Genomic DNA, 56,994 nt, shown 5'->3' on the forward strand with positions numbered 1-56,994 from the left:
CGCTGGTTATGGACATACAATCACGACCGGCCACACATGGCACTCGGCGGCATTACGCCGATTCAGAAATTGGCCCTCGCCGCATAGCCTCTACTTCTGGTGCGCATCATTAATGGGGGGATTACCGAGCCTGACGCCGCACCGGACCTTCCGAAAACCTGTTGCACGATTTCGGTATCGCCATTGCTGCGTGAGTTGCTGCTGAAGGCGGCTGGTATTACTGAGTTGTACGCGCCGGGAGGGCGGGAAGACCGGCTGATTGCTACCTTGCTCGATGAATTGGTGGCGGCACCGGTGGAGGACTTGCATCTGCCCATGCCGCGCGATCCCCGATTGCGCAGTCTCGCGGAAATGATGCTGGCCGACCCCACGGACAAAACCTCCAAGGCCGATTGGGCTACTCGCATTGGCATGAGCGAGAGAAGTATGAGCCGTCTTCTGCTGCACGAAATTGGAATGGCCTTCGGGCGCTGGCGTCGGCAGCTGCATGTAATCCTTGCGCTGCAACGTTTGACCAAGGGTGACAGCGTGCAAACGGTGGCATTGGAGCTGGGGTATGAAAACGCCAGTGGGTTCGTCACCATGTTCCGCAAGGCGGTGGGAAAGCCTCCGGCACGATACCTCTCGGATCGCACAAGCGGCGCGGAGCTTACTCCCGTGCCCGGCATCATGCTCCCCGATGAAATCCTTTCCTGATTTGATCAGCCTGTCTTGGCCCGGGGACTGCCGACTGCCGTCTACCGCCCGCTATCCGGCCAGGCACGCTGGGCTGAGTACGGCGTACCCACGTTGACAAATGTTGGATTGCGAAATTAGGAAAAAATATTACTCAATGCGGCCAGCGTGCTAAGAATGATCGCGGTTGGCCTAAATGAATAACAATCTGGCCTGGTTTCACTATTACCTCTCCCTCTCTCTATTGTTAAATACGGCATCTAAATGCAAATGAGTCTTGTTTATGCCTATTATCACAACAGCAGGGAAGTTCCTTTGGTCAATCGATATGCGTGGAGAGCCCGCCTTCTATCTGCATCTGGGCGGACCGTCCAAGGGCGCCGTCAGGAGCTCGTCCCGCACCGTGTTGGGATCGGCAGTTGCGGCAGCAGTTCTTCTTGGCGCGCAGGGCGCAGTCGCCGCCGAGTCAGGGCAGATACAAACCAGGGCTGTGGGCGCGTCTCAAGGGGAGATAGCGTTGCCAACCATAACCGTAACAGGCCGCATGGAGACGGCGGCCACCGAAGGTACTGGCTCCTACACCGCGGGCCAGACAGCGGCGGCGACGCACCTGCCGCTGTCGATGCAGGAAACACCGCAGGCGGTGACGGTGATCACGCGCCAGCGCATGGACGACCAGCAGTTGAATTCGGTGCAGGGCGTGCTGGAGAACACCACTGGCGTTGCGTCGGACCAGTCCGACAGCGAACGGACAAGTTTCTACTCGCGTGGTTTCCTGATCAACAACGTTCAGTACGACGGCATTCCCACCGTCGTCGGCAACATCGTCAATGGGAGCGGGATCGGTTCTGTCGATACCGCGTTCTATGATCGTGTCGAGGTAGTGCGCGGCGGCTCCGGCTTGCTGACCGGCACCGGCAATCCCTCGGCCGCCGTCAACCTGGTGCGCAAACGACCGACCCGTGACTTCTCGGCAGCCGCCTCGCTTGGCGCCGGGAGTTGGGACACCTACCGGGGCATGGGCGACATCTCGACGCCGTTGACCGAGGACGGCCGCGTCCGCGCGCGCATGGTGGGGACGTACCAGGACGGACACTCCTACATCGACGGCTACAAGCCAAAGAGGAAGTCGTTCTACGGCCTCATCGAGGCGGATCTGACACCAGACACGACGGTGAGCCTGGGCTATGACTACCAGGATATCACGCCGAAGGGCTCCACCTGGGGAGGTTTGCCGCTATGGTTCAGCGACGGTACGCAGGCGCAGTATGCACGCTCCAAGGACTACGCGCAGGACTGGAGCCATTGGAACAGCACCCTCAAGACGGCGTTTGCCGAGATCGAACACCGCTTCGACAACGGCTGGAAACTCCGGGCCGTCGCCAACCAGTACCGCACGCAATACGATGCCGAACTGCTCGGCCTGGTCGGCCGCCCTGATCGCGCCACGGGACTGGGTTTCCTTCCCTATGGGGCCTTTCCGGTAGCGCTGGCGGCCGAAGGTCGCAGCCATCAAAACACCTTCGACGCGATGGCGAGCGGCTCCTTCGAGATGCTGGGTCGCCAACATGACCTGGTGGTTGGGGCGACCAGTTCGCGCCGCACGGCCAGCCAGGACGATATCGCACCGTTCTTTGCAGGCTTTGCGCCGGTCAATGTCTATGAGCTGAGCCCGGCCTTTCCCCGTCCCAACTTCGATGCCATGGCTTCGATACCGACCCGCACCCGAATCAAGCAGAGCGGTGTCTATGGCGCAGCCCGATTCTCGCTGGCCGAGCCTCTGAAACTCATTGTCGGCGGCCGCTTCAGCAACTACGAAATCGACGACGTCGTCGGTGGCACATCGTTGCACTACAAGAAGAGCAGTGAATTCACCCCGTATGCCGGCTTGATCTACGACATCGACAAGACCTATTCGACCTACGTCAGCTACACGGGGATATTCAATCCGCAAACCGACTATCGCGACAGCAAGGGCAACGTGCTCACGCCTTCAAAGGGAAACACCAAGGAACTCGGCCTCAAAGGCGCTTACATGGACGGGCGTCTGAATGCGTCGGTGGCCTTGTTCGAGACCGAGCTGGACAACGCTGCACAGATGGTTGCCGGAACCTATACGCCAGCCGGCGCCCAAGCCTATAACGGTGCGGATGGAACGAAGTCTCGCGGGATCGAGCTGGATTTGCAGGGCGAGCTGGCGCGTGGCTGGAACATCTACGCAGGTATCGCCCACTTCACGGCGCAAGATGGCAATGGCGTCCGCTTGAATTCAAAAATACCGCGCACAACGGCCCAGCTTTTCACCACCTGCCAGTTGCCCGGCGACTGGAGCAAGTTGACGCTCGGCGGCGGCGTCAAATGGCAAAGCCGCTTTTACCAGGCGCCCAACACTGGCACCAGTTCGTTGGGTGGGGAACAAGGTTCTTATGCCCTGGTATCACTGATGGGGCAATACGCCATCACAAAGAAGACCAGCGTGGCCGTCAACCTCAACAACCTGTTTGACAAGAAATACGCGCTACAGAAGGGCGATTTCGACACCGTAAGTTATGGCGCACCACGCAATGTGATGGTGACGCTGAACTATAGGTATTGATTTGCCCGCAGGCGAACGCTTCACCCGTTGGAAATCCGCAGCCATACAACCATTGATTATAGAGAAAGCTCTTATGCCCCTACAGCCCCCACTAGGCCCCGCCCAAGACCTGGCCATGCACAACCCAAACAAGGTCGCCCTGTTCTGGTTGACGACAGCCGCCGGTGCCGTGCTTTTTGTCGCCTTTCAGTTGTTCTTCTACGTAAACGACTTTGTGAGAGCGCAGGGAACGAAACCTGCGATTACGTTTGAGCCCGGCGTACTGTGGATGTTTTCCGCGTTCTATGGTTCCTGGATCGTCACGGTGCTGCTCGCCTTGATCGGAACCCGCAAGGCTCAGTGGGTTGTGCTGGTCCTCGGCAGCCTGCTGGTCGTCCTCAACACCGCCGGGGGCATCTCCGACGGCTTGCGCGACGGCTGGCACATTGCCTTCTCGGCAGTGTTTTTCATCACGTTACCCGGCGTGTTCTCCATTGCGGCCACCTGGCGTCGCATCAAAAGCAAAGGCAACAGTCATGTCTATCAATAGTTCCAACTTCCCTTTGGTCTGGATGAATCTTACGCAAGAGCCGGGACGTGATCACCAACAGGACTTCGACGAATTCGATGCCAATTTGCAGCGCGGGCAGCCCTTCGTACTCCTGTCCGATACCGCCCCTGCTGAAGACCATGAGCACTCGCCGGAAGAAAAGAAACGCACCGCGCTCTGGATGAAAAAAAACAAGGTTGCGTTGCGAAAGCTTGTGCTGGCGATGATCATGATCGAACCGAACGGGGCCAAACGTCTTGGCTTCAAGGCGTTTGCGGTGGTGTTTGCCAAGTTCTGGGGCTACCCTCTACTTCTGGCTGCTTCACATGAGCAGGCAATTGAGATGGCAGGAGAATTGCTCGCAAAAGATGGAAAGGGATCCCACTGATAGTCCAAGCTGGCGTCCGATCTGCCATGAAGCTCTGCCGCCGCGCACTGTCGCGGCGAGCTGCTGCCCTGACCGTGGTTTGATCGCCGGCTTCCACGGTGCCAGCAAGGGCTCGAATGGGATGGCCCCCCGCTCTTCCAGGCGACACCGTGCCGCTCAAACTGGACGGACTATTGCTGCCAGCGCAGAAAATTGGTCGGCGAACGACATTGCATCGGCGCCGTCTGAGTATTCTCATCACTGCCGCCACCCATTCTCATAAGTCGCCGCCACCTGTTCTCACTGACCGCCGCCACCCAATCGCATTGAACGCCGCCACTCGTTCTCGTTGGTCGCCGCCAGCGTTCTGCTGTGGCTGCGGCCATTACCTAAGGGCAGCGAGGGACTGCTTCCGCCCCAAAACAGTCAGACAGTTATCAGAACGCTGACAACAGTCGTCGATGCCTTCACCTGGCCCATTGACGACGATTACTTGCTGCGGCCGGAAATCAGGTTCGTATTGATCCACGATGCCACGTCGGTAACCGCGAAGCCGCGTTGGCTATTGAACGTGCCACGCTTGTCCCAAGCGACACCCCGTCCTTGAGCGAAGGCTGCACGATACTTGCGCATCATATTGTTCGGATCGCGTGCCAGTTCGTCTAGCAAATACTCCTCGCTCCAAACCGATCGGCCAAAGGTGTGGCCTAGGGAGGACTCCAGTTTGTCCGCAACCTCGCCATAAGTCACGGTGTCGCCGGCTAGGAAGACAATCTCGTTCCGGATTCGAGGTATAGCGAACAGCACCTCGGCAGTCAGCGCTCCGATATCATCGGGAGTTGTCAGCGTCACAGCGGTGTCTAGGCTGCCCAGTGCATGGACTAAATTGCTTTGCAGGTCTACAACGCCGAATTCCGGCTCGAACAGATAGCTCATAAACATGCCGGTTGAGATAATGACCCACTCGGTCACGTGCTGACTGCGCAAAAGCTCACGCACGTCCAACTGTGCGTCGAAAATGTCCTGCGGACTGCCTCGTCCGATCACGTCAAAATCGACGCCGAACTGCCATGGAAAATACCTTGGAATTCGCGCCTGCAAGGCAGCGCGCGCCAACTTCATTGGTGTGTCGACGCCAGCCGCGTAGCCCGCGCAACCGACGACGGTGTCATAGCGCGCGAATACCACGGCGAGCTCATCGATGGAGCTCTTCACCAGATCGCCTATGACGATCTCAATCCCAAGATCCCGAATCTCCGCGATCTCACGCTGCTTGTCCTCAGAGTTTGACTCAACGGCACTTGCACGCAGCAGGACGCTGATCTTCACCCCACTGATCGACTTCGCGCGGTTCGCGAGACTGCGCAGCACCGGCAGGCCGAGTTCACCGGCGCCGAGCACGAGAATATTTTGAGACATGGCGTCAGGATCTGCTGGGTTCATCATAAGTGGTAGAAGCTGTTGGCGGACTTGATCGGACATTATTGATTCTCCTGTGAATTTGCTAGCTGCACTGTAGCGATTGCCGCGATGCAGAAAAAGTAGCACTGGAGGTTTTCAACATTCGAAAAATCCGAATAATCATGAGTTATAGTTCCTTTTTCACCAATCGCATGAGGGCAACACATGGACCGCGTACAAGCAATGCAGGTATTTCTTCGCGTGGTCGAAAGCGGAAGTTTTATTCGTGCAGCAGGGACGCTAGGCTTACCGGCGTCATCAGTGACCGGCATCATCAAACGGCTGGAAAAACATTTGCGGGTACGTCTGCTCAACCGCTCCACCAGAAACCTCAGCTTGACACCAGAGGGCGAGCGATACTTTCACCGCTGCCGCGAGATACTTGACCTAATTGACGACACGGAATCCAGCCTGCACGGCTCCGCTGAGCACCCACAAGGGAGAGTGCGAGTAGATATGCCTGGCGGAATCGCTCATGCCGTGATCCTTTCCCAGTTGGCGCAATTCCAGGCTCGGTATCCCGATATCTATCTAATGATCGGCATAAATGATCGTCAGGTGGACTTGATACAGGATGGCGTCGATTGCGTGATCCGTACAGGTAGCCTCCACGACTCGACGCTGGTCGCGCGCCGCCTAGGCGAGTTGCGCTGGATCACCTGCGCGACACCATCCTATCTGAATCAACAGGGCATTCCCGAAAGTTTGGAGGATTTGCAACGCCATCGCGCGGTTCACTACTTTTCCAGCACGACTCGGCGGACGGGCGAACTGCATTTCGTGAAGGCCGGAGACAGGGTTGCTTTGCCGGTTGCCGGCACGGTTGCAGTTAACGAGACTGGGCTGTACATCAAACTGGGCCTAGCCGGAGGCGGCCTGATGCAATTAGCTGAGATTTTGGTGGCCGACCATTTGCGCAGCGGAGACTTAGTCGAGGTACTGGCCAACATGCAACCTGAACCCGTGCCGGTGTCGCTGATATACCCTCATCACCGCTTTCTCTCGCCGGCCATGCAAGCGTTCGCCGATTGGACCGCCGAGCTTTTCAGCAATGTCAGCTAGTGGCCGACTCCTACCAATGTACTCGCTGGCAAGCTGGCGCCAGCCGGCTCGGCCGCTGCCGCCCCGTTGCGGACCTTCGTACTTTCTTTCTAGTTCACCTCGCTGTTACGGTAGAAGCCTAGCCATGCGGCTTACACCGTGGCTGGCGACGTTTTTAATTTCTTCGACGGAAAACCTGTCGGCGTTCAACGTGTATCCCTGACGGGAGAGCAGCATGTCGCTGCCCTCTGGGTTTCAAAGCGACATAAGTCCGGGAAACTAACTACGTTTCGTTCGGAATGCCTTCCGTAATTCTTCGGCGAACAAAGCAGGCTGTTCAAAGGCGGCAAAGTGCCCGCCCTTATCGAGCTCATTCCAGTAGAAAAGATTGGGCCACAGCGCCTCGGCCCACGCTTTGGGCGGAGCAAAGATTTCATGCGGGAATACCGAGGCCGCCATAGGTAGTTCGATACGCCCGCGATTGGGAGTCGCAAAGCCGCCGCGCGTGTTCTCCCAATAAATGCGCGCCGACGACGCGGCAGTATTGGTAAACCAATACAGGCTAATGTTATCGAGCATGGCGTTCAGAGACAGCGCGTCCTCAGGATTACCGTGGTTATCGGTCCATGCGTGGAATTTTTCGTAGATCCAAAGTGCCTGACCTGCCGCCGAATCGGCAAGTGGATAGCCGATCGTTTGTGGACGAGTGGCCTGCTCGCGGAAGTAGCCGCTCTGCTCGTTTGCGAACCAGGAAGCGCGCTCCATCGCCTTTTTTTCGACAGGCGTCGGATTCTCTGGCATCTTTGCCGGCAGCACAAACTGCCAGTTCACGTGGGCCGCGACCAATCCCTGCGGCTGCATTTGCGCCAAGGCGTGCGTGACGCCCGCCCCCCAATCTCCGCCTTGCGCAACCCAACGCTGGTAACCGAGCCGCTGCATCAACGTTGACCACGCGCGGGCTATGTGCTTGACATCCCAACCGGTGGCGCCCGGTTTGTCGGAAAAAGCAAAGCCTGGCAGCGAGGGGATCACGACGTGAAAAGCGTCCTCCGCCTTCCCGCCGTACCGTGTAGGCTCTGTGAGCGGGCCGATGACGTCCATGAATTCAACGAACGATCCAGGCCATCCATGCGTCAGTATCATTGGGAGTGCATTCGCATGAGAAGACCGCACATGGAGAAAGTGGATGCCCAACCCATCTATGCTGGTACGGAACTGTGGTATCGCATTGATGCGCGACTCGAACTGGCGCCAATCGTATTTGTCGCGCCAATAGGCAATCAGTGCCTTCGCCTTTTGCAGCGGAACGCCCTGCGACCAGTCGCCAACCGTCTCCTGATCCGGCCATCGGGTAGCGTCCAGACGGCGCTTCAGATCATCAATCGCGCTTTGCGGCACCGACACGGAAAACGGTGTGACCTGGTCCGTAGCGATCGCCAGTGTAAGTGAACCAGGCTGCGCGGAAGCGCTCGCGCTGCTCATCACGGCGGCCAGTGCCCCGCCGGCGCCAAGGGCGAGCAGCCGGCGGCGCGAAGCCGACTGGATTTCTTGGACATCGTCTTGCATGTGACTTCCTTTCGAATGAGGGTCAAGTGGCGACGGAATCGAGGAAAACATACAGCACGGCGATTTTCCCGTCCCGTACGATGATCACGTCCTCGCCTGTGTAAGCCGGCTCCGCGCTGTTGGGGCCGGAGCCCCATTGCAAGCGTGCGGCGTGATGGAGGATTTGCGGCGCGCCGTGCGGGGTATAGGCGAAGTGGGGATGCGTCGCGCGAAGATCGCCGGCAAACTTATTCAACGCCTCGCGGCCCACGAGTACGCCTGGTGGCACGTAGACTTCACAGTCCTCGGTGTAGAGTTCTTCGATGACGGCTTGACGGCGGCCGGCATCGCCTTCACCGAAAACTTCCTGGAGATTGCGATAAAGTAATTCGTGGATACGATCAGTCATGGTGTGTGCTCCTTGGATTGAGTTGCCTTCAAGCGCCAATAGCTAGCCTTAGGCGAACAGTTTGTTTGCTGCTTTTGCGATCAGCTCGCCTTGGTGGCGAGCACCTTCGAGCTCGATTGCGCTAGGCTGTCGCTGGCCCTGGCCACCCGCGATCGTGGTCGCGCCATAAGGCGAGCCGCCGGCGATCTCATCGAGCGTCATCTGACCCTGATGGCTGTAAGGCAGCCCGACGATAGTCATGCCGAAGTGCAGCAGGTTGGTGATGATGGAGAACAGGGTCGTCTCTTGGCCGCCGTGCTGCGTGGCGGACGACGTGAACGCCCCGCCGACCTTGCCATTCAAGGCGCCGCGCATCCACAGGCCGCCCGCTTGATCGAGGAACGCCGCCATCTGGGAAGCGATGCGGCCGAACCTTGTCGGCGTGCCGATGATAAGTGCATCGTATTCGGCGAGCTCTTCCACGGTCGCCACCGGGGCCTGCTGGTCAAGCTTGAAGTAGGAAGCCTGGGCCAGATCAGCAGGCACCGTTTCCGGGACGCGCTTGATATCGACCGTTGCGCCGGTGGAGCGGGCCCCTTCAGCGACCGCCGCAGCCATAGCTTCGATATGTCCGTATGACGAGTAGTACAACACCAGCACTTTAGATTGGTACATGACAAGCTCCTTTTTTTGATGGTTCCGGTCGCGCCGGAGGAAATTAAGCCAGCCCATGCTTAGTGGGTGCGCAGGGCTGTTTCACGCATCGCTTCGCGTGGGGAACCGGCGTCGAGGCTAAATGCCCCGGCGCCGAAATAGGTGATTTGCAGCAGACCGCCGGCCATCATCAGATTTTTCATGAAGTGAATCATTTGATTTTGGTCGGCCAGATTGTTGTGGAAGAGGACTGCGGTCGCCAGACTGAACAGCGCCATCAGCAGGGATACCAGGCGAGCCCGATATCCTGCGATTAGCAATACGCCGCCGCCCGCTTCGATCGCCACCGCGACGATGTACGCCAGCGTGGCCGCCGGCAGACCAACGGACGCGATGTAACCAACCGTCCCGCTGTAGGCGCCTAACTTGCTCAGGCCACTCAGCAGAAACGGCACACCGATCAGGATGCGACCCAGCAAGGGAATAAATTTGATACTTTTCATAACACACTCCTTGATAAAAATTGGATGGACAAAAATTCGCTTCAGCAGGCTTCCAACATGACCAGTTCAGCGTCTTCCAAGGCAACGACATGGATCGCTGCCATATCGGAGATGGCAGCGCCGTCGCGCGGCCCCATAGGTTCTCCATTTACTTCGATGCGCCCCGTTGCGACCACCAGATAGGCTTGGCGAGATGGAGCAAGATGCTGTCGCACCTCTTGGCCGGCTTTGAGCGATGCCGCCAGCAGCCGGGCATCGGCACGGATAAGCAGCGCCTCGTGGTCTTCTGCATCACCGCTGGCCAGGACTACAAAGCCTGCCGCGCGTTCACTCGCGGGAAAGCTTCTTGTGCTCCACTGAGGCATACCGCCATGTTCGCGCGGCAGAAGCCAAATCTGGTAAATTTTCAGTGGAACATCGCCTTGGTTAAACTCGGCATGACGTATTCCGGTTCCCGCGCTCATCACCTGAACCTCACCGGCGCGCAAGCTCATTTCGGAGCCGAGATCATCCTTGTGACCGAGCACGCCTTGCCGCACATACGTCAGGATTTCCATATCGCGGTGGCCGTGCATGGGAAAGCCACCGCCGACTGCGATCTCATCATCATTCCAGACGATCAGCGGGCCGATGGCGCCGTGGGCCGGCGCGCCATCCTGACTCAGCTGAAAGTGGTAACCAGCGCGCAACCAGCCCAGGTCAGCCTTCTCCAACGCTGCCCAACGTCGATGTGAAATCATTTATTTCCCCCGAACGGATGTGCCGCTTAGCCTGCGAGGGCCATGGTTTTATCGATTGCCGTCGCGACGGCAGGACGAGCCAGCAGTTCGGCGTACCAACGGGCGAGGGCCGGGAACTTGTCGATCGATGCACCAATCGCCTGAGAGCGCCAGATCCAGCCGAAATGGACGATATCTGCAATGCTGTACGTGTCGCCCGCGACATAACGGTGAGCGTTCAGCGCGTGATCAAGCACGCTCAGCACGCGATCAACCTCGGCAAGCGCCTTGACCTGGGCTTCGGCCGACGGCGACGACTGGATCGAAAGCAGAAATGCTTGGAGATAAGCCGGGCTGACGCCCGAAGCGTGGAAAAAGAGTTGCTCGAACACTTTACCGCGCGCGACGGGGTCAGTCGGCAGCAACTGGCCGGTCTTTTCCGCGAGGTAGACCAGGATCGCTGCGGACTCACTCAGCACGATGCCGGCGCCGCCAGCTGCCGAATTGTCGATCAGAACCGGCACCTTGCCGTTGCGATTCATGGCCTTGAAGGCGGCATCCCTTTGTGCCCCTTGGCGCAAGTTGACGGCAACAAGCTGGTAATTCAGGCCCATTTCTTCCAGAGCGATAGGTACCTTGAGGCTGTTTGGGCTGGCATACGCGTGAACTTCAATCATGGTCGTTTCCTTTGTATAAGTTGACTTCGGGTTTAGCGCTTCAGTGGATCCATCTTAAATTCGCAAAGATCAGTTGCATATCTCCTAATTTGCAAAGCATCTTTGCTACCAGTAGAATGATCTAAACAAATTCAGGAGCCGATCTCGTGGACCAGATTTCCGACCTTAACGATTTGCGTCTTTTTGCCGAAGTGGTCGAGCGGGGCAGCTTCACCGCAGCAGCACGCGCGTTAGGACTGCAGACTTCAAAACTGAGCCGCCGCGTCCGCGCTTTGGAGGAGGAGCTCGGGGTACGCTTGCTCAACCGCACCAGCAGAAGCCTGTCGCTGACCGAGACCGGGCGCCACTTTCACCTGCACTGCCTGGCTTTAGTGGCCGAATCACGGTCCGCCAAAGAAATCGTGGATCAGACCCGCACCCAACCACGCGGCGCGGTTCGCATCAGCTGTCCGCTAGCTTTACTGAGCTCCGGCATCGCCGAGATCATTTCCCAATACGCTTTGGAAAATCCCGAGGTTCAGGTGCTGGTCGATGCGACGAATCGTCTGGTGGATATTGTCGAAGAGGGGCTGGACATCGCGCTGCGTGTCAGGCTGCCGCCGTTGGAAGACACCGACCTCGCTGTCCGCCAGCTGGGCCTGTCGACGTTCGTTCTTGTTGCAAGTCCACATTTGATACAACAGCATGGTGCAGTGACCTCGCTTGAAGCGTTGAAGGGATTACCGACGCTGGCTTCGGCAAACAACCGTGAGCGATACGTGTGGAACCTGCTCGATTCGCAAGGACGCGCGTTGAGTTTTGAACATCGACCGCGCATTGCAACGGATGACTTGTCCAGCCTTCGGCTCGCTGCCCTGCGCGGTGTCGGGGTGACGATGCTGCCCCTCGAGTTCGTGGACGAAGATTTACGCGCCGGCCGCTTGCAACGCTTGCTCCCTGAGCTCGCATCCAGGGCCGGCCTGGTGCATGCGGTATTCCCGACACGTCGGGGCATGGTGCCTGCGGTGCGCCAATTGCTCGATGCGCTCGCTGCCGGATACGAGGCGCTTAACAAAAAATGATTTACATACTCACGACATGCATCGGCCATATGATTCCCTTGAGGAGATAGATTAAATTCGAGGAAGCGAAGAACTCGCTTACAGACGCGTCCCGGTCATCTGCTCGCAAATACTCCAGATACGATCTGCCGATGCTTGCTCCAACGCCCAGGGCCTTACGCCAAAAGGGGCCTCGCTTCCATCCGGCACAACGAGTGCGACATTGCTGTCTTCAAGATACAGCCCGCCTTGCCCGTCAAGAAGGTGGCTGGTCGCGGCCCACACGGCGGTAGCAGCACCTTGCTGGACGGTCTTGTAGGCACGTCAGTAAAGTGATTACAATGCTGGAGACAACGGTATCTCCGTGGTTAGGCGAGAGGACGCGGTGAAGCTGGGTCCAGGTGTTTGAGCAGGCCGAGACGTATCAGGCTTTCGGCAGTCGATGCGATAGCTTCCGAATTTGGTCGCGGAGTCCACCCGAGCATCCGGCGCGCCTTTTCACTCGTAGATGGGCGCCGCTTGCCTAGGTTGGACGCTAACTGGCGTGCCCCTGTGCTAAAAATAGCCGCCAATCGAATTTTCCAGCTCGAAATGCGCTTCGAAGGAACCTTCGCTGCTGCCAGACCGAATCGGCTGCGCAAGATAGACGCAATTTCCTCCATCGATATCAAAGAACCCGCCACTGCGATGAAGCGCTCCCCTTTCGCCTTCGGATGCAGCATCGCCCTTAAATGCAAGTCCGCCACGTCCCGAACATCCACCACCCCAAAGTGAAGGTCGGGCAAGCCGGCCATGTCGCCGTCCAGTAAGCGCTTAATAATGGCGATGGACGTTGAATAGTCCGCCCCGAGCACCGGTCCAAAAATGCCAACGGGATTGATGACCGACATCTCCAGGCCATGCCCCTCCGCCTGAATAAATTCCCAAGCTGCCCGTTCCGCGATGGCCTTGGAACGAATATAAGGCGGGTTCGGCAACGAAGTATCCGTCCAGTCTGTTTCGTCGTACGCAGCGGCCTTCGGCTGGCCGCCGTACCCTACAGCACCAAACGACGACGTCACTACGACACGCTTAACCCGCGCATCGCGGGCCGCACGCAGGACTCGCAAGGTGCCATCACGCGCGGGAAGAACGATGTCGTTTTCGTTCTTGGGAACTCCGGCCGGAAACGGCGACGCGACGTGCAACACATACTCTTGGCCTTCCATCGCCTTATCCCAACCGCTGTCACTGATCAGATCGGCCTCAACGAATTCGATATCGTCTGTGGACATCAGGCCAGTCGAAGCAAGCGTCTTCTTCAACGCCATTGCCTTCGCTTGAGAACGTACGGTAGCTCTCACGCTATGGCCGTCGTGCAGCAACCTCAGGATGCAATGGCTTCCAACGAAGCCGGAACCCCCTGTCACAAGAACCTTACTCATCATCGAATCTCCTTTGTGGCATGATGTTGAGAGATAACGGAACCTTTGACAAGTAGGATGATTTTTCTGACCTGGTATGATTTTTCAGAGTGAGATGGAATTGAAAGCAGAACCTGCACCACTAAGATTTCATGGAGATGCATGCGAAAGCTGCGCAAGTCCTAGCGAGAGCGAGATTCTTCGTTTTCAAATGGTTCTCCGGGCCATTACTGGCAAATGGAAAATCGAAATCGTCTGCCTGCTCATCCAGGGGCCTGTCAGATTCGGCGCGTTAAGGCGATGTATTCCCGGGATAACGCAGCACATGCTGACCGAGCAGTTAAGGGAGCTCGCCGCAGACGGCATCGTGATACGCCATGCCTATGTTGAGCTTCCGCTTCGGGTGGAATATGAACTATCCCAAGCCGGGGTTGAGTTGGTGCCGATATTTGCGCAAATGCTGCAATGGGGTAATAAATACCAATCACTTCTTGATACAACTTCGCCCGGCGCAGTGGCGCAGCGATAGCTCCGGTTTTCGCCGTCCTCCAGTTCTTGCAGCTCGAATGATTGACTATGTCATTGTCCGCCAAGGAGATTCCCACGAAATTCAAGTCGCATGGTAAGGCAAGCTGCACACGGGATGGCCAATTGATTTTGCTGGATCTCGAAGGACCGTGGAATGCGGAACTCATGCTTCAAATTCAGCATGGCGTTGATAGGGCTTTGTTGCACAAATGCCCGAGGCGCGCCTGAATCGCGGCTCGGGTAAACTATCGGCATGAGTGCACCGAGCAAACCGAAATATCGAACGACCAACTGGAAGGAGTACAACGCGGCGCTGAAGGCGCGTGGTTCGCTACTCATCTGGCTGGACCAGGACATGTGCTGGCACGGCAGTGCCAGTGGCAAACGTGGGCGTAGCCGGAAGTACAGCGAGGCGGCGATGCTCCACTTCTAATCCTTCTTATGTTGGTGAGAGGCCGCTCTTGGCCGGTAGCAGCAAATCTACGAGAGGCTCCAAACTGCCTCGAAATCTTGTGACGAGTTAGCGGACTGCGACACACTCTCCGACACTCTGGCGATAACCATGTAGGCACTCCCAGCCGTTGCCCAAGTAATTCAGTTTGGAATTCAGAGGCAGCTCAACTGTAATACATTCCTGGCCGGATTGGCGATACCCACGTGCACACTCCCATCCGTTTCCTAGGTAGTTCAACTTGCCATTCGGTGGCAAAGCAACTGCGACACATTCCTGACCGGATTGGCGATATCCACGCACACATTCCCATCCGTTGCCGAGGTAATTTAGCCTCGAGTTCACAGGGAGCTCAACCGCGATACATTCCCGGCCGGATTGGCGATATCCCCGCACACACTCCCATCCATTTCCTAGATAGTTCAGCTTCGTGTTTGGCGGTAAAGCAACTGCGACGCATGCCTGTCCGGACTGGAAATATCCACGGGCGCACTCCCATCCGTTTCCTAAATAGTTCAGTTTCGCGTTTGAGGGCAACTCAACCGCGACGCATTGCTGCGCAGCTCGATAGTACCCGCGTATGCATTCCCAGCCGTTGCCTAAGTAACTGAGCTTTGCATGTGGAGGAATCTTATAACTGTCTGCGTGCTGCGGCGCAGGAGCTACGGTGACGTTATCAGAGATTGGTTCGAGATTTGAAGAGTATGTATTCGGCACAGAACTAGCGCCTGACACTGTGTCGCCACCGAAACTTTCACCCGCATTATTGTATGCAGGAGTGGCGTTCGACGGCATTGTCTTTGTACCTGATACACCGGTGTACGGATTTACGTTACCTACGGTACTCCAGTTATTAGAAAAGTTGCCATCAGGAGCAGACCGCATATGAGGCTGTACATAGGTGCCATCTTTTTTTACGTACCCTCTAACAGCAACAGGTGAACTCCCTCCTTTTGGTCCAGCGAACGCTAATGAGGAGCCCAAGACGAGGCACAATAGAAAATAAAATATAGTGCGCATTCGGAACCCTCTAATATTTTCTATGCCAATCATGGAAGCATAAATTCTTCACAGTGTCATACTGGACTTCCAGACCAGTCCGCTTTTGGCCGTAATCGGCCGAAGCCGGTCAGGATAACATCTGGCCCATGCGACAAATACGCGAATTGTCACGTACGCCCAGGAAGACCAAGTACGTACGTCGAATTGTGGGGCCGCCTACGAACAGGCGGCTGGCGGCGCTCTGCGAGAGCGGGTGGCGGCACATCATGAGAATGGCCGGCCGCGACCTATGAGAATCGGTGGCGGCACCCGACGAGATTGAGTGGCGGCAGCTCATGAGAATTGGTGGCGGCGGTGATGAGAATACTCACCGTCGATTGCGAACCGGCCGTTCCGGATCAATCCTGCGGAAGCCCTTAGCGCCTTACCTGATTCAAGTTTTTATTAAAACGACCTGATCTTTAAATGATTCCGGGATAGAGCAACTTTAAAACAAACGATCAGGTGTCGTAATCCAGCCCCGCGATCCGTTTCCTTAAGGGACCTCTAAAGACCTACCGCTGGCCAGCCGCCGTCGGTAAAATTCTGTATCGACCATAACCACCAACGAGCGGCCGCGATGATGAAACCACGGATCAGCATGTTTGCAGAACACGAGCGCGAAGATCGTCGATCCAAGATTGGCGATCCGCTGGTCGGACTGACCAAACACGTGGACTTCGAGGCGCTTGCTGCGAGCGTTGATGCCGCAGCGCCGAGGCCATCGCGCGCTAAGGGCGGCCGTCCGCCGTATGCGACGCTGCTGATGGTGAAGATCCTCGTGCTCCAGCAACTCTACAACTTGGCCGACGACGCGCTCGAATACCAGTTGCTCGACCGCCGCAGCTTCCTGCAATTTCTTGATCTGACCGAAAGCAGCAGCATCCCCGATGCCAAGACGATCTGGCTATTCCGTGACCGCCTGGCGCAGGCGGGCGTGGGAAACCAGATCTTTGAGCAAGTCCAGCAGCAGTTGCAGCAGCAAGGCTACATGGCGCGTTGCGGCCAAATCGTCGATGCCTCGCTGGTGCAAGCGCCGGTTCAGCGCAACAAGCGCGAGGAGGCCGACATTGTCAAGGAAGGCACTATGCCGCTGGCTTGGAAGCCGCACAAGCGCGCGCAAAAGGATGTCGACGCGCGCTGGACAAAGAAGCACGGCAAGAGTTACTTCGGCTACAAGCTGCACGCCAGCGTGGACAAGCGCTACAAGCTGATGCGCAAAATAGCCGTCACGCATGCCGCCGTCGCTGACACCACACTATTTGAGCCGCTGCTGGACCGCGCCAACTCCAGCCGCGACGTCTACGCTGATCGCGGCTACCCTACCGCAGAACGGGAAGCGAAACTGAAACAAGACGGCTGGCGTGTGCATATCCAGCGCAAGGGCAGCGCCACCAAGGGCATTTCCGAGGCGCAAAAGCAGCGCAACCGCCGCATCGCCACACCGCGCGCCCGCGTCGAACACGTGTTCGGCGCGCTGGCCCAAATGGGCGGCAAGCTGGTGCGTTGCATGGGCATCGTCCGCGTCACCTTCGCCTTGCATCTCAAGGCGGCGAGCTACAACCTGAAACGCTTGGTGTTTTTGAAGGAAGGCGGCCTGGCGCCGTTCTGATCGACGGATCGGGCGCAGCAGCGGCAGAATGCGGCCAGCTTGCCGCGTTATGGCGCTTCCATCGACATCGCGACGCTGGCCGGCGCAACCGGCCGAACTACGACGGAATTTCTCGAAGGCGGCTTGCGCATCAGCTCACGCCGTCAAAAATGAGTTATTCGACGTCGCCATTCGTGAAGCGCTCGCCGAACATGATGGCGAACTGATTGGCCGCCTGCTTCCACGTCCGCTGCGGCATCTTCCAATCTTTTTTGATATTGCGCAAGGCCAGGTAGAGTAGCTTGCTGGCAGCGTCGTCGCTGGGGAAGTGGCCCCGGTTCTTGACGATCTTCCGAAAGCGCATATGCAGGCTCTCAATGGCATTTGTGGTGTAGATGATCGTCCTCACTTCCGGCGGATACGCGAAGAAGGGAATGACCTGTTGCCACTGGCGCCGCCACATGGCAGCCACCGTCGGGAATTTAGTGCCCCATGGTCCTTCTGCAAACTCATCGAGCGCCACAGCCGCCAAGTCCGCGTTGGCGGCCTGGTAGACCGGTTTCAAGGACGCAGCCAGTTCCTTACGGTCCTTCCATGATGCCAGCGTCATCCTCTTCCACCGTCCTCAGCGACATTTTATGCCGTTCATTATCTTTGCCCCTCGAATGAAGTTTGGCGATGATTTCTAAGGTGGAGCGAAGGGCTAACGATCAAGGTCATCATCGCGAAGGTCGATGAAGCCAACCAAAGCCCTACCTATGGGAACCTTGCAGATTACCCCGCGTAGCGGAGATGGTCATGGGGCAAATTGGCGCTTACGGGCCATGAGACATTTTCATATGTCTCAAGCCGTTAGAGCCTTTAGATAAAGGCGATTCTCAGTTTGAGACAAAGTATGCTCAATATAAGGCTCGGCAGTGGCACCAGTTCGACGCTGGAATTTCTAAAGGCGGTGGATCCACAGGCAGCCGTGTTCCAGGTTGGCTACCGAAATCGTTATCAACATCCTAAAAAAGAAGTCTTCGAGCGCTATGGCGAGCTGCGAATCCAGCGCCTGCGCACCGACCAATCGGGTGCCTTGACCCTCGATTTCGGCCAGACGATCCGGATCTCCAGCTATCGCGAGACGCATGCGCGTTATTGGTATGGCCAGTGATCGCCAGGCCGGGTTCGCCTTTAACAGCGCTTTAAGCTCGAGCTCGTGTAGAAATGGTGGACCTGACCCCGGAGTGGAATTAGAGCATTCCCACCAGCTTGTTGCCGGAACTGCCGTTACAATTGGTCGACAATAACCATACGGAGACCGCTTGTGAGCAAGCCCAAGCTGCATTTCGCCCATGCCAATAGCTATCCGGCGGGCGTGTACCGCCAGTTCTTCGAGCGCTTGAACGATCAATTCGATATCCAGGCGCTTGATATGCACGCGCATAATCCAAATTATCCGGTCACCGACTGCTGGCCGCGTCTTGTGGACGAATACATCGCCGAACTGACCGCGCGCTACACGGAACCGGTGATCCTCGTCGGGCACTCTTTGGGGGGCATGCTGAGTTTATTGGTCGCCCACGCGCGGCCGGACTTGGTGCGCTGCGTCGTCATGCTGGATGCGCCGGTGGTCGCGGGCTGGCGCGCGCTGGTCTGGCGGACCATCAAGCTGGTTGGAAAGGCTTACGACGTCCCGCCGGCCAAATTCTCCAAGCGCCGCCGGAATGTGTGGCCAAGCGCCGCCGCCGCGTATGAGCATTTCGCCAGCAAGGATATCTTCGCCGCCTGGGCGCCGGGAGTGCTGACCGATTACATCGACAACGGACTCAAACCGCACCCGGATGGGGTCCAGTTGCGCTACACACGGGAGATCGAGACGGCGGTCTACGCCACCTTACCGCATCACCTGCCCAAACTGGTGCGCGGGCGCTTTCCGGTGCCGATCGGTTTTATCGGCGGCACCGATTCGTGGGAAACCAGCCAATCCGGCCATGAACACACGCAGGCGCTGGTGGGCCGCCACTTCCGGCTGATCCCCGGCGGCCATCTGTTCCCGATGGAGACGCCGGCGGCGGCCGCCGATGCCACGGCCGATATGATCGCCGGTCTGTTGGACGAACAATCCACCGCCGGCGGCGCTAAAAAAGTTCTTAAATACGGGGCTTTCGCGTAAAATCTCGTCCATTCGGCGCGGTAGCGCCCCCCGGCAATTTTAGGAATACCTTGCGATGACGATTAAAAGCGATAAATGGATACGCCGCATGGCGGAGCAGCATGGGATGATCGAGCCGTTCTTCCCGGACCAGGTGCGCGAACAGGATGGCCGCAAAGTCATCTCGTACGGTACCTCGTCGTATGGCTACGATATCCGCTGCGCCGACGAATTCAAGATCTTCACGAACATTAACAGCACTATCGTCGATCCGAAGAACTTCGATTCGAACTCCTTTGTCGACGTCAAGAGCGATGTCTGTATCATCCCGCCGAACTCCTTCGCGCTGGCCCGTACGATGGAGTACTTCCGTATTCCGCGCAGCGTGCTGACCGTCTGCCTGGGTAAATCGACCTACGCGCGTTGCGGCATCATCGTCAACGTGACGCCGTTCGAGCCGGAATGGGAAGGCTATGTGACGCTGGAATTCTCCAACACCACACCGCTGCCAGCAAAGATTTACGCCGGGGAGGGCTGCGCCCAAGTGCTGTTCTTCGAGAGCGATGACGTCTGCGAAGTGTCGTACAAGGACCGCAACGGCAAATATCAGGGCCAGCACGGCGTTACCTTGCCGAAAGCTTAAGGGCGCCCGGAATACCTGATGAAATCAATAATCTTTTGCACGAGCTATATCAGAGACGCCGATGCCTGGGAAACTCGATATAAGCGCTGGCTCGATTATTATCAGGATTTTCCGCTGGATGTAGTCAAAAGAATCATGATCGACGATGGGTCGCCGTACCTGCCACCGGCTGAAATCATCAAGACGGTTTCCAATACCACCCCTCTGGCATCGGTGGAAGATAAGAATTTAATCATTCGATTCGACGATAACCTGGGGCGGCAGAGTATTAAGGACTATCCCGGTTGGTGGCGCAGCTTTCTTCATTCGGTGGAGGTGGCCCGGCAACTGGACGTCGATAAAATCATCCATATCGAGTCGGACGCGTATATCTTAAGCCCGCGCCTGCGCGATTTCATCGACCAGACCAGCACTGGCTGGCATGTGCTGTGGACCCAGCATAACAACTTCCCGGAAACGGCGATCCAGGTGATTTGCCGCGACCAGTTCCAGATTTTCGAAGATTTCAAACAAAAAAACTCGACCTTGCATTTCCCCGATATGGCCGAGCATATGCTGCCGTTTACGGCGGTGAATAAGGAATTCAAGGGAGACCGGTACAGCGAGCTCAAGCGAAATCGCGGCATATTCAAATCGAAGAAATTCAATTTTCTTCCGATCTTCAAGTGGGATTTCTTCAACGTGCAAGTTCCGGAAGACGCGGACTTCGTCACGCAAGGCGTGAGCAGCCAGCATCTGGAATACCGGCGCCGCGAATAAGCGGTTTTACAGCTTCACCGGGAGGATCATCTCGACACACAAGCCACCACCCGCACGGTTGGTGGCTTTTATACTTCCGCCGTGCGCTTCGATCACATGCTGGGCGATCGCCAGGCCCAGGCCGTGGCCTTCGGCGCCGGCGTTCGCGGAGCGGAAGAAGGGCTGGAAGATGGTTTCCAGATCGGCCGGCGCCACGCCCGGGCCCCGATCGAGCACGCGGATGCACAGTTGGCGCGCATCGGGCAGGGAGCGCACCTGCAGCTGCACTTCGCCGCCCTCGGCGCTGTGCTTGATGGCGTTGCGGACCACGTTCTCAATCGCGCGCCCCAGCAAATCGGCTTGGCCGACCACCAGCACGTCGGCGTCGCCCTCGCGCACCACGCTGCGTTGCTGGCTGGCCGCCTCGTAACTGGCGTCGTCGGCGATTTGCTCCAGCAGATCGGCCATGCTGATCTCTTCCTGGCTGGCCTTGATCGCGCCGGCCTCCAGACGCGCCAACGTCAGCAGCTCGCCCACCAGTTTGTCCATGCGGACGCTCTCGCGTTCTATGCGCTCCATCGAGGCGGCGATTTTGTCCGGTTGCTGGTGCGCCAGGCCGATCGCCGCCTGCAGCCGCGCCAGCGGCGAGCGCAGTTCGTGCGAGACGTCGTGCAGCAGGCGTGTCTGGCCGTCGATCAGATTGCGCAGGCGCGCCGTCATGCGGTCGAAATCGCGACCAAGGTCGTTCAGTTCCGCGAGGCTTTTACCGGACGCGCTGACGAAGCGCGGCGCCAGGTCGCCGCCGGCGGCGGCATCGAACGCCGCCCGCAAGGCGCGGATCGGCCGCGAGAAATACCAAGCCAGGATCACCGAGAACAGCAGGCTGGCGAAAATCGCGGCGACGATCGGTATCCATGGCGTGAGCGGCTGGAATCGTGGACCCATCGGCCCGCGCGGGCCTTGCATGCCCGGCGCGCCATTGGCGCCGTTGCCGCCTTGCGCCTGGCCGGGCGGCGGGTTGCCGGGGGGCGCGCCGTCCGGCGGCGGACCGCCAGGCCCGCCGGGCCCGCCGGGCCGGTTCGGATCGAAACGGCCGTCGAAATCGCCGCCGCCGCGCCGATCCTCCAGCAGCATCTGCTGGCTCTTCAAACCGGCGAGCAGCTGTCGCGACTCGCTGTCGAAGCCGCGCTGGCGCTCGGCCCACGGCAGGAACAGCATATAGCGGTTGCCCTGCGGGTCGTACACCTGACGCACCACGCGGCGCTTGCCGTCGTCCTTGAGCAGCGCGCGCGATTCGCGCAGCATGGCCTGGCTGACGATACGGCCCAGCATCTCGCGGCCTTCGTCGTCAACCGCGTAGACGCGCCGCCTGTCCATATTTTCGAGCATGCGCCGCAGGGCGTTGGTGCCGCCGTATTCCAGTGTGGCGGCGGCCGCGTTGATGGCGATTTCCGCCGGCGGGCTGGTGTCGATGTCGGCCGGGGTGGCGCTTTGCTGGCTGCGGTCCTTGAGCCAGATGCCGCCGAGGACGCCCACGGTCGCCGTCATCTGTGCCAGCAGTATGCACACGAAGAACTTCCAGAACAGACGGCCCACAGGCTACTCCTTGATCAGCTGGTAGCCAAGGCGGTAGACCGTTTGGAGGCATGAGCGGCCGTCGGCGATGGTGCCGAGTTTATGGCGCAAGCTGCTCAGGTGGACGTCGATGTTGCGGTCGAAGCGCGCCAGCGGGCGGCCCAGACCCTGTTCCGACAAGGTGTTCTTGCTGACCGGGCGTCCTGCGTTGCGCGCCAGGACTTCGAGCAGATTGAATTCGGTGCTGGTCAGTTCCAGCTTGGCGCCGGCCCAGGCGGCGCGGCGCTGCTCCGGCCACATGGTCAGCTGGCCGACGTTGAGGGCGGCCGGCGTCCCGTTGTCGGTCGGCGCGCTTTGCGCCCGGCGCAGGATGGCGCGGATGCGGGCCGTCAGCTCGCGCGGCGTGCATGGCTTGGTGACGTAGTCGTCGGCGCCCAGCTCGAGGCCGACGATGCGGTCGGTGTCGTCGCCGCGGCCGGTGAGCATCAGGATCGGCAGCTGGCTGTTGGTGCGGATGCGGCGCAGCGTCTCCAGGCCGTTCATGCGCGGCATCATCACGTCGAGGATGGCGATGGCGTACTGCCCGGTGGCCGCTTCGGCGGTGCCTGCTTCGCCGTCGTGGACGGCCTTGACGTCGAAGCCTTCCTGTTCCAGATACTCCTGGAACATGCCCACCAGCTCGATGTCGTCGTCGATCAACAGTACTTTGCTCTTCATTGCTGCGCAATTCTTTCTATAAGGATCGTCAATCATACCAGTGGGGCGGACCCCGCCCGCCCACTTTTACGCCGATTTACAACGGCTTGCCTGAACGTAATTCCGTCGGAACGACCGCTTTTACGTCGATTTACGTTGTCCTTACGCTACTTAACATACGGCAACTAGAGAATGGCGTCTTCCAATTCAAATAAGGATGGATTTATATGAAAAACAACAAAACAAGCGTACAGAAGCTCTTGCTGGCCATGGCGGTCGCGCTGCCGTTGTACGCCGCGAGCGGCGCCCCCAGCGCAAATGAGATGGGCGGCGACCGCCCGCCGATGATGCATGGCGGGCCGGATCAGGACGGTCCCGGCAACGGACCGGAGATGCATGGCGGCATGCCGCCGTTCGGCGGTCCGGGCATGGGCGGGCGTTCGCCATTCATGCGCGGCGTCGAGCTGAGCGAAGCGCAGCAAGATAAGGTCTTCGCGATCCTGCACGAAGAGAAGCCGTATCTGCGCGAGCAGGGCAAGGCCGCCGCCAAGGCGCACGAGGCGTTGCGCGAGCTCGCCGGCGCCGACAAGTACGACGACGCCAAGGCCGCCTCGCTGGCGCGCGCCGCCGGCACCGCCATGGCCAATATCGCTTTGCAGCGCGCGCGCACCGAACAAAAACTGCTGGCGGTACTCACGCCGGAACAGCGCAAAAAACAGGCCGAGGAACAGAACGGCGACGACAAGCCGCGCCGTCCGCGCCCCTAGATCGCCAGCCATCGGGTTTATGCAGCGCAGCACCGTACCACCCTCGAATCAAATCAAATAAGCGGAGAAACTCATGTCGATCAATGCCCTCAGTTCCACCAGCGCGGCCAGCCAAATCAGTTTTCTGAACCGTCTTGACGGCGGCAACTCCACCAGCGGCACCGAAGCTGCGCGCCGGCCGCCACCGCCGGATGGTGGCGGCTTCGCCGACGCCATCGCCGAAGCGCTGAAATCGATCGGCGTCACGGATACGTCCGCCAGCGGCACAGGTAGCACCGCCGCCACCGATGCCACCGAGGCGACCGACGCCGGCACCGTGGCCGACGCGCTGGGCAGCTTCCTGCAAAGTTTGATGGGCGCGCTGCACGCGCAGAACAGCGGCCAGGCCGAAGCGCCGCCGCCATACAGCGAAGCGGCGGGCAAGGGCGGTGGCGGTTCCGGCAAGCTGGAATCGGATCTGCAAAGCCTGATCGCCAAGCTGGGCTCCGGCGACACCACAACCGGCAGCGCCGACGGGACGGACGCGGTCAGCGAGTTGGAGGCGACTTTCCAAAATCTGTTGGAAAAGCTGGGCGGCGGCACCGCCACGGAGAGCACGGATGGCACGGACGCCGGCACTAAACTGGCGGCCTTCCTGGAGGCGCTGTCTTCCAAGGTAGGGACCAGCGGCAGCAGCGGTAATTTGGTCAACACAACGGTTTAATCGAAGCACCGCCAGCCACCCCGGCCATCGCGCGGTGGCGGCTTAATCACACAAGTAAGGAGCAAGCATGGAACATCATGACGATAATCACGAACACAGTCTGGCGGCCGATCTGACCGCGATGCTCAATCTGACCAGCGACCGTCGCCAGACCTTGCGCTGGCTGTTGGCGGGCGCCTCGGCGCTGCCGATGATGGGTTGCGGCGGCGGTTCGGACAGCGCCAGCGATACCGCCAGCACGACGGCGACGACCACGCCAGCCACCACCACCACCACGACAACCACGCCGACGACGACCACCACGACCACGGCCGGCTCGTGCTCGGTGATCCCGGAGGAGACCGGTGGCCCGTATCCGGGCGACGGCACCAACAGCAATGCCAACGGCGTGGTCAATGTGCTGACGCAATCGGGCGTCGTGCGCAGCGACATCCGCAGCAGCTTCAATGGTCCGACCGGCGTGGCGGCGGGCGTGCCGCTGACGATCAAACTGCAGGTGGTCAATGTCAACGGCAGTTGCGCGTCGCTGGACGGCTATGCGATCTATCTGTGGCATTGCGACCGCGACGGAAACTACTCGTTATATTCGAGCGGCGTGACGACGCAAAACTATCTGCGCGGGGTCCAGGCGACCGACAGCAGCGGCAATGCGTCGTTCACGACGATTTTCCCCGGCTGCTATTCCGGGCGGGTGCCGCACGTGCACTTCGAGGTGTACCGATCGTTGGCGGCGGCGACCAGTGCGGCCAACCGCATCAAGACATCGCAGTTCACCTTCCCGGTGGCGACCTGTAATGAGGTGTACGCCACGACCGGCTACAGCGCCAGCGTGCGCAATATGGCCGCGATCAGCCTGGCGACCGACAATGTGTTCAGTGATGGCTATTCGCTGCAGATGTCTACGGTGACGGGGAATGCGACCGACGGCTATGTGGCGACGTTGACGGTGGGTGTGGCCGGCTAACGTCCGATATGGCCACTACGTGGAAGTACCTCGGAGACACGTAGGGCGGATTAGGCGGAACGCCGTAATCGGCCATGGGTGAGCCGTTGGCGGCTCATGCATGGCCGATTACGCTTCGCTAATCCGCCCTACGTGTATCCGTAGCAAATCGACCGTCAGCGGCCGCCCAAGGCGTCGCGGATTTTCTGGTCGGTCTTGTACTGGCTCAGCGAATACACCGCCCAGATCGCCGCCGGCAACCAGCCGATCACGGTGATTTGCAGGATCAGGCAGATGATGCCGGCGAACGGACGGCCGATCGTGAAGAACGTCAGCCACGGAAGGATCAGGGCAATAAGAAGGCGCATGTAGTTCTTGTCTCTCTATCGGATGACGACAGGGGCGCGCCGGCGGCACGCCCAAGCCCGAAATCTATCATATCATTAGCACATCGGCCGGACCATCCCGGCCAACCCATCAAGCGTCCAGCTTGACGCAATCGACGAAGTAACCACGCTTGCCATCGACCTCGCGCTTGACCAGGCCGTGCACGTCCGTCTCGAAGCCGGGGAAGCGCTCGTTGAAGTCGCGCGCGAAGCGCAGGTAGTCGACGATGGTCCTGTTGAAGCGCTCGCCCGGAATCAGCAGAGGAATGCCCGGTGGGTAAGGCGTCAGCAGGATCGACGTGATACGGCCTTCCAGCTCCTCGATCGCCACGCGCTCGATCTCGCGGTGCGCCATCTTGGCGAACGCGTCCGACGGTTTCATCGCCGGGATCATGTCCGACAGGTACATTTCGGTCGTCAGGCGCGCGACGTCGTAGGCCTTGTAGAAATCGTGGATCTGCTGGCACAGGTCGCGCAGGCCCATTTTTTCGTAGGTCGGGTTGGCGGCCGCGAATTCCGGCAGGATGCGCCACATCGGCTGGTTCTTGTCGTAGTCGTCCTTGAACTGCTGCAACGCCGTCAGCAGGGTATTCCAGCGGCCCTTGGTGATGCCGATGGTGAACATGATGAAGAACGAGTACAGGCCGCACTTCTCGATGATGACGCCGTGCTCGGCCAGGTACTTGGTGACGATCGACGCCGGGATGCCGCTGTCGGCGAACTGGCCGTCGAGCGACAGGCCCGGGTTGACGATGGTCGCCTTGATCGGGTCGAGCATGTTGAAGTTCGGCGCCAGGTTGCCGAAGCCGTGCCAGTCGTCCTCGGCGCGGATGACCCAGTCTTCGCGCGAACCGATGCCTTCTTCGGCGAAGTTCTGCGGGCCCCACACCTGGAACCACCAGTCCTTGCCCCATTCCTGGTCGATCTTCTGCATGGCGCGGCGGAAGTCCAGCGCCTCCAGGATCGATTCCTCGACCAGCGCGGTGCCGCCCGGCGCTTCCATCATGGCCGCGGCGACGTCGCACGAGGCGATGATCGAGTACTGTGGCGAGGTCGAGGTGTGCATCAGGTACGCCTCGTTGAAGGCGTCGCGGTCCAACTTGACCGTTTCCGATTCGCGCACCAGCACCTGCGAGGCCTGCGACAGGCCGGCGAGCAGCTTGTGGGTCGACTGGGTCGAGAAGATCATCGACTCTTTCGCGCGCGGACGATCCTTGCCGATCGCGTGCATGTCCTTGTAGAAGTCGTGGAAGGTGGCGTGCGGCAGCCACGCTTCGTCGAAGTGCAGGGTGTCGATTTTGCCGTCCAGCAGTTCGCGCAGGGTTTCGACGTTGTAGACCACGCCGTCGTAGGTCGACTGCGTGATGGTCAGGATGCGCGGCTTCTTGTTTTTGGCTTCGCGGGCGAACGGATTCGCCTCGATCTTGCGCATGATGCTCTCCATCGAGAACTCTTCCAGCGGAATCGGACCGATGATGCCCAGGTGGTTACGCGTCGGCATCAGGAACACCGGGATCGCGCCGCACATGATGATCGAGTGCAGGATGGACTTGTGGCAGTTGCGGTCGACGACGACGATGTCGCCCGGCGCCACGGTCGAGTGCCAGACCATCTTGTTCGACGTCGAGGTGCCGTTGGTGACGAAGTAGCAGTGGTCGGCGTTGAAGATGCGCGCGGCGTTGCGCTCGGACGCGGCCACCGGGCCGGTGTGGTCGAGTAGCTGGCCGAGTTCCTCGACGGCGTTGCAGACGTCGGCGCGCAGCATGTTCTCGCCGAAGAACTGGTGGAACATCTGGCCGATCGGCGACTTCAGGAAGGCCACGCCGCCCGAGTGGCCGGGGCAGTGCCACGAGTACGAGCCGTCGTTGGCGTAGTGGACCAGCGCCCGGAAGAACGGCGGCGACAGGCCGTCCAGATAGGACTTGGCTTCGCGGATGATGTGGCGCGCGACGAATTCCGGCGTGTCCTCGAACATGTGGATGAAGCCGTGCAGCTCGCGCAGGATGTCGTTGGGGATGTGGCGCGAGGTGCGCGTTTCGCCGTACAGGTAGATCGGGATGTCGGCGTTCTTGTAGCGGATTTCCTCGACGAAGGCGCGCAGCGATTTGAGCGCGGTGTCGGTCTCCTCGACCGAGCCGGCGCCGAATTCCTCGTCATCGATCGACAGCACGAAGGCCGACGCGCGCGATTGCTGCTGGGCGAACTGGGACAGGTCGCCGTAGCTGGTCACGCCCACCACTTCCATGCCTTCTTTTTCCATTGCATCGGCGAGGGCGCGAATGCCCAGGCCGGACGTGTTCTCGGAACGGAAATCCTCGTCGATGATGACGATGGGGAAACGAAATTTCATGCATGTCTCCAAAAAAGCAAGCCGCCCCTGACAAATGTGAAGGGGCGGACAGGGCGCGACACTATTGCTAGGAATCGCAGAAAAAAAATAAGAACGGGATTCTCGCAGAAATGCGCCCGCTGCGGGAAAAAAATATCATATAGAAAAAATGACCAAACCGCGCAGTAGAGTGCCTCAGCGGTGTGACGGGCGTATTACAGCCGGCCAGACCTTAATGGAGCCAGGCGATGACGCCCAGCGCAATGCCCACGCCGGCCACGCCGTACGCCAGGCCCATCATCCATTTCTTGCGGGTGAGCAGGGTAATGGCCGCCAGCGAAATGGCGATCTGCTCGGCGGTGGTCGCCAGCGCCCATTGGTGATGATGATGCATGGCCTCGTCGGACTTGTGATTCCATTCTTTCGACGATTCCTCCCATTTCTCGGCTTCCTTGCGGATATCGTCCTTTTCGGCCTTGTAGCGGGCCACCTCGGCCTCATATTTCTTAGGGTCCACCCCGGGCAGGGTCATGGCCAGCTCGGCCAGGTTCTGCTTGCTGGATTTGGCCTGGTAGTAATTCCAGCTGTTGGCGGCCTGCGTCTTGTCGATCGCGGCGTTGTTCTTGAACATGGCCGCGTCGTTCTGCGTCGCCCCGCCCAGATAACCGAAAGCGGCGCCGACGGTCGCCAGGATGGCCGTCATGACGGCAATATTGTTCGAAAAGCCATCGTTTCCGTGGGCTGCGTGTTCCACCGCGTGATCGTGCGGTCCGTGTACGTGAAAACCTTGACCTGACATGATTGGTTAAATCCTTGAAGAGTAAAGTTAGACTTTGCGACGATAGGTGACGAACGCGTACGGCAAGCCGGACGTTTCGGAGGTGTGCTGCTCGCGGCCGGTTTCTTCCCACACGGCGTGGTCGATTGCGGGGAAGAAGGCGTCGCAGTCGAAGGTGTGGCCGACCTCGGTGACGATCAAGCGGTCGGTCAGGGCCATGGACTGCTTGTAGATCTCGGCGCCGCCGATGACGTAGCCTTCGGCGCCGTCCAGCAGCGCGATGGCCGCGTCGACCGAGTCCATCGCCTCGACGCCGTCATGGCGCCAGTCGGCGTTGCGGGTGATGACGATGTTGCGGCGGTTGGGCAGCGGACGGCCGATCGAATCGAAGGTTTTGCGGCCCATGATGATTGGATGGCCGGTGGTCAGGCGCTTGAAATGGGCCAGATCCTCCGGCAATTTCCACGGCAAAGTGTTGTTGATGCCGATGCCGCCTTGCTGGTCGGTGGCGACGATGATGGTCAGTGTGCTCATGGATACTCTGTAAGGTTGGGTGAGAATTCCCGGTGGCTGGTATTATCGTTGAAATTGCGGTCCGCTTCCATGACCGTTGAGTAATTTGCCAGAGCGAGTAGCAAGCGCGAACGCTGGCGCGAACACCCTATGAATCCGGCCTTCTGGCCATACCGAGTACCTATGACGAATTTCGAAAAAACCGGCAGCCGTTCCATCCCGTCCCTGCAAGCGACCGTTGAAGAATATATCGAGCCGCGCAGCGGCGCGCGCCACATCCATCTGGCCAGCGACCAGCAGGAGCTGGTGTTCCTGGTCGCCTTCCCGACGGTGCCGGACGTCAGCGACGGCCGCGCCCACATCCTGGAGCACCTGTCGCTGTGCGGCTCCGAGCGTTATCCCGTGCGCGATCCGTTTTTCTCGATGCTGCGCCGCTCCACCGCCACCTTCATGAACGCGTTCACGTATGCCGACCGCACCGTCTACCCGTTCGCCAGCACCGACCGCAAGGATTTCTTCAACCTGCTCGATGTGTATCTGGACGCGACCTTTTTCCCAAACCTGGACTACCTGAACTTCCTGCAGGAAGGCTGGCGCCATGTTCTCAAGGACGGCAAACTGGCCTACCAGGGCGTGGTGTTCAACGAAATGAAGGGCGCTTTCAACGATCCGATGCGCGCGCTGTACAGCGGCATCGAAGGCACGCTGCTCAAGGGGACGACCTATGAGGTGGAATCCGGCGGCGATCCGCTGGTGATCCCGGAGCTGACGCACGAGATGCTCAAGGAATTCCACGCCAGTCATTACCATCCGTCGCAAGCGGTGTTCATGACGGCTGGCGCCATCAGCGCCGAGGAAATCCAGGAGCAGATCAAGCTGCGCGTGCTGTCCAAATTGCCGGCCGCCGCGCAGGAGCGCATGCTGCCGCAGCTCGCGGAGTACTGGACCGCGCCGCGCGTCAACGAGGTGCGCATCCCGTCGCAACAGGCCAAGGCCGACGAGTACGGCCTGCAGTTTTCGTGGTTGCTGGGCGAATCGAACGACCCGATGGCCTATTACAATGCCTACCTGCTCGACGCCGGCCTGCTTGGCGACGCCTCGTCGCCGCTGATGAAGGCCATGGAATCGGCTGGTTATGGTCGTCCATCGCGCCTGAACGGGCATGACGACGGCCCGCGCCAGTTGATTTTCCACGTCGGCATGGAAGGCCTGACCGAGCCGCAGATCGAAAAAGCACGCGTGCGGATCTGGTCCGCGCTGGAGCGCGCGGCGAAGCAGGGCGTGCCGACCGACGCGCTGCAAGCGGCGTTGCGCGACATCCGCTACAGCCAGCGCGACACCGCCAACTCCCACATGCCGAATGCCTTGAGCCGCCTGCTGCACGCGCTGCCGGTGGCCATGCGCGGCGGCGACGTGTTCGACGCGCTCGACGGCGAAGCCCACCTGGCCAAGCTGGAAGAGGCGATCCAGGACCCGGATTACTTCAAATCGCTGGTGCGCTCGCTGCTGGAAAGCCCGACGCGCCTGACCACTCGCGTTATCCCGGACGCCACCTACTTCACGGTGCGCGACGCGCTGGAAGAAGCGCAATTGGCCGCGCGCGACGCCGCGCTGACCGCCGACGAACGCGCCCGCATCGAAGCCGAGACGGCGGCACTGGACAAGCACCAGCAACTGCCGTCCAATTCCGAGGTGTTGCCGCGCATCCGTCCGTCCGATGTCAGCATCCACCCGGCGCCGGCGCTGCCTTTGCCCGCGCCGCTGGCCGCGCAGAGTGGCCGCGTGCTGCCGTTCACCATCGCCTCCAACGGCTTGTCGTATGCGCGCGTGAACTACGATGTTTCGCATTTCGAAGCCGCCGACTGGCCTTGGCTGCGTCTGTACGCGGACGTGGTCACCGAGATCGGCGTCGGCGATATGGATTACGAGGACGCCGACGCGTGGCGCCAACTGATGGCGCCATCGTTCGACGTCGGCCTGGACGCGACCCAGCAGCCCGGCGGCGCGTTGAGCCTGGAGCTGTGGTTCGGCGCCAGCGGATTGCGCGAGGATCACGAGGGTATCGCGGAGCTGATTTCGCGCACTTTGTCGGAGACGCGTTTCGACGAGCATGAGCGTTTGGCCTTCCTGATCGACAGCGAAGCGCAGGACCGGCTGACCGGCCTGGCGCAGGCGGGCAACCGCTACGCCATGCTGGCGGCGACTGCGCCGTTGTCGCCGCTGCGCCGCTTCGACGACGTGGTCGGCGGCGCGGCGTCGCTGCCGTTCTACGGCAAGCTGCTTGAGCAAAGCAAAACGCCGGAAGGCATCGCCGCCATCGCCGAGCGTCTGAGCGCGCTGCACAAGCGCGTGACCGGCGTGACGCCGATCATGCTGTCGGCCGGTTCCGGCGACGATAGTGCCGATCTGGCGCGCATGGTCAAGCTGCCGGCTTCGCAGGCCGAGGCGCCGGGTACGTCGGCGGCGCCGGAGGGTTTGCCGCTGGCGGATGCGGCGTTGCACGCGGTCAGCCAGATCAACCATTGTGTGGTGGCCTGGCGTGCGCCGATGGTGCACGAAGCCGGTGCGGCGGCGTTGGCGGTGGCGGCGGAGCTGATGACCAATCAGCTGCTGCACGCGTCCTTGCGCGAGAAGGGTGGGGCGTATGGCGGCAGCGCGGGATATGGAGGGGGCAGCGGCACGTTCGTCATGGCTTCGTACCGCGATCCGCGCCTGGCTGAAACGTATGCCGACTTCGACGTGGCTATCGACCAGATGCTGGAGAACGACTTTTCGCAGGAGGAGCTGGAAGAGGCGATCATTTGTGTGATCAAGGGGTTGGACAAGCCGAATTCGCCGCACGAGCAGGTGACGCACGCGTGGAGTTTGTACCGTCGCGGGATCAGCGAGGAATTGCGTCAGCAGTTCCGCACCGGGGTGTTGAATTGCACGCTGGACGATATCCGCGTGGCGGTGCGCACGTGGATCAAGGATGGTCAGGCCAGCCGCGCGGCATTCGTCGGCGATCTGTCGCAGGACTTGTCTGGATTGAAGACGGTGGATTTGGTGGAGTTGGCCAACGCCGCTTAAAGCTCAGTGCGCCGACGGCGTGGCGATTTAACCCGCACGTCGGCGCACAGGGGTCGTACCCCGTACGGGGTACGACCCCACCTTATCGGGTTGGTGCGCGGCTCAATCAAGAGACGCGGAATAAAGGTGCGTAAGTTTCTTTTCCAAATTATACGAAATTCGAACCGATGAGGTCAAAAAATGGTCGTTATTCGCTCATTAATCCTTTTTCGTATAATTTTCGAATGTCGAAATCGAGATTTTTTTGAAGAATCTTTTGATCCGCTATCTCAAACGTCTTGTCCTTTATTTCGAAATTCACAAGTGCTAAGCAACTGTCAATATAATTTTTTGTTTGCTTGGGTAACTCTGTTAGGTCAGCGCACTGCGGCAATACATGGCGTAAAATATTGCAGTTGATGGGGATGATCTCTTGGCGTTCCATGCGTTCCCAGGATTTATAGGTTCCGAAACTAGAATTCGTAAGAATTCCGTTCATATGCTGAGGCTCTTTTTCTCCCGCACCCGGAAAGCAATCATTAATAATTCGAATTCTTTCCTTTTGGCTTAAACGATCGAATTTCCCAAGTTGTTCTATGCCTTCATTAATCCGTCCGTCCAGATTTCTGACCATCCTGGCTCCTTCGGGATATAGGGTCGCTTTGGCCTGTACCGTGAGTAAGGTGTTGGACTTCGCGCAGTACGCAAGTAAATCAATGTCTGTACCGGGAATTTTCTTTTCAAGAACTACGGCGTAACCATTTGTTTCGAAATGGTGCTTTGCACGCTGTAAGAGCATGGGTTCGAACAAGTCGGAAATCTGCTCATGAAAATGATACTTCTCCGAAAATGGCGGATGATTTTGCACAGTAATCAAAAGATTTCGAACGGACATAGACATGAAGGCAGCTCCAGGGCAAAAGTACAAACAGTCACCCAAATCCCAGAACGGAGGCAAGAACCGTTTGCTGATGCTGGACCGCGTGCTGCCGTTCTCGAAAAAAAATTCACCGAATTTATTAAAATCAGATTCTTTAGCGCCTGTAAGTTTTAGTGCAATATTTCTTATTGATGATTTCGGTACAACCGCCATGGAAAGCCCCTTGCGTAATGCGTATTCGATCTCATCGCCGAGTTGACGTCCCTTGCAGTACCGACTTACTACGATCGTTGTTTGCATATACGCATAACAAATGGCACATAAAGCCTGCCTGATCTTTCGAAATGCGGACGCGTCAGTAAAGCCGAGATTGCTATAGAAAGTATCGGGAACTAGTACTGCCTCACGGTAGGAATTAGATATTGCTTCGTATATTTTCTCAATGTATGCTGTGCTCTTTATTACATTTGGCACTTCTCTTCTGTCCAGCCGGCGTTTCACAGATATCCAATGGTCCTGCACGCCGTCCACCTTCACCTGTGGAATGATAGGAATACTCAAGTTCGAGAGTACTGAGTCGACCAATTCGGCACGACAAGCGTCTGCGGAGGTGTAGTCGACCAGCGATGTGTGCTGATCCAGCCGCTTATAGGTATACACTCCGCTGTGTATGAAAGGGAAAACGATATTCAAGTTGGCGCATTTCATCAAATCCATCGCAGCTGGATGAAGTGCTGCTATCTCGTTAAAACCATCTCTACACACCTCAAGGCTTAGTGGGGTTAAGTCTAAATCACGTTCAAAAATAAACATCAGCGGAATCAAGAAATTCACATCGATATTACCATCTTCAATTAGTCGCACGGTTGCAATTTCAGACATGAAATTGAATAATACTCCAAATGGAAGTGAGAGGACGGGATTCGCGTGGAAGTGTGCGTCTACTAGGGATTCAAGGGTGCTTATCTCAGTTTTCATTTTTGACTGGTTATTAATTATGATCGATGGTTATGAAATATAAATATTGATCGAAGACTAGGTGCGCCGGTCTTTGTTCATGCTGGCACGGACTGCCATCTAGAGCAGCAGAGCTTAATCGATTTAAATTAACTTGAACGATGCAAGCAAATTCCCGAAATTCAAGGAAATGTAGATTAGCAATCTTATCTGATTCGAAGTATTTAGAGTTCATGCGGCAGGAACATGCACACAATCAGGTAATTTTGCTTCCATTTGCTTTTTTCCAGCTGAGGAAGTCGAACTGGATATGCGAAACTTCAGGTAGTTTTTTATAAAAAAACGTCTCAATGACTTTTGGTAGTTCTGCAAGGGCGCACCAGACTTGCCCATGCATGGCCATAGTAAGTATTTCCCCCGTTGTGACATGCGCTAATGACTTATTTGTGATCTCAATAATATTGACTAGCGCCCACTCTACAACTTGATCAGGCATATTTATGAATGCACATATTTCCTCGGGTGATACCTTATCCAAAGGGTGCCCATTGGCGCTGTAATTTTCGATTGCTATATCACTGGATCTACGTTTTTTAACTGCGGTCAGTTGGCCATTTTTTCCTTGTAATCCTATAAATTCAAGTAAGGCTCGCGCGTGCACAAATCCGACTTGGTATATGGGCTGGAGGAAGTTGCCAGCGTAGCCTTTATAATTCAAATTATTGCCAATCGAAAGCGAAATTTCTTCGGAGCCAAAGGTGCGCGTTTGCAGTTCCAGCGCCCACGCAGCGTCGTTCACGGCATGCATTCGTAGCGGAAGCCAAGTTGAGAGTATTTCGTCAAGGCTTAGGATTGTTGACCTTTGCATACGCGATTAGAGATAAATATTTGGCATTCATGATACCGCATTCCTGTTCTATCCAGCGGGGCCTTTGCTGCAGCTTATGCCTTGATTTGCTGTGTCCTCGTTCGGCTCGGGGGCTTTAGTATATTAATGTGCCTCTTGGTGCGGTAAGCGAGGCTCGTTGCCATCGGTTAAGACGGGGCTGCACCCGCATTAAGATATCGGCAGACATCGCCTTCAAGATCGGCATCGCGGATTGGTAGCGTATGTCGTTCGCAAAACTCTGTGATGACCCGCTAGCTTCGGTCATGTAATGGTTGACCTGACGCCGCTGCGAATGTACTTGGAATAGCCTTTTTCCTCTGGCAAGCTGCTCAGCAAGACTTCTCAAGGAGGGCTTGGAGGAAGTGGCCATTCGTGTACGAAGAAATCGGACGGGCCGAACTCTTCGCGCGAGCAGTTGACGCACTCGGGTAGTTTGCGCCGTTGCGGCGTCTGCAGACAGTTGCGTCAGCGTTTTCGTATTGCGGTGTTGATTTGCACCTTGTACGACATCCTAGCCTCAGTGCGCAGGGGAATCCAAGACGGACAGGCCAGCCGCGCCGCGTCTTCGACGACCTGTCGCGGGACTTGTGGGGATTGAAGACGGTGGATTTGGTGGAGTTGACCAACGCCGTCTAAATGGGCCTAAAACACGTGGCGCGGATTGGCCACGTATGCTGGCTCACGCTAACGCGAATCACTTCTGAAACACGTAGGGCGGATTAGCCGGAACGGCGTAATCCGCCATCTATGATCCGTTGGCGGCGCATGCATTGGCGGATTACGCTTCGCTAATCCGCCCTACGTGGTTTAGAAGATATTAAAATCCGTGGCCGCCGCTTTGGCGGAAGGCCAGCATATGCCGCGCCAGCGCCTCTGGCGCCTCCAGCGGAATCATATGTCCTGTATCACCCTTCAGCATCTGCAAACTGGCGTTGGGAAAGCGCTCAGCCATCTGCCGCAAATCCTCTGGCGGCACGAGATTGTCCTCCTCCGCGCCAACGATCAGCACCGGGAATCTCAATTCAGCCAACCGTTCCATCAAATCCGGCCGGTCGATGGTCGTCGCAAACTGCGTCAACAGCACCTCCTTGCCAAGATCGAGCGCCATCTGCTGGATCGGCCCGACAATCGCCTCATCGTCCAGATGCGACGGATGCAGCAACTCGCGCAACCTCTGTCGCGACATCCCCGCATAGGCGTTTCGCTCCAACATCGCCACGATGCGCTCGCGCGCCAGCACCTCCGCAGGTTTCAGTCCCTTGGCCGAATTGGCGATCAACACCAGCGACTTCACGCGCTCGGGATGCGCAACCGCATGTTCGATCGCCAGGTAGGCGCCGAGCGAAAACGCCACCAGATTGGCCGCCGGCGCGCTGTGCGTGGCGATCAGCTCCCGCATCTGTTGACGTGTGCGGGCCTGGTGCAGCGGTACATAATTAAAATCGAAGGCGTCACCCAACAGCGGTGTGAGCCTGGTCCACATCCGCTCATCGCACAAGGTGCCCGGAAGAAGGTCGAGTCTGGTCGTCATTATATTTATCGTGTTTAATCGCCGGTTGGATAGTGGGCACGGCCGTATTGTAGGGCAAACCGACGAATCTACGATCTGCTGAGCCGTTGAGCAAGCGCAAGAGCAAATCGCCGCAGGTCCGGGACGGCGGTCGCCTCCCAATACGTGGCTTTCAGCCAAGGACCGATGTAAAACAGGGAATCGGAGCTCATGCCGTGCTGATCGATGGCTGCGCAGTCGCTCCCGACCTCCAGTCCCAGTCCCAGCCTGTCCACCCGTATCAAGCCATCTCGCAGAAGTTGCTTGACTAGTGCATTGCCGCTATGGCGCGGATCGGCGCAAGGGCCAGTACAGTTGATAACTGCGCCGGCATGCACCACGGTCGTCCGAGCCGCGCCGCGCCGGCGCAATGTCACCTCGATATCGGTAGTGTTTTCATCAAAGCCAATAATCCGCGCGGCGAACGTTTGTATTACCCCAGCTTGGAGTGATTCCGTCAGTTGCTGGTGCAAGGTGGGGGAGAGGCGGTGGCGATGGATATCCCAGTACGGCTGAACATGGCGCAAGAAACGTTTTCGTTCTTTTTCCGTATATTCCAACCAGATATCCGTGGCGACGGGGCGCAGTAGCGCCATGGCGTCGCGCCAGTCCCGCCCATGCGCCGCGATCCTCCGGACATAACGCCGAAATTCGCATAGTTGTTCCCGCACGGTGGTGGCCTCTCCCCAAATGGCCCGCGGTCCGGAATCGCCGCCGTGCCGATGGCCGTCATGACGATGGGGATGTGGTACCAGCCCCCTGCGCGACACTGCGATGATTGGACGCGCAGGATTCTGTTTCAGCAGAGTTGTCGCCGTGTCCACCATGGTCAATCCCGTGCCCAACAGCAATACGGGTTGATCCGCCGGGATGCGTGCCATGCCACCGGCCTCCCAAGGATCCCCAAGGTACCGTTTGCTGCTAAGAATGGCCTTGCCGGCGATCGGGAGAGTGGAAGGGAAGTACCCCAGCGCTAACACGATGTGGTCGGCTATGATTGTTGAGCCATCATCCAGTTGGGCCACCAGCCCGGCGGCATCGTTCGCGGGGTGTATCGAAGCGACATACCGGAAGACACGTTCAAGTTTGACATGTGGCGGAGCATCCCGTTCAGCTTGCTCCAGCAACGATTCCAGGTAGTCGCCGTAGAGCTGGCGCGGGACGAAGCTGCCGGAATCAATTCGCATATCCACGGTGCGGGCAAAACGCAGGAAGTGCTCCGCGTCGTCGTCGAGCGCGCTCATGTTGCCTGCTGGTACATTCAGGGTGTGGTCGGGACTTTGGGTGCCGTAGGCCATGCCACGTGCAATGCGTTCGCCGCCGTTGACCAATACCACGCGCAGGGGAGAGGTGTGGTGCTGCCTAAGAAGTTGCACTGTCGTAACGGCGCCGGAAAAGCCGGCGCCGATGATAACAATGGTTTTCATTTTTTTTCAATTTCTCAAATAGGCCTTGGAGGCGGATTTGATATCATAAATTGAATAGTTACTTATTTATAAGAAATTTATTTTCACAGGCTACCCGATCGCCCGGCGCACGGGCTCGCTCGATTTAAACCGCCATCGGCGCCGTGATCGGCGCGTGGTGTTGGTAGCCTTCCAGCGAAAAGTCGGACGGTTCGATTTTTTCCAGCCATTCAGGCTCGTACTTGCCGGTCTTGGCGAAGTCCGGCACGCGGTCGGAGATGCGCAGTTGCGGCGCCGCGAACGGCGTGCGGGTCAACTGTTCCTTGACCATGTCCATGTGGTTTTCGTAGATGTGCGCATCGCCGATGAAATAGCTGAACCAGCGCGGCGTGTAGCCGGTCAGGCGGCCAACCAGATGCATCAGCGCCGCGCCTTCGGCCAGGTTGAAAGGCGTGCCCAGACCCAGGTCGTTCGAGCGCACGTAGAGGCACATGGACAGCTCGCGCGTGGTCGGATTCGGGATGAACTGGTACAGCAGATGGCACGCCGGCAGCGCGACCGCGTCCAGCACCGCCGGATTCCAGCCGTGGAACAGGATGCGGCGGCTGCCCGGATTGTTGACGATGGTGTCCAGGCACTCGCGCAGCTGGTCGATTGATTTGTGCAGCAGGACCTTGGGCACGCCGGCGTCGTCGAACTGGGAGATCAGGCGGAAGCCGTTTTTCTGGGCGTCGGCGATTTGCGCCGGTTGATCGAGTTCGATCAGCTTGAAGCCGGGCCACTGGCGCCATTGAATGCCGTAGACCGGGCCAAGGTCGTCCTCGCCGAGGCGGTACGGATTCTCGAGCCATTGTTTGTTTTCGTTGGCGTTCTGGTCCCAGACCTTGCAGCCCAGCGCGCGGAAGTCGGCGGCGCTGCGGGACGCGCGCAGGAACGCGCACAGCTCCCCGACCACGGATTTGAAGGCCAGGCGCTTGGTCGTCACGGCGGGGAAGCCGTCGTTGAGCAGGTCGAAACGCATCATCGCGCCCGGCACGCTCAGGGTGCGGATGCCGGTGCGGTTGTCTTGCCAGCTGCCGGTATCGAGGACGGTTTGGATCAGTTCCTGGTATTGCTGCATATGTTCTCCAACGTGAGCGTTACGGCTCTAAAGGCGGCTATTTTATCAGGACCTGACGGGGAAACACGTAGGGCGGATTAGCGCGCAGCGCGTAATCGGCCATGAGCCGCTGACGGAGCTTGGCGGATTACGATGCGCTAATCCGCCCTACGTGTCTCCGTGGTGACTCGTTAGCTGCTGGTCCAGGCGCGCTACGATGGTTTTCATCGCCGGATCGGACGCCAGGTTATTGAGCTGGTACGGGTCGGCGCGGACGTCGTATAGCTCCGTCGCCGGACGCTTGGCGGTCGCCAAGTCCAGCAGCCGGTCCATGGCCGGATCGCCCCGGCCGACAATCATTGCCGTCTTGGTGGGGCTCGGGGCGATGCAGGCGAAGGCGGCGTTGATGTCGATGCCCAGCTGTGCCGGCGTGATGGCTTGTCGAGCGGGCGCGCCGGCCGGCCAGCGGTCCGGGAAGACGTTACGAATGTAGAGGTACTCAGTTGTTCTGACCGCGCGGGCAGGATAGCTTTCACTGCCGGTCAGCACAACGGTCCGCCCGTTGCTTGTCGCGCGCTTGGTCGCGCCGGCGATATCAAGGAGGGTTGCTGCCAGATCGTCGCTGCTGACCAGAGCTTTCGATACGTTCCCGCCTGCGACTCCGCCGGGGTACATGACGACCAGTGGCACGTGGGTGCCGGCGTCGTAAAGCGTTCCTTCGCTGCGCGGGAAGGGCCAGCCACCTTTGCCGGTCATGACAACCAGCGTATCGGACAGCCGACCCGCGCGTTCAAGCCGGTCGATCAGCAAGCTCGCTTCGTGGTCGAAACGCTCGATCTCCGAACGGTAGGCGGCGATATCGCCACGCACCGCCGGCGTGTCTGGCAGGTAGGGCGGCACGATGATGCTCGCGGTATCGACGGGTGCTTTGGACTGGCGGTGTGAATTTTTCGATTCAAGGCAGAACAAAAGAGGCTTGCCGGCGGGCCGCTTGGCGAGGAGCGCGTCGAAATCATCGTTGGCGACGACGTATCCGTTCTTTTCCAGCAGGTCTGTATAAGGGAGCTTGGCGCCCGGCGATGCGACAAAGGCGTTTTCGAAACTGACGCCTTCGCGCCGAAGGCGGGTGAATGTCGGCATGCGCAGGCCAAGCCGGTCCACCGCTTCAGAACCCTGCCAACTCCAGCCACCGGCGATCAGCAGCAGGATGTTGGGGCGAGTTGTTTGTTTTGCGCCGACCGGTGCGGCCAGTGCATGGCCCAGACTATTCAATAACACGCCGCCGAGCGCGATCGATGTTCGCGTGATCGCCTGGCGCCGGGTGATTTTGTTGCCCATGCCTGTCCGGTCCTCTTAGCGGCTGCCAGACTTCGGTTTGCGGCCGCCCGGCTGCGCGGTCGCTTTGCCGGCGGCGCGGGCGAGCGATTTGGCGCCCCGGCCGCCGGTGACGACCACAGCGCCTTTCGGCGCCGCCGGTTTGCCGCCGCCTCCATAGATGCGGCCCGTGCCAGCCTTGCCTCCGGCGGAGCGAACACCGCCAGCACCCTTGCCGGCGGTCGGCACGGGTGGTGTCCAGGTGCCGAGCGACGCGTCGCCGCCAGCCGGCCGCGCGACCGCTTTGCCGGCAGCTGTTCCGCCGGGTGCCTTGCCCGCCGCCGAACCGCCGGCCGGGCCGGTGAACGGACGCTTTTTCTTGGCCGGTGCTTCGGCCGCCGCTTTCTTCGCCAGTGCCGCCGCCACGCCTTTCGGGCCGGTTTCCGGCACGCGGTGATCGGCTTCGAAGCCCGGTTCCTCTTCGCGGCGTATCACTTGTCCGGTCAAGGTTTCGATCGCCTTCAGGATTTCGACTTCGTCGGCGCAAACCAGCGATACCGCTTCGCCCTCCATGCCCGCGCGGCCGGTGCGGCCGATGCGGTGGATGTAGTCCTCCGCCACGGTCGGCAGGTCGAAGTTGACCACCTGCGGCAGCGCTTCGATATCCAACCCGCGCGCGGCGACATCGGTCGCCACCAGCAGCTGCACTTCCGCCTTTTTGAATCGGGCCAGCGCCTTCAGGCGCGCCGGCTGGGTCTTGTCGCCGTGGATGGAATCGGCCGAGATGCCGTGTTCCTGCAGCGTCTTGACCAGCGTCTCGACGCCTTTGCGCGTTTTGACGAACACCAGCACCTGGCCCCACTGCAGTTTCTTCAGCAGATGCAGTAGCAGTTCGGGCTTGCGCCGCTTGTCGGTGGGGATCAGCCATTGCTTGACGGTTTTGGTGGCGGTGTTACTGGCGCTGACCTGGATAGATACCGGGTCCTTCAACATGCCTTTGGCCAGCTTGCGGATCTCGTCGGAGAAGGTGGCCGAGAACAGCAAGGTCTGTCGCTTCTTGGGCAAGGCCGCCAGCAGGATGTCCAGATCGCGCTCGAAACCCAGGTCCAGCATGCGGTCCGCCTCGTCCAGCACCAGCGTTTGCAGCATCGTGAAGCTGATCGCGCCTTGGTCGTGCAGGTCCTTCAGACGCCCCGGCGTCGCCACCAGCACGTCCAGGCCTTTGCGCAGCTTGGTGATCTGCGGCTCGATCGGCACGCCGCCGTAGGCCACGGCGGAGCGCAATGGCAGATTGCCGCCGTAGGTGCGGAAGCTTTCGTAGACCTGCTCGGCCAGTTCGCGCGTCGGCACCAGCACCAGGCAGCGCACCGCTTTCGGCGCGGTCACGCCGTCCATGGTCAGGCGCTGAAGGATGGGCAGCGCGAAGCCGGCCGTCTTGCCGGTGCCGGTTTGGGCTGCGGCCATCAGGTCGCGGCCCGCCAGGACGACGGGAATGGCTTGCTTTTGGACGGGCGTCGGCTGTTTGTAGCCCAGGGTGTCCAGCGTGCGCTGGATTGGATCGATCAGGCCGAGTGCTTGGAAGGTCATTGTATGTGCAGTAAAACGAAAAGAGGGCGCAGTGTAGCCGGTTGTCCCAGCTTGTGCGAAATTAGTTGGCCAGTGCGGCGGACCACAGCGATAGGACCTCGCGCACGCGGTCGTCCGGCATGTTGAGCAGATTGTCGCCGATGTACAGCTCCACCGAGCTGCGGTCCTGCAGCGCCCCATGGCTGGCGCCGTTGAACAGCCATATGCTGTGCCGCTCGGCGATCAGGTTGCGGATGTTCAGCGCGCGGTCGCGGCTCACCGGCAGATGCAGGTGCAGCATGCTGGCTTGCGGGCGCGCCGGATTGGGCGTCAGCAGCGGATAGTCGCGCAGCGTCTCGTAGAGCCACAGCGTGCGGCGAAAGTAATCCGGCATCGCCGCCAGCCGCGCATCGAACTGCATCGCGGCGGCCACCACGTACGGCGTGCGCTGGTAGACATTGCCGCCCTGGCGGCGGTACCACTCCTGCGCTTTGGCGACAAACCGGGAGGACCCAAGCAGCATGGCGCCGCCCATGCCGCCTATGCCTTTATACAGCGACACGTAGACCGTGTCGAAACCGGCGGCGATCTCGCTGGCCGGCCGTCCATAAGCGGCGGCGGTTTCCCACAGGCGGGCACCGTCCAGGTGCAAATGAATGGCCTCCTCGCGGCAGTAGGTCTTGATGGCGGTGAGATCTTCCCATTCCGGGCATTGGCCGCCGATCTCGCGCATCGGCAGTTCCAGCGTGGCCGCGCCCAGTTTGTCCGGTATGCCCTGGAGTTCTTCGAGCGTCCATGGACGGTTCTGGTCACCGATCTGCAAGGCGTGGAAATGGTCGAACAGTTGATGGTTGCCGCGCTCGTGACGGAGGATATGCGAGGTCGGGTGCAGCGCCACCAGCTTGCTGCCGCGTTCCTCGCAGGCGATGCGCAGCGCGGTCGCTTGCGTCATGGTTCCGGTGATGCAGAACAGCCCCGCCTCGAAACCCAGCAGTTTTGCGACTTTTTGCTCGAAGTCCTGGATCAGGGTGCCGGTGCCGTAGGTGTCGTGTTCCACCCTGTTGGCTTCGCACCACGCCGCCATCGCCGCGAACAGCTGCGCGGGCGAGGGCTGGCGGTGGCCCGGAAGGTGGGTTTGGCAGCGGAGGCGCAGTTCGGCGTCGGTCAATTCATTCTCCTGAAAGGTGAATGATAACCCGATCGGCGACAAGCGCCGTCAAATATACCTGGGAGACATGTGTGCGCCGACGTGACGCGCGCATGGCCGATTACGCTGTTTAGATGTCCGGCTCAATGCGCGGTGTGGACGTTGTGGAACTGCAGCGCGGCCAAATTGGCGTAGATCCCGCCCAACGCCACCAGCGACGTGTGGGTCCCCGTTTCGACGATTTTGCCGTCTTCCATGACGATGATGCGGTCCGCGCGCTGCACCGTCGCCAGGCGGTGGGCGATGATCACCGTGGTGCGGCCGACCATCGCCGCTTCCAGCGCCTTTTGCACCAGACGCTCCGATTCGGCGTCCAGTGCGCTGGTGGCTTCGTCGAGCAGCAGCAGCGGCGGGTTTTTGAGCAAAGCGCGGGCGATGGCGATGCGCTGGCGCTGTCCGCCAGACAGCCGCACACCGCGCTCGCCGAGGAACGATTTGTACCCCTGCGGCAGGCGTTCGATGAATTCGTGCGCGGCGGCCAGCTTGGCGGCCTGGATCACTTCCTCGTCGCTGGCGCCGGCGCGGCCGTAGCGGATGTTTTCCATGGCGTCCGCCGAGAAGATCACCGTATCCTGCGGCACGATGCCGATGGCGTCGCGCAGCGTGTGCAGGTCGAGTTGCGTGATGTCGACGCCATCGAGCTTGATGCTGCCGCTTTGCGGGTCGTAGAAGCGCAGGAACAGCTGGAACAGCGTGGTCTTGCCGGCGCCCGAAGGGCCGACCACTGCCACCGTCTCGCCCGGCCGGATGTCCAGCGATAGGTGGCCCAGCGCCGCCGTCTCCGGCCGCGATGGATACGAGAACGTGACGTCGTGCAGGCTCAGGGCGGCGCCGTTGGCGGCGCGCGGCGGCAGCGCCAGCGGCTTGGCCGGCGACTGGATGTTCGATTTGACGGCCATCAGTTCCAGCAGGCGCTCGGTGGCGCCGGCGGCGCGCTGCGCTTCGCCCATCACCTCGGACAGGGCGCCGATGGCGCCGGCCACGATCGAGGCGTACAGGATGAACTGACCCAGGTCGCCGCCGGTCATGTCGCCCGACAGCACCGCATGGGCGCCCAGCCACAGCACGAAGACGATGGTGCCGAACACCAGCACGATGGCGATCATGGTGAGCAGAGCGCGCGCGCGGATGCGCCGCATGGCGGTCTTGAACGCGCCTTCGACCGAGGCGCCGAAGCGGTTCGATTCGATCTTCTCGTGCGTGAAGGCTTGCACGGTGGGCATGGCGTTGAGGATTTCGCCGGCCATGGCCGAGGCGTCGGCCACGCGGTCCTGCGAGTCGCGCGACAGTTCGCGCACGCGGCGGCCGAACATCACGATCGGCAGCACCGTCAGCACCAGCAGGCCGATGATGATGGCCGACAGTTTGACGCTGGTCACGAACAGCATCACCAAGCCACCGACGAACAGCAGCACGTTACGCAGCGCCATCGAGATGCTGGTGCCGACGACCGCCTGTATCAGCGTGGTGTCGGTGGTGATGCGGGAGAGGACCTCGCCGGTTTGCGTGGTCTCGAAAAACTCGGGGCTCTGGGTGACGACATGCTTGTAGACGGCGCTGCGGATGTCGGCGGTGACCCGTTCGCCCAGCCAGGAGACAGTGTAGAAGCGCGCGGCGGTGGCCAGCGCCAGTACGGTGGCGACGCCGAACAGCGCCAGGAAGACCAGGTCGACGTGCTTGATGCTCTTGTCGCCGGTGCCGCCGAAACCGAGGTCGATCATCTGCTTGAAGGCGGCCGGAATGGCCAGGGTGGCGCAGGCGGCGACCACCAGCGCGATACCGGCCATGACGAATTGACGTTTGTACGGCGCCAGGAACGGCAGCAAGCCGCGCAGGGTGGACAGGCTGCCTTTCTTTTGTTCCCTGTTGACGTTGGGCGCGACTGCGGACGGGGTGCTGGCGGTGGTGCTGTTGGTCATCGTGTGGCTGCGGTTTCGGTAAATATGCTTTGGGTTGTTCTAATATTCTTCTACAGTTTCATCGGGCTGGCATATCCGGTCAGTTCCAGATAGGCGCGACCGGCCGGCTTGCCGTCCCGGCTTAGCGTCGCCGCGCCTTCCCAGTACACCGCGCCGGTCGACCGGCGCGAGTCGAGCTCCTGATCGTCCTGTAACGGGACGATGCGCCACTCGACATTGCCGGTGGTGAGCCGGCTTTCGACCGGATACTCGGCGTTGGTGCGGGGCGAGCGCCAGCGCCTCTGCGCGGCAAAATCGACCTGCTCCGGCGAGAACTGCGTGATCTTACCGGATGCGTCGCGCCATGTCGCGTGCGACCATAGTTTAGCACCTGTCTTGTCGCGGAGTTGGAAAGCCATCAGCGCGCCGCCGTCATCGAGGTTGGCGCCTATCCAATCCCAGCCGACGGCGGCCGAATCGCCGCCCAGGATCTGGCTGGACCACTCGTGATCGAGCCAGCTGGCGCCGGTGACGGCGGCCGCCTTGCCGCCGCGCGTGACGGTGCCGGTGGTGGTCAGTTGCGGTTCGCTGTAGTAGTAGCTGGCTTGCTCGGGGCGCGGCCCTTTGCGCGAGTAGCCACGCTCGCCCTGGAGCAGCACCGGCTGCGACGGCGCCAGTTTCAGGTTCAGCGCGAAGTTGGCCGCGTCCACGCGGATGGCGTAGCTGCCGTCGGCGTTGCGCGTCATGCGCCAGTCGTCCAGCTTCACATCGGCGTCGCCGACCTTGGCGTAGGCGATATCGAAACCTTGGCGCGCGCTGCGCTGGTCGTGCAGCAGCTTGCCGTTGGCCGGGTCGGAGACGGCGGCGTGGCCGATGATCAGCTGCTTGGGCGCGAATTTGCTGGGATTGGCCCGGTCATGTTCGGTCCCGCTGCGGAAGAAGGTGACCTGGAAGCCCAGCGGCTTGCCATCGGTGGTATTGAGCCAGCCGGTGACGTACCACCATTCGATTTTATAGTCCGGATGGGCGCCGTAGTCGGCGGGGAAGCGCAGCGAGGCGCCGGCCGGCAGCGGCGCGACCGGCGCGAATTCGGGCGCCGCCGCCCGCGAGGACAGGCCGCACAACAGCATCAGGAACACCACGCATGAACGTATCAAGTAAATCACCAATCCTCCCTGACCGCGCGTATCGGCCCGCCGGACAGCGACTGCCGGCCCGCCAGCAAGGCCGTCAGCGCGGACGCGGCCAGTAACAGCCCGGCGACTGACGCCAGCAAACCCCAAGGCAAATGCAGCTGCATGGTCCAGTGGAACGACTGCGGATTGACGACGAAAACCAGGATCAGGCTGATGATCCAGCCAAGCGCGAAGCCGGTGGCGATGCCAAGGCCCGTCAGCGCGCCGCCCTCGATGGCCAGTATCGACAGGATCTGGCCGCGCGTGACGCCGACATGGCGCAGCATGCCGAACTCCTTGGACCGCGCGAAGGTCTGCGCCGAGAAAGTGGCGGCGACGCCGAACAGACCGATGACGATGGCGATCGCCTCCAGCAGATAGGTGATGGCGAAGCTGCGATCAAACACCTTCATGCTCATGTCCCGGATCTCCGACGGCGCGCTGGTTTCCAGCGCGGCGGCGAACGGCAGCCGTTTCAACGCCTGCACGGTGTCTTCGGCCTTGGCGCCGGGGTTGAGCCACAGCGCGGCGTTGCTGGCCTGCTGGTCGCCGGTGATGGCGCGGTAGTCGCTCATCCTCATCTGGATCGAGCCGGTCGGGCGCGCGTAGTCGCGCCAGACGCCGGCCACCTCGAAGGTATGCAGCTTGCCGTTGAGCGGAATTTGGACGTGGCGCCCCAATGTCATGTCGTATAAATCGACCATCGCCTCCGAGACCCAGACCGGCGGCGGTCCGCCCGGCGCCGGGGGCTTGGTCTCGCCGACGATGGCCAGCGATTTGGCGGGATCTTGCGCGTTGACGTTGCTCGCCAGCAGAGCGACGGGCGGGCGGCCCGGCGCCAGCGATATCCCGCGCACGCGCAGGAAATTTGCCTTTTGCACGCCGGGCAGCGCGGCGATGGCCGCCTGTTCCTGTGGACGCAGGCCCGCCGTGGTGCCGCCGCCGACGGTGCTGACGTAGACGTCGGCCGGCAGCACCTGGCGCAGCCAGTCGTCCAGCGATACGCGGAAGCTGGCCACCATGATGGCCATCGCGACCATCAGGCTAAAGCTCGACAGCACGCCGCCCAGCGCGATGCCGGCCTGGCTGGAGGCGTTGGCCAGGCGCGCCAGCGTCAGCGTCAATATGGGCGAGGCCCCGGGCCGGTTGACGGTAGCGGCGCTCCAGCGCCTGTGGGCGAGGCGGAACACGATGGCGGCGAGGCGCGGCATCAGGGCGATCACGCCGATCAGCAGCAGCGCGATCGACAGATAGCCGAAGATCGGCAATTCGAACACCGGCGGCGCTTGCGACAGCAGCGCGGCCAGCGCGATGCAGGCCAGGGCCGGCCATGCCATCGCCAGGCGCGACATGGCCGCTTCCTCGGTACCGGATTTGAGCGCCACCGCCGGTTTGGCGCGGGCGGCATCGAACGCCGGCGCGGCGCAGCCCAGCAACGACACGCCAACGCCGAGGGCGAAGTAGACGGCGGCGGCCAGCGGCGTGAAGTGCACCGTCGGCTGTACGCCGGAGAAGAAGCCCGCGCCCAGATCGGCGCCCATGAAGTGCAGCGCGGCGGCGGCCAGGCCGTAGCCGGCGGCGATGCCGATGGCCGATCCCGCGACGCCGAGGCTCAGGCCCTCCAGCAGGATCTGGCGCAGCAGGTGGCGGCGGTCCATGCCCAGTACGCGCAGCAACGCGAACTGGCTGCGGCGGCGTATCACCGACAGCGCCTGCGTGGAGAACACCAGGAAGGCGCCGGTAAACAACGCCACCAGCGCCAGCACCGTCAGGTTGACGCGATAGGCGCGGCTCATGCCCTCGTTGCGGCTGTTCTGTTTCTGGTCGTTGGGCTGGTTGACGCGGAAGCGGCCGGGATACTCGCGTTGCAGATCCTGTTCAAGCTGCGCCTTGAAGGCGTCGCGATTGACGCCGTCGCGCAGTTTCAGGTCGACGCGCGACAGCTGGCCCAGTTTGTCGAAGCGCCATTGCGCCGCGCCCAGGTCCATCACGCCGATGCGCTGGCCGGCGCGCGCGTTTTGCAGCGATCCGGCCACGCGCAGGCGCAGTTTGTCGACGCCGACTTGCAGGGTTACCTGATTCGCGGCGGGGTTGAGCCACTGCTGCGCGGCGGGCGAGAGGAAAATCGTATCGTCGGCGAGCGTGTCGCTCGGGTCGCCGTTGGCCGGCACGCCGATCAGGTCCGGCGCGACGAAGCCGGCGCGGAAGACGTCGATGCCGATGATTTTCAGCGCGGTGCGCTGGCCGGGGACCGAGGCGTCGAATTCGAGCACCGGCGAAGCCACCGTCACGCCGTCGCGCCGGGCCAGTATCGGATAGATCGCCTCGTCGAAGGCCGGTTCGGTGCCACGCACCTGCACATCGGCCACGCCGGACAGCCCCTTGATCGCCGACGAGAATTCGTTGAACGCGGCGGCGTTGATCAGGTGGATCGCGAAGCCGAGCGAGATGCCGACGGCGATGGCCGCGATGGCCACCAGCGCGCGCATCGGATGCGCGCGCCATTCGCCCAGCAACAACCAGCGGGACAGACGGCGCATCGACGCCGCCTCGCGTTCGGATGCGATGCCGTCCCAGCAGACTGCCGCGCTGACCGGATCCGACATCAGCGGGCGCACTCCAGCGAAAACGATTCACCGGCGCGCTTGGCGCGCAGCCTGGCTTTGTCGGCATTGGCGTGGGTGGCGCGGCGCGCGTCCTCGTCGGCCCACTGTTTGGTCAGCGCGAGTTTGGCGCAGCGCTTGCGCTGGGCCGCTGCGGCACGCGCGGCGCGTTCGGATTCGCGGGCCTCGCGTTCTTCTATCTTCTGGCGGGATTTTTGCAGCGCCGCCGATTCCTTTTGCATCCGTTGCAGGTCGGCCACCGCGCGATCAACGCCGACGGGCGCCTTCGGCACGGCCAGCGTCGACGACGCGGCGGCGCCGGCCGGGCAGGGCATGTCGCTGTAACTGATCTTGCCGTCCACGGTGCATTTGTAAACGCTTTGTGCGGCGCTGGTATTGGCGGCCAGCGTGGCCGCGCACAGCACGGCGGCGCAAGGCGCGCGAAGATGGTGGTTCATGGCTGTCCCGTTCACAGAATTTTCCCGGGATTCATGATACCCAGCGGGTCCAGCGCCGCTTTGATGGCCCGCATCATGTTGAGCTCCACCGCCGATTTGTAATGCGCCAATTCGTCGCGTTTCAGCGCGCCAATGCCGTGCTCGGCGGAAATGGAGCCGCCGAAACCGACCACGCTGTCGTGCACCACGCGGTTGACCCTGTCCTGGTTGGCCAGGAAATCTTCGTTGGAAATCCCCTCCGGCGGCGCGACGTTGAAATGCAGATTGCCATCGCCCAGGTGGCCGAAGCACACCAGTTGGCAGCCGGGGAAGGCCGCCTGCAATTGCGGCGCGGTGACGTCGATGAAGTCGGCGATGCGGGACACCGGCAGCGAAATATCGTGCTTGATGTTCTTGCCGGCCTTCGCCTGCGCCAGCGGAATGTGCTCGCGCAGCTGCCACAAACCGGCGGACTGCGTGGTCGATGTCGCCACCACCGCGTCGGTGACCACGTCGCGTTCGAGCGCCGCGCCGATCGCGCGCTCCAGCAGATCGACCGCATGCTGCTCCGATTCGCTGCTCGACAGTTCCAGCAGCACGTACTCCGGGTGGGCGTCAGCGAAAGGCTTGGGCAGTTGCGGGAACTCGCGCGCCACCAGCTCCAGGCAGTAACGCGACATCAGTTCAAAGCCGGTCAGGCTGGAGCCGCAGTGGTCCTGCATCAGAACCAGCAAGCGCAGCGCGTGCGCGGGCGAGGGCAGGGCCGCCAGCGCGGTGATGCTGGCCTTCGGTTGTGGGTATAGCTTGAGCACCGCGCCGGTGATAACGCCCAGCGTGCCCTCGGCGCCGATGAACAGGTCGCGCAGATCGTAGCCGGTATTGTCCTTGCGCAGGCCGCGCAAGCCGCTCCAGATCTCGCCCTGCGGCGTGACCACTTCCAGCCCGAGACACAGTTCGCGCGTATTGCCGTAGCGGAGAACTGCCGTGCCACCGGCGTTGGTGGACAGATTCCCTCCGATGGTGCAGCTGCCCTCGGCCGCCAGCGACAGCGGGAACAGGCAACCCTCGGCGGCTGCGGCTTCCTGCGCTTGTTGAAGGATGCAGCCGGCATCGACGGTCATGGTGCGGTTGACGGTGTCGATCTGGCGGATGGTGTTGAGCCGCGCCAGCGACAGCACGACGGCGGTGCCGCTGGCATCGGGAATGCTACCCAGTACCAGGCCGGTATTGCCGCCCTGCGGCACCAGCGGCACGCGCCAGCGCGCGCACGCCTTCACCAGCGCCGCCACCTGTTCCACCGAGCCGGGACGCAGCACGGCGGCGGCTTTGCCGGTGAAGCGCCCGCGCCAGTCGGTGAGGAAGGGCGCCATGTCGGCGTCGGTGTCGAGCACATAGGCGTCGCCAAGCAGCGAGCGGCACTCCAGTAAAAACTCCATCATTTGACCGTAGTGCCCTTCACCTTGTCGAGCAATTCCTTGGACAGCTTCTTGGCCGCCTTCTTATACGGCCGCAGATACATCACGGCGCAGACGAAGTAAACGCAGACGATCGCCGCCTCGCCCCAGGCCAGCTGCGAGGACAATTCATCCTTGTCGCTCCAGCCGCGCACCACGCCCTCGGTGAAGTACAGCAGTATCATCATGGAGGTCCACTGCAGGGTGTAGATGTCGCGCTTCCAGACGCCGTACAGCGGCAGCAGCAGCGGCGCGGCCTTGAGCACCAGCCACGAGCCGCCCGGCTTGAGCGGCGCCAGCACCATCTCCCACAGCACGCACCAGACGATCAGCAGACCGAGGCTGCCGATGGCGCCCCAGTGAAAGTACTTATGCATTGCGTTTTGCATTTTGCATCCCCGGTTTGCATCTTAAAATTAAGCGGCGCGCAGCTTCAGCGCCGTTTCGGCCAGGCGCCGGCCCAGTGCGAGCGCCAGGCGTTTCTCGTCCTCCGTGATGGTCTTCTTGCCATCGAGGCCAGACCAGTGGCTGGCGCCGTAGGGCGTGCCGCCGCTGGAGGTGGTCATCAATTCCGGATTGGTGTAGGGCAGGCCCATCACCATCAAGCCGTGGTGGAACAAGGGTATCATCATCGACAGCAAAGTCGATTCCTGGCCGCCGTGCAGGCTGCCGGTGGAGGTGAACACGCACGCCGGCTTGCCCGCCAACGTCCCGGCCAACCATTCGGTGGCGGTGCCGTCCCAAAAATACTTCATGGCCGCCGCCATGTTGCCGAAGCGGGTGGGCGAGCCCACGGCCAGGCCGGCGCATTCCCGCAGGTCGTCCAACTCGACGTAGGGCGCGCCCTCGGCCGGCACGTCGGCCTCGGTGGCTTCGGCCACCGTCGAGACGGCGGGAACGGTGCGCAGCCGCGCGTCACAGCCGGATACGCTTTCGACGCCCTGCGCGATCAGCTCCGCCAATTTGCGGGTGGCGCCATGGCGGGAATAAAACAATACAAGAATAATCAGATTAGGTTGGTTCATCGGCGGTATTATAGGGCGCTTTCACTGGGGGCAACACTGCCAGTCTTGTAATCTGATTATCGCTCATGTACGCAAAATATATTCATCCGATTCTTCTTTATGTATTCCGTACCTGCCGCGGCGGCATCGAGACCATGCGCTCGCTGTCCTGGCCGGAGGTGCGCGACCTGGTGCTGTTCGCCCATCGTCGCTTGCGCGAGGAAAGCCTGCCGCAGGTGGCCGGCAGCCTCACTTTCACCACCGTGTTCGCGCTGGTGCCGCTGCTGACCATCGCGCTGGCGATCTTCACCACTTTCCCGCTGTTTAACACCTTCCGCATGTCGCTGGAGGCGTATTTCGTCCAGAGCGTGATGCCGAAGTCGATCTCGTCGACCATCCTCAATTATTTGACGATGTTCGCCTCCAAGGCCACGCGGCTGTCGGCGGTGGGCGCGGTGGCGCTGATCGTGACGTCGATCGCGATGATGAACCTGATCGAACGCGTGTTCAACCGCATCTGGCGCGTGCGCGGGGAGCGCAGCTGGACGCGCCGCATCCTGGTCTACTGGGCCATCATCACGCTCGGGCCGCTGTTGATCGGGGTCTCGCTGACGTTATCGTCGCAGGTGTTCATGGCCACCGTCGACCTGTTCGGGCGGGTGCCGGTGCTGGGCGCGATCATCTACACGGTGGCCTCGCTGGCGCTGACCACGGCCGGTTTCACCTTGCTGTACCTGGCGGTGCCCAACCGCGACGTCGATTGGCAGGACGCCGCCTGGGGCGGCCTGGTGGCGGGTTTGGCGTTCGAACTGGCCAAGCGCGGCTTCGCCGTCTTCATCACCCAGTTCCCGACTTATTCGAAGATCTACGGCGCGCTGGCGGCGCTGCCGTTGTTCCTGTTGTGGGTTTATGTGTCGTGGGTGATCACCCTGATCGGCGCGCTGCTGGTGGCCGCGCTGCCCGTGGTGAAGTACGAGCGCTGGTGGCACGAGGCCCAGCCGGGCGGAGAGTTTGTCGACGCCATGGCCATCATCAAGGTGCTCTACGTGGCCTGTAAATGCGGCGACACGGCGCTGGTGGGCGCCGGCGCGATCCGGCTGCGCACCCGCCTCGGTTTCGACGAGATGGACAATCTGCTGGAAAAAATGATGGCCGAGGGCTGGGTGGGGCGGGTCAAGGTGGAGGCGCCGCCCCGGGTCCAGTGGGGCAAACGTGTCAGCGACGGCTCCGACCATTGGGTCCTGCTGGCCAACGTCGAGAAACTGACCCTGGCCGAAGTCTATCGCCTGTTCGTTTTCGGCGGCATGGCGGTCAATTCGGGCGTGGTGGCCGTGGGCGACGACGAGCGCGATCTGCAGGCCGCGCGCGAGGCGGCCAGCCTGGCGCGCGAAGTGGAGAACGCCGTGGAAACCGGGCTGGGAAAAACCCTGGCCGAGCATTTCGGGCCGCTGGACTGCCGATAGTTCTTGAGCTTTCGTTTTTTGAATGCTATATAGATAACATTCAAAAAAACTGGAGGCGCGTCATGTTGAAAATGTCGGCGGCGGTGGTTTTGTTGGGATGCGCCGCGATGGCGTCGGCGCAGCGCTTGCATCCGCCCGGCCTGGGCGAGCGCCCCGGCGAATCGAGCATCGCGGTCGATATCAACTCGGCCGGCCAGGTGGCCGGCATCATCGAGGAGGAGGATGGCCGTCAACGCGCGGTGTTGTGGGACAAGCGCCTGATCGAACTGGGCACCCTGGGCGGCGACAGCGCCTACACGCGCGGCATCAATGCCGCCGGCGACGTGGTCGGCACGGCCCAGGACAGCGACGGCCACTGGCGCGCCTTCGTCCGCCGCGATGGACTGGCCATGCGCGACCTGGGCACCCTGGGCGGCGGCAGCAGCTACGGCATGGGCATCAATCGAAGCGGCCAGGCGGTCGGCTATGCCGACACCAGCGATGGCTATTTCCGCGCCTTCGCCACCAACGGCGACGGCCCGCTGACCGACCTGGGCACCCTGGGCGGCAAGATCAGCTACGCGGCGGGCATCAACAGCCACGGCGACATCGTCGGTACGGCGGCGCTGGCCGACGGCTACCGGCGCGCCTTCCTGTACCGGCCCGGCGCCGGCATGACCAACCTGGGCACCTTGGGCGGGCGCTCCAGCAGCGCCACGGCGATCAGCGACAACGGCATCGTCGTCGGCGCGTCGGAGACGGCGGACCGCCGGTGGCACGCCTTCATGCACGACGGCGCGAAGATGATCGACCTTGGGGCGCTGATCGGCTACGGCAGCAGTTTCGCCACCGCCGTCAACGCCGCCGGGCATGTGGTGGGCAGCGTGCGGATCGGCGACGAGCGCCGCGCCTTCGTCTACCGCGACGGCAAGATGACGGTGCATCCGGGCGGCTACGGCCTGTATCTGGTCAACAGCATCAATGCCGAGGAACTGGTGATCGGCGCCAAGTACTCGGCCAAGCGCTTCGAGGCCGCGACCATGCGTTCGAGCCAGCCGGCGGTGACCACGCACGGCGGCCGGGATCTGCTCACTGTGGGCGCGGTGGTGATCACCGCGGCCTTCGGCATCGTGCTGTACCGGCGCCGTTATCGGGGCATCGCTTTGCGCGCTGAATCACCCCCAGGCAACATGAGGCCACGTCAAAAAATAACTTGACCGTTTTGGCTGGCCGTAACCGGCGCGCTGCCGCGTTGCCAATCGCTTGCAGTGCTCGCACTGCTGCGCGCTCGGCGCCTTGCATCGCATCCGGTTACGTCCGCCAAAACGTCCAATTTATTTTTTAACGCGGCCAAAGGACAAGAATGTTGTGATTTGCTTATCCGGAGCGCTGGATTTTTTGCCGGGCATAGGCTACATTCGCTATAAGGCTAGAACAACTACAAACCCCATTCACACAGCCTATATCTCAGCGGACAGGACGGCCAAAATGAAAGTCTCCGAAATTCTTCAGGTAAAAGGCAGCATCCTTTATACCATCTCTCCTGACCAGCCTTTGGCGGATGCCGCCAACACGATGGCTGAAAAGGACATCGGCTCGCTGGTCGTCATGGAGTTCGGCGACCTGGTCGGCATGCTGACGTTCCGCGAAGTGCTGCGCGCGCTGCACGACAACGCCGGCACGGTCGGCGCCGGCACGGTGCGCAAGCACATGGACGACCATCCGATCACCGTGACCCCGGACACCGAGGTCAACGAAGTGCGCCGCATCATGCTGGAAAAGCACGCGCGCTATCTGCCGGTGATGAACGCCAAGACCATCCTCGGCGTGATCTCGTTCTACGACGTCGCGCGCGCGGTGCTGGAGGCGCAAAGCTTCGAGAACCGCATGCTCAAGGCGTATATCCGCGACTGGCCGGCCGAGACGGCGGACCAGCATCCGGACTAAAGCGCAACAACAAGCATAAAAAAACGCCATCGGCCCGCGCCATGGCGTTTTTTTGCATTTGGAGGCTTTTAGGCGGCGCCTTCGAGGGCGTCGTTGCTGAGCCAGCCGTCGAGGGCGGCGGCCGTCATCGGCCGCGCGAACAGGAAGCCTTGCGCCAGCGGACAGCCCAGCGCCTGCAGGATCTGCGCCTGGCGCTCGTCCTCGACCCCTTCGGCGATGACCGACAGGCCCAGGTTGCGCCCCAGCTGTATCACCATTTCGGCGATGCTGCTGCCGCGCGCGGAGCCGGTGATCTCGGTGACGAAGGCGCGGTCGATCTTCAACCGGTCGATCTGCAGCCGCTGCAAATACGATAGCGACGAGAAGCCGGTGCCGAAATCGTCGATGGCGATGCTGACCCCCGTTTGCTTGATCTGGCCGAGCATCTTGATCAGCATGTCCGGCTCCTCCATCGCCATCGATTCGGTGATCTCCAGTTCGATGTATTGTGGCGGCGCCTGCGTGTCCTCCAGCGCCTTGCGCAGCATCTCCAGGAAGTGCGGATGGCGGAACTGCACTTGCGAGACGTTGATCGACATCATGAAGTCGTGATGTCCGGCCTTGCGCAGGTCGACCAGCTCGCGGCAGGCGGTGCGCATGACCCATTCGCCCAGGTCGATGATCAGGCCGGAATATTCGGCGATCGGGATGAAGCGGTCCGGCGAGATGAACTTGCCGTCCGGCGTTTGCCAGCGCAGCAGCGCCTCGGCGCCCACCGGCCGCCGCGTGGCCAGGTCGATCTGCGGCTGGTAGACGACGAACAGCTGGTTCTGGCCGAAGGCGGTGCGCAGCGCGTGCATCATGCGCACCCGCTCGCGGATCTCGACGCCCATGCTGCGCGAGAAGTAGAAGTGGCCGGCGCGCTGCTGCGACTTGGCGCGCTTGAGGGCGATGTCGGCGTCCTTCAAGGCGTCGGCGCCGCTGCCTTCGTGCTCCGACAGCCGCACCAGGCCCAGCGTCGCCGACAGTTGCACGTCTTGGCCGTCGATGCTGAACGGGCGCTGGAACAGCGCCAGGATGTTGCCCGGGTTGACTTGCGCCGAGTCGCCCACCAGGCAGAAGATGTCGCCGCCGATGCGCGCCACCGTCAACTGGCCGCCCAGCTCGAACTGCAGCCGGCCGGCGACGGCGACCAGTAGCAGGTCGCCGAACTGGTGGCCCAGCGCGTCGTTGGTCTCGGCGAAGTGGTCGAGGTCGACCAGCGACAAGGTGGATTCTTCGCGCGCCGGGCCGGCCAGGGTGGCGTCGAGGATCTCGACCAGGCGGGTGCGGTTGGGCAGCTTCGACAACTGGTCGTAGAAGGCGGCGTTGTGCAGGTGCGAGACCAGTTCCACATTGTCGAGGCCGACCGCGACGTTGCTGCAAAAGACGTCCAGCAGCCGTTCGTTGATCTCGCCCGGCTGGCGGCAGACGTCGATGTGGGCGACGAAATCGCGGCTGGCCTTGCCGGCGAAATACAGGGTGATGGAATCGGGGCGGTAGACGTTGCGGCGCTCCCGCAGCGCCAGTTCCATGGCCTCGTAGGCGCGCCCGTCCTTGTCGGCCGTCAGGATGCTGTTGTCGAGGTGGCCGTAGGCGCCCGACGTGGCCATGACCACCAGCTCGTGGACGTCGTCGTCGGGGCATTCCTTCACGCACAGCACGCCGCTGTTTTCCTGGCACA

Annotated in this window: 49 protein-coding genes and 4 pseudogenes (1 of these 53 only partly in view); 21 read left to right on the forward strand and 32 right to left on the reverse strand. The window is 60.8% G+C overall.

The genetic code is table 11. From position 1 onward, the window contains the following. From MRBLMU1_RS27690 to MRBLMU1_RS27710, 5 genes and pseudogenes are all read left to right on the forward strand, one after another. Positions 1–87 (forward strand): integrase core domain-containing protein (locus MRBLMU1_RS27690; protein ID WP_161051113.1); only part of this gene is annotated, 87 nt, incomplete at its 5' end. 33 nt (positions 88–120) lie between these two features. Continuing rightward, positions 121–696: pseudogene (locus tag MRBLMU1_RS27695) on the forward strand (AraC family transcriptional regulator); the annotation flags it as partial. A 262-nt stretch (positions 697–958) separates the two neighbouring features. Then, a complete protein-coding gene (locus MRBLMU1_RS27700; RefSeq protein WP_363508734.1) occupies positions 959–3,271 on the forward strand; it encodes a TonB-dependent siderophore receptor in 2,313 nt (770 codons plus the stop codon). Positions 3,272–3,386: 115 nt separating this feature from the next. Beyond that, complete coding sequence (locus MRBLMU1_RS27705) at positions 3,387–3,800, forward strand: hypothetical protein (protein ID WP_363508737.1); 414 nt, start codon at positions 3,387–3,389, stop codon at positions 3,798–3,800. Beyond that, positions 3,787–4,188 (forward strand): hypothetical protein, encoded by a 402-nt coding sequence (locus MRBLMU1_RS27710; protein WP_363508740.1) that lies wholly within the window; start codon positions 3,787–3,789, stop codon positions 4,186–4,188. The genes MRBLMU1_RS27705 and MRBLMU1_RS27710 overlap by 14 nt, the downstream gene beginning before the upstream one ends. Here the strand turns inward: MRBLMU1_RS27710 and MRBLMU1_RS27715 are convergent. Both MRBLMU1_RS27715 and MRBLMU1_RS27720 read right to left on the reverse strand, forming a co-directional pair. Next, positions 4,123–4,293: pseudogene (locus MRBLMU1_RS27715) on the reverse strand (DUF3363 domain-containing protein); the annotation flags it as partial. The gene MRBLMU1_RS27710 and the pseudogene MRBLMU1_RS27715 overlap by 66 nt on opposite strands. Before the next feature lie 363 nt (positions 4,294–4,656). Further along, positions 4,657–5,610, reverse strand: coding sequence for an aromatic alcohol reductase (locus MRBLMU1_RS27720; protein WP_363509601.1), 954 nt, complete (start codon positions 5,608–5,610; stop codon positions 4,657–4,659). Positions 5,611–5,793: 183 nt separating this feature from the next. Between MRBLMU1_RS27720 and MRBLMU1_RS27725 the strand changes: the two genes are divergently transcribed. Beyond that, entirely contained in the window at positions 5,794–6,690 is an 897-nt protein-coding gene (locus tag MRBLMU1_RS27725) for a LysR family transcriptional regulator (RefSeq protein ID WP_363508743.1), read from the forward strand. A 258-nt stretch (positions 6,691–6,948) separates the two neighbouring features. Here the strand turns inward: MRBLMU1_RS27725 and MRBLMU1_RS27730 are convergent, their stop codons facing one another. From MRBLMU1_RS27730 to MRBLMU1_RS27755, 6 genes are read right to left on the reverse strand one after another with little or no spacing between them, the layout of a single operon-like run. Beyond that, positions 6,949–8,235: an epoxide hydrolase family protein gene (locus tag MRBLMU1_RS27730; protein ID WP_363508746.1), complete on the reverse strand. Its 1,287-nt coding sequence runs from the start codon at positions 8,233–8,235 to the stop codon at positions 6,949–6,951. Positions 8,236–8,257: 22 nt separating this feature from the next. After that, a complete protein-coding gene (locus MRBLMU1_RS27735; RefSeq protein WP_363508749.1) occupies positions 8,258–8,623 on the reverse strand; it encodes a nuclear transport factor 2 family protein in 366 nt (121 codons plus the stop codon). Positions 8,624–8,671: 48 nt separating this feature from the next. After that, positions 8,672–9,277 carry an NAD(P)H:quinone oxidoreductase gene (gene wrbA, locus MRBLMU1_RS27740; protein WP_363508752.1) on the reverse strand — a complete coding sequence of 202 codons (606 nt, stop codon included), beginning with the start codon at positions 9,275–9,277 and terminating at the stop codon, positions 8,672–8,674. 59 nt (positions 9,278–9,336) lie between these two features. After that, positions 9,337–9,759 (reverse strand): DoxX family protein, encoded by a 423-nt coding sequence (locus tag MRBLMU1_RS27745; protein ID WP_363508755.1) that lies wholly within the window; start codon positions 9,757–9,759, stop codon positions 9,337–9,339. A gap of 41 nt (positions 9,760–9,800) precedes the next feature. Then, positions 9,801–10,499 carry a pirin family protein gene (locus MRBLMU1_RS27750; RefSeq protein ID WP_363508758.1) on the reverse strand — a complete coding sequence of 233 codons (699 nt, stop codon included), beginning with the start codon at positions 10,497–10,499 and terminating at the stop codon, positions 9,801–9,803. 26 nt (positions 10,500–10,525) lie between these two features. After that, on the reverse strand, positions 10,526–11,155 hold the full coding sequence (locus MRBLMU1_RS27755) for a glutathione S-transferase family protein (RefSeq protein WP_363508760.1): 630 nt from the start codon (positions 11,153–11,155) through the stop codon (positions 10,526–10,528). Between the two features lie 146 nt (positions 11,156–11,301). Between MRBLMU1_RS27755 and MRBLMU1_RS27760 the strand changes: the two genes are divergently transcribed. Beyond that, the gene (locus tag MRBLMU1_RS27760) at positions 11,302–12,216 is read left to right on the forward strand and encodes a LysR substrate-binding domain-containing protein (protein ID WP_363508763.1); all 915 of its coding nucleotides are present in this window, start codon (positions 11,302–11,304) and stop codon (positions 12,214–12,216) included. 347 nt (positions 12,217–12,563) lie between these two features. On the opposite strand, the gene MRBLMU1_RS27765 is transcribed toward MRBLMU1_RS27760, so the two are convergent. Further along, positions 12,564–13,622, reverse strand: coding sequence for an SDR family oxidoreductase (locus tag MRBLMU1_RS27765; RefSeq protein WP_363508766.1), 1,059 nt, complete (start codon positions 13,620–13,622; stop codon positions 12,564–12,566). A gap of 91 nt (positions 13,623–13,713) precedes the next feature. On the opposite strand from MRBLMU1_RS27765, the gene MRBLMU1_RS27770 reads away from it, so the two are divergent. The 3 genes and pseudogenes from MRBLMU1_RS27770 to MRBLMU1_RS27780 all read left to right on the forward strand — a co-directional run bounded on the left by MRBLMU1_RS27770 (position 13,714) and on the right by MRBLMU1_RS27780 (position 17,230). Beyond that, entirely contained in the window at positions 13,714–14,127 is a 414-nt protein-coding gene (locus tag MRBLMU1_RS27770) for a winged helix-turn-helix transcriptional regulator (RefSeq protein WP_363508769.1), read from the forward strand. Positions 14,128–14,379: 252 nt separating this feature from the next. Further along, positions 14,380–14,547: pseudogene (locus tag MRBLMU1_RS27775) on the forward strand (transposase); the annotation flags it as partial. 1,654 nt (positions 14,548–16,201) lie between these two features. Continuing rightward, complete coding sequence (locus MRBLMU1_RS27780; protein ID WP_414646129.1) at positions 16,202–17,230, forward strand: IS5 family transposase; 1,029 nt, start codon at positions 16,202–16,204, stop codon at positions 17,228–17,230. Positions 17,231–17,384: 154 nt separating this feature from the next. Here the strand turns inward: MRBLMU1_RS27780 and MRBLMU1_RS27785 are convergent. Continuing rightward, positions 17,385–17,810, reverse strand: a pseudogene (locus tag MRBLMU1_RS27785) (transposase); the annotation flags it as partial. Positions 17,811–18,104: 294 nt separating this feature from the next. On the opposite strand from MRBLMU1_RS27785, the gene MRBLMU1_RS27790 reads away from it, so the two are divergent. The 4 genes from MRBLMU1_RS27790 (at position 18,105) to MRBLMU1_RS27805 (ending at position 20,748) form a co-directional block, all read left to right on the forward strand. Further along, positions 18,105–18,365, forward strand: a complete 261-nt coding sequence (locus MRBLMU1_RS27790; RefSeq protein ID WP_363508775.1) for a ComEC/Rec2 family competence protein — start codon at positions 18,105–18,107, stop codon at positions 18,363–18,365. A 153-nt stretch (positions 18,366–18,518) separates the two neighbouring features. Beyond that, complete coding sequence (locus MRBLMU1_RS27795; RefSeq protein WP_363508777.1) at positions 18,519–19,367, forward strand: alpha/beta hydrolase; 849 nt, start codon at positions 18,519–18,521, stop codon at positions 19,365–19,367. Positions 19,368–19,422: 55 nt separating this feature from the next. Beyond that, positions 19,423–19,989 carry a dCTP deaminase gene (dcd, locus tag MRBLMU1_RS27800; RefSeq protein ID WP_363508780.1) on the forward strand — a complete coding sequence of 189 codons (567 nt, stop codon included), beginning with the start codon at positions 19,423–19,425 and terminating at the stop codon, positions 19,987–19,989. An 18-nt stretch (positions 19,990–20,007) separates the two neighbouring features. Next, on the forward strand, positions 20,008–20,748 hold the full coding sequence (locus MRBLMU1_RS27805) for a hypothetical protein (RefSeq protein ID WP_363508783.1): 741 nt from the start codon (positions 20,008–20,010) through the stop codon (positions 20,746–20,748). A gap of 6 nt (positions 20,749–20,754) precedes the next feature. Here the strand turns inward: MRBLMU1_RS27805 and MRBLMU1_RS27810 are convergent, their stop codons facing one another. Beyond that, the gene (locus MRBLMU1_RS27810; RefSeq protein ID WP_363508785.1) at positions 20,755–22,323 is read right to left on the reverse strand and encodes a sensor histidine kinase; all 1,569 of its coding nucleotides are present in this window, start codon (positions 22,321–22,323) and stop codon (positions 20,755–20,757) included. A gap of 3 nt (positions 22,324–22,326) precedes the next feature. Then, complete coding sequence (locus tag MRBLMU1_RS27815; protein WP_090319468.1) at positions 22,327–23,019, reverse strand: response regulator transcription factor; 693 nt, start codon at positions 23,017–23,019, stop codon at positions 22,327–22,329. 206 nt (positions 23,020–23,225) lie between these two features. Here MRBLMU1_RS27815 and MRBLMU1_RS27820 point away from each other — a divergent pair, with 206 nt between their 5' ends. The 3 genes from MRBLMU1_RS27820 (at position 23,226) to MRBLMU1_RS27830 (ending at position 25,432) form a co-directional block, all read left to right on the forward strand. Continuing rightward, on the forward strand, positions 23,226–23,765 hold the full coding sequence (locus MRBLMU1_RS27820) for a Spy/CpxP family protein refolding chaperone (protein ID WP_363508788.1): 540 nt from the start codon (positions 23,226–23,228) through the stop codon (positions 23,763–23,765). Positions 23,766–23,838: 73 nt separating this feature from the next. Continuing rightward, on the forward strand, positions 23,839–24,468 hold the full coding sequence (locus MRBLMU1_RS27825) for a hypothetical protein (protein WP_363508791.1): 630 nt from the start codon (positions 23,839–23,841) through the stop codon (positions 24,466–24,468). A gap of 67 nt (positions 24,469–24,535) precedes the next feature. Next, the gene (locus tag MRBLMU1_RS27830) at positions 24,536–25,432 is read left to right on the forward strand and encodes an intradiol ring-cleavage dioxygenase (RefSeq protein ID WP_363508794.1); all 897 of its coding nucleotides are present in this window, start codon (positions 24,536–24,538) and stop codon (positions 25,430–25,432) included. Positions 25,433–25,587: 155 nt separating this feature from the next. On the opposite strand, the gene MRBLMU1_RS27835 is transcribed toward MRBLMU1_RS27830, so the two are convergent. The 4 genes from MRBLMU1_RS27835 to MRBLMU1_RS27850 form a co-directional block, all read right to left on the reverse strand. Next, positions 25,588–25,779, reverse strand: a complete 192-nt coding sequence (locus MRBLMU1_RS27835) for a YqaE/Pmp3 family membrane protein (RefSeq protein WP_363508797.1) — start codon at positions 25,777–25,779, stop codon at positions 25,588–25,590. 109 nt (positions 25,780–25,888) lie between these two features. Next, the gene (locus tag MRBLMU1_RS27840; RefSeq protein WP_363508800.1) at positions 25,889–28,147 is read right to left on the reverse strand and encodes an arginine/lysine/ornithine decarboxylase; all 2,259 of its coding nucleotides are present in this window, start codon (positions 28,145–28,147) and stop codon (positions 25,889–25,891) included. A gap of 211 nt (positions 28,148–28,358) precedes the next feature. Further along, positions 28,359–28,925 carry a DUF4337 domain-containing protein gene (locus tag MRBLMU1_RS27845; RefSeq protein ID WP_363508803.1) on the reverse strand — a complete coding sequence of 189 codons (567 nt, stop codon included), beginning with the start codon at positions 28,923–28,925 and terminating at the stop codon, positions 28,359–28,361. Positions 28,926–28,952: 27 nt separating this feature from the next. Next, positions 28,953–29,438, reverse strand: a complete 486-nt coding sequence (locus tag MRBLMU1_RS27850; protein ID WP_363508806.1) for a dihydrofolate reductase — start codon at positions 29,436–29,438, stop codon at positions 28,953–28,955. Between the two features lie 162 nt (positions 29,439–29,600). Between MRBLMU1_RS27850 and MRBLMU1_RS27855 the strand changes: the two genes are divergently transcribed. Then, positions 29,601–32,486, forward strand: a complete 2,886-nt coding sequence (locus tag MRBLMU1_RS27855) for an insulinase family protein (RefSeq protein ID WP_363508809.1) — start codon at positions 29,601–29,603, stop codon at positions 32,484–32,486. 187 nt (positions 32,487–32,673) lie between these two features. Here the strand turns inward: MRBLMU1_RS27855 and MRBLMU1_RS27860 are convergent, their stop codons facing one another. From MRBLMU1_RS27860 to wrbA (MRBLMU1_RS27930), 15 genes are all read right to left on the reverse strand, one after another. Next, complete coding sequence (locus MRBLMU1_RS27860) at positions 32,674–34,227, reverse strand: hypothetical protein (RefSeq protein WP_363508812.1); 1,554 nt, start codon at positions 34,225–34,227, stop codon at positions 32,674–32,676. Between the two features lie 331 nt (positions 34,228–34,558). Beyond that, positions 34,559–35,101, reverse strand: coding sequence for a hypothetical protein (locus MRBLMU1_RS27865; RefSeq protein WP_363508815.1), 543 nt, complete (start codon positions 35,099–35,101; stop codon positions 34,559–34,561). Between the two features lie 907 nt (positions 35,102–36,008). Continuing rightward, positions 36,009–36,722, reverse strand: coding sequence for an alpha/beta fold hydrolase (locus MRBLMU1_RS27870; RefSeq protein WP_363508818.1), 714 nt, complete (start codon positions 36,720–36,722; stop codon positions 36,009–36,011). A gap of 68 nt (positions 36,723–36,790) precedes the next feature. Then, positions 36,791–38,167 carry an FAD/NAD(P)-binding protein gene (locus MRBLMU1_RS27875; RefSeq protein WP_363508821.1) on the reverse strand — a complete coding sequence of 459 codons (1,377 nt, stop codon included), beginning with the start codon at positions 38,165–38,167 and terminating at the stop codon, positions 36,791–36,793. Positions 38,168–38,291: 124 nt separating this feature from the next. Then, the gene (locus MRBLMU1_RS27880; RefSeq protein ID WP_363508824.1) at positions 38,292–39,266 is read right to left on the reverse strand and encodes a thymidylate synthase; all 975 of its coding nucleotides are present in this window, start codon (positions 39,264–39,266) and stop codon (positions 38,292–38,294) included. 147 nt (positions 39,267–39,413) lie between these two features. Further along, positions 39,414–40,583 (reverse strand): sulfatase-like hydrolase/transferase, encoded by a 1,170-nt coding sequence (locus MRBLMU1_RS27885; protein WP_363508827.1) that lies wholly within the window; start codon positions 40,581–40,583, stop codon positions 39,414–39,416. 15 nt (positions 40,584–40,598) lie between these two features. Beyond that, on the reverse strand, positions 40,599–42,146 hold the full coding sequence (locus MRBLMU1_RS27890) for a DEAD/DEAH box helicase (protein ID WP_363508830.1): 1,548 nt from the start codon (positions 42,144–42,146) through the stop codon (positions 40,599–40,601). Positions 42,147–42,207: 61 nt separating this feature from the next. After that, entirely contained in the window at positions 42,208–43,293 is a 1,086-nt protein-coding gene (locus tag MRBLMU1_RS27895) for a threonine aldolase family protein (RefSeq protein ID WP_363508833.1), read from the reverse strand. Positions 43,294–43,415: 122 nt separating this feature from the next. After that, complete coding sequence (locus tag MRBLMU1_RS27900; RefSeq protein WP_363508836.1) at positions 43,416–45,251, reverse strand: ABC transporter transmembrane domain-containing protein; 1,836 nt, start codon at positions 45,249–45,251, stop codon at positions 43,416–43,418. A 50-nt stretch (positions 45,252–45,301) separates the two neighbouring features. After that, on the reverse strand, positions 45,302–46,360 hold the full coding sequence (locus MRBLMU1_RS27905) for a carotenoid 1,2-hydratase (protein ID WP_363509603.1): 1,059 nt from the start codon (positions 46,358–46,360) through the stop codon (positions 45,302–45,304). A 32-nt stretch (positions 46,361–46,392) separates the two neighbouring features. Then, complete coding sequence (locus tag MRBLMU1_RS27910) at positions 46,393–48,945, reverse strand: FtsX-like permease family protein (protein ID WP_363509605.1); 2,553 nt, start codon at positions 48,943–48,945, stop codon at positions 46,393–46,395. A 65-nt stretch (positions 48,946–49,010) separates the two neighbouring features. Next, entirely contained in the window at positions 49,011–49,466 is a 456-nt protein-coding gene (locus tag MRBLMU1_RS27915) for a DUF4124 domain-containing protein (RefSeq protein WP_363508839.1), read from the reverse strand. Positions 49,467–49,477: 11 nt separating this feature from the next. After that, complete coding sequence (locus MRBLMU1_RS27920) at positions 49,478–50,884, reverse strand: FAD-binding oxidoreductase (protein ID WP_363508842.1); 1,407 nt, start codon at positions 50,882–50,884, stop codon at positions 49,478–49,480. Continuing rightward, entirely contained in the window at positions 50,881–51,288 is a 408-nt protein-coding gene (locus MRBLMU1_RS27925) for a DUF2069 domain-containing protein (protein WP_363508845.1), read from the reverse strand. The genes MRBLMU1_RS27920 and MRBLMU1_RS27925 overlap by 4 nt, the downstream gene beginning before the upstream one ends. A 27-nt stretch (positions 51,289–51,315) precedes the next feature. Further along, positions 51,316–51,924 (reverse strand): NAD(P)H:quinone oxidoreductase, encoded by a 609-nt coding sequence (gene wrbA / locus MRBLMU1_RS27930; protein ID WP_363508848.1) that lies wholly within the window; start codon positions 51,922–51,924, stop codon positions 51,316–51,318. 134 nt (positions 51,925–52,058) lie between these two features. On the opposite strand from wrbA (MRBLMU1_RS27930), the gene MRBLMU1_RS27935 reads away from it, so the two are divergent. The 3 genes from MRBLMU1_RS27935 to MRBLMU1_RS27945 all read left to right on the forward strand — a co-directional run bounded on the left by MRBLMU1_RS27935 (position 52,059) and on the right by MRBLMU1_RS27945 (position 55,292). Then, positions 52,059–53,366 (forward strand): YihY family inner membrane protein, encoded by a 1,308-nt coding sequence (locus MRBLMU1_RS27935; protein ID WP_414646122.1) that lies wholly within the window; start codon positions 52,059–52,061, stop codon positions 53,364–53,366. Between the two features lie 62 nt (positions 53,367–53,428). Further along, positions 53,429–54,562, forward strand: coding sequence for an HAF repeat-containing protein (locus tag MRBLMU1_RS27940; protein WP_363508854.1), 1,134 nt, complete (start codon positions 53,429–53,431; stop codon positions 54,560–54,562). A 271-nt stretch (positions 54,563–54,833) separates the two neighbouring features. After that, positions 54,834–55,292, forward strand: a complete 459-nt coding sequence (locus MRBLMU1_RS27945) for a CBS domain-containing protein (RefSeq protein WP_209712659.1) — start codon at positions 54,834–54,836, stop codon at positions 55,290–55,292. 68 nt (positions 55,293–55,360) lie between these two features. Here the strand turns inward: MRBLMU1_RS27945 and MRBLMU1_RS27950 are convergent, their stop codons facing one another. Continuing rightward, a protein-coding gene (locus MRBLMU1_RS27950; protein ID WP_363508857.1) for a putative bifunctional diguanylate cyclase/phosphodiesterase crosses the window boundary here: on the reverse strand, positions 55,361–56,994 show its 3' portion. Its footprint extends 634 nt past the window's final position; 1,634 of the gene's 2,268 nt are visible here — the last part of the coding sequence; its start codon lies beyond the right edge, outside the window; the stop codon is at positions 55,361–55,363.

It is taken from the genome of Burkholderia sp. LMU1-1-1.1 (assembly GCF_040675865.1).
Lineage (GTDB): Bacteria > Pseudomonadota > Gammaproteobacteria > Burkholderiales > Burkholderiaceae_D > Rugamonas.

Bases quoted from the DNA above. Each gene is read 5' to 3' on its own strand.
- MRBLMU1_RS27830 (WP_363508794.1), top strand. From the start codon at position 24,536: ATGGAACATCATGACGATAATCACGAACACAGTCTGGCGGCCGATCTG.
- MRBLMU1_RS27920 (WP_363508842.1), bottom strand. From the start codon at position 50,884: ATGATGGAGTTTTTACTGGAGTGCCGCTCGCTGCTTGGCGACGCCTAT.
- MRBLMU1_RS27935 (WP_414646122.1), top strand. From the start codon at position 52,059: ATGCGCTCGCTGTCCTGGCCGGAGGTGCGCGACCTGGTGCTGTTCGCC.
- MRBLMU1_RS27730 (WP_363508746.1), bottom strand. From the start codon at position 8,235: ATGCAAGACGATGTCCAAGAAATCCAGTCGGCTTCGCGCCGCCGGCTG.
- MRBLMU1_RS27790 (WP_363508775.1), top strand. From the start codon at position 18,105: ATGCTCAATATAAGGCTCGGCAGTGGCACCAGTTCGACGCTGGAATTT.
- MRBLMU1_RS27835 (WP_363508797.1), bottom strand. From the start codon at position 25,779: ATGCGCCTTCTTATTGCCCTGATCCTTCCGTGGCTGACGTTCTTCACG.
- MRBLMU1_RS27905 (WP_363509603.1), bottom strand. From the start codon at position 46,360: ATGCTGTTGTGCGGCCTGTCCTCGCGGGCGGCGGCGCCCGAATTCGCG.
- MRBLMU1_RS27925 (WP_363508845.1), bottom strand. From the start codon at position 51,288: ATGCAAAACGCAATGCATAAGTACTTTCACTGGGGCGCCATCGGCAGC.
- MRBLMU1_RS27890 (WP_363508830.1), bottom strand. From the start codon at position 42,146: ATGACCTTCCAAGCACTCGGCCTGATCGATCCAATCCAGCGCACGCTG.
- MRBLMU1_RS27915 (WP_363508839.1), bottom strand. From the start codon at position 49,466: ATGAACCACCATCTTCGCGCGCCTTGCGCCGCCGTGCTGTGCGCGGCC.
- MRBLMU1_RS27765 (WP_363508766.1), bottom strand. From the start codon at position 13,622: ATGATGAGTAAGGTTCTTGTGACAGGGGGTTCCGGCTTCGTTGGAAGC.
- MRBLMU1_RS27850 (WP_363508806.1), bottom strand. From the start codon at position 29,438: ATGAGCACACTGACCATCATCGTCGCCACCGACCAGCAAGGCGGCATC.
- MRBLMU1_RS27735 (WP_363508749.1), bottom strand. From the start codon at position 8,623: ATGACTGATCGTATCCACGAATTACTTTATCGCAATCTCCAGGAAGTT.
- MRBLMU1_RS27940 (WP_363508854.1), top strand. From the start codon at position 53,429: ATGTTGAAAATGTCGGCGGCGGTGGTTTTGTTGGGATGCGCCGCGATG.
- MRBLMU1_RS27910 (WP_363509605.1), bottom strand. From the start codon at position 48,945: ATGCGCCGTCTGTCCCGCTGGTTGTTGCTGGGCGAATGGCGCGCGCAT.
- MRBLMU1_RS27755 (WP_363508760.1), bottom strand. From the start codon at position 11,155: ATGATTGAAGTTCACGCGTATGCCAGCCCAAACAGCCTCAAGGTACCT.
- MRBLMU1_RS27855 (WP_363508809.1), top strand. From the start codon at position 29,601: ATGACGAATTTCGAAAAAACCGGCAGCCGTTCCATCCCGTCCCTGCAA.
- MRBLMU1_RS27860 (WP_363508812.1), bottom strand. From the start codon at position 34,227: ATGTCTGAAATTGCAACCGTGCGACTAATTGAAGATGGTAATATCGAT.
- wrbA (WP_363508848.1), bottom strand. From the start codon at position 51,924: ATGAACCAACCTAATCTGATTATTCTTGTATTGTTTTATTCCCGCCAT.
- wrbA (WP_363508752.1), bottom strand. From the start codon at position 9,277: ATGTACCAATCTAAAGTGCTGGTGTTGTACTACTCGTCATACGGACAT.
- MRBLMU1_RS27750 (WP_363508758.1), bottom strand. From the start codon at position 10,499: ATGATTTCACATCGACGTTGGGCAGCGTTGGAGAAGGCTGACCTGGGC.
- MRBLMU1_RS27885 (WP_363508827.1), bottom strand. From the start codon at position 40,583: ATGGGCAACAAAATCACCCGGCGCCAGGCGATCACGCGAACATCGATC.
- MRBLMU1_RS27720 (WP_363509601.1), bottom strand. From the start codon at position 5,610: ATGAACCCAGCAGATCCTGACGCCATGTCTCAAAATATTCTCGTGCTC.
- MRBLMU1_RS27815 (WP_090319468.1), bottom strand. From the start codon at position 23,019: ATGAAGAGCAAAGTACTGTTGATCGACGACGACATCGAGCTGGTGGGC.
- MRBLMU1_RS27825 (WP_363508791.1), top strand. From the start codon at position 23,839: ATGTCGATCAATGCCCTCAGTTCCACCAGCGCGGCCAGCCAAATCAGT.
- MRBLMU1_RS27770 (WP_363508769.1), top strand. From the start codon at position 13,714: ATGGAATTGAAAGCAGAACCTGCACCACTAAGATTTCATGGAGATGCA.
- MRBLMU1_RS27870 (WP_363508818.1), bottom strand. From the start codon at position 36,722: ATGACGACCAGACTCGACCTTCTTCCGGGCACCTTGTGCGATGAGCGG.
- MRBLMU1_RS27900 (WP_363508836.1), bottom strand. From the start codon at position 45,251: ATGACCAACAGCACCACCGCCAGCACCCCGTCCGCAGTCGCGCCCAAC.
- MRBLMU1_RS27700 (WP_363508734.1), top strand. From the start codon at position 959: ATGCCTATTATCACAACAGCAGGGAAGTTCCTTTGGTCAATCGATATG.
- MRBLMU1_RS27780 (WP_414646129.1), top strand. From the start codon at position 16,202: ATGAAACCACGGATCAGCATGTTTGCAGAACACGAGCGCGAAGATCGT.
- MRBLMU1_RS27845 (WP_363508803.1), bottom strand. From the start codon at position 28,925: ATGTCAGGTCAAGGTTTTCACGTACACGGACCGCACGATCACGCGGTG.
- MRBLMU1_RS27945 (WP_209712659.1), top strand. From the start codon at position 54,834: ATGAAAGTCTCCGAAATTCTTCAGGTAAAAGGCAGCATCCTTTATACC.
- dcd (WP_363508780.1), top strand. From the start codon at position 19,423: ATGACGATTAAAAGCGATAAATGGATACGCCGCATGGCGGAGCAGCAT.
- MRBLMU1_RS27705 (WP_363508737.1), top strand. From the start codon at position 3,387: ATGCACAACCCAAACAAGGTCGCCCTGTTCTGGTTGACGACAGCCGCC.
- MRBLMU1_RS27805 (WP_363508783.1), top strand. From the start codon at position 20,008: ATGAAATCAATAATCTTTTGCACGAGCTATATCAGAGACGCCGATGCC.
- MRBLMU1_RS27710 (WP_363508740.1), top strand. From the start codon at position 3,787: ATGTCTATCAATAGTTCCAACTTCCCTTTGGTCTGGATGAATCTTACG.
- MRBLMU1_RS27820 (WP_363508788.1), top strand. From the start codon at position 23,226: ATGAAAAACAACAAAACAAGCGTACAGAAGCTCTTGCTGGCCATGGCG.
- MRBLMU1_RS27840 (WP_363508800.1), bottom strand. From the start codon at position 28,147: ATGAAATTTCGTTTCCCCATCGTCATCATCGACGAGGATTTCCGTTCC.
- MRBLMU1_RS27725 (WP_363508743.1), top strand. From the start codon at position 5,794: ATGGACCGCGTACAAGCAATGCAGGTATTTCTTCGCGTGGTCGAAAGC.
- MRBLMU1_RS27875 (WP_363508821.1), bottom strand. From the start codon at position 38,167: ATGAAAACCATTGTTATCATCGGCGCCGGCTTTTCCGGCGCCGTTACG.
- MRBLMU1_RS27745 (WP_363508755.1), bottom strand. From the start codon at position 9,759: ATGAAAAGTATCAAATTTATTCCCTTGCTGGGTCGCATCCTGATCGGT.
- MRBLMU1_RS27880 (WP_363508824.1), bottom strand. From the start codon at position 39,266: ATGCAGCAATACCAGGAACTGATCCAAACCGTCCTCGATACCGGCAGC.